This is a genomic window from Aureimonas sp. AU4 (genome assembly GCF_001463765.1).
Classification (GTDB): domain Bacteria; phylum Pseudomonadota; class Alphaproteobacteria; order Rhizobiales; family Rhizobiaceae; genus Aureimonas.
In genome coordinates this window covers 1-56,269 of sequence record NZ_BBWK01000029.1, presented here as the reverse complement: position 1 = coordinate 56,269, position 56,269 = coordinate 1, and the positions used below count along the sequence as shown (strand labels likewise).

The 56,269-nt window shown below is 69.6% G+C and carries 52 protein-coding genes and 1 pseudogene (1 of these 53 cut by a window edge); 28 read left to right on the top strand and 25 right to left on the bottom strand.

Features of this window, described 5'->3' with window-relative positions; translation table 11 throughout:
• The 10 genes from AUL35_RS10080 to AUL35_RS10035 all read left to right on the top strand — a co-directional run.
• Window positions 1-772 carry the 3' end of an ABC transporter ATP-binding protein gene (locus AUL35_RS10080; protein ID WP_062014510.1) on the top strand. Its footprint begins 944 nt before the window's first position, so 772 of the gene's 1,716 nt are visible here — the last part of the coding sequence; its start codon lies beyond the left edge, outside the window; the stop codon is at window positions 770-772.
• Between the two features lie 13 nt (window positions 773-785).
• Window positions 786-1,994: a D-mannonate dehydratase ManD gene (manD, locus tag AUL35_RS10075; RefSeq protein ID WP_062014509.1), complete on the top strand. Its 1,209-nt coding sequence runs from the start codon at window positions 786-788 to the stop codon at window positions 1,992-1,994.
• 36 nt (window positions 1,995-2,030) lie between these two features.
• Window positions 2,031-3,185, top strand: a complete 1,155-nt coding sequence (locus tag AUL35_RS10070) for a mandelate racemase/muconate lactonizing enzyme family protein (RefSeq protein WP_062014508.1) — start codon at window positions 2,031-2,033, stop codon at window positions 3,183-3,185.
• Window positions 3,186-3,776: 591 nt separating this feature from the next.
• Window positions 3,777-5,318 carry an ABC transporter substrate-binding protein gene (locus tag AUL35_RS10065; protein WP_082666241.1) on the top strand — a complete coding sequence of 514 codons (1,542 nt, stop codon included), beginning with the start codon at window positions 3,777-3,779 and terminating at the stop codon, window positions 5,316-5,318.
• A 63-nt stretch (window positions 5,319-5,381) separates the two neighbouring features.
• Window positions 5,382-6,323, top strand: coding sequence for an ABC transporter permease (locus AUL35_RS10060; RefSeq protein WP_062014507.1), 942 nt, complete (start codon window positions 5,382-5,384; stop codon window positions 6,321-6,323).
• Window positions 6,323-7,198: an ABC transporter permease gene (locus AUL35_RS10055; RefSeq protein ID WP_062014506.1), complete on the top strand. Its 876-nt coding sequence runs from the start codon at window positions 6,323-6,325 to the stop codon at window positions 7,196-7,198. The genes AUL35_RS10060 and AUL35_RS10055 overlap by 1 nt, the downstream gene beginning before the upstream one ends.
• Before the next feature lie 5 nt (window positions 7,199-7,203).
• Window positions 7,204-8,400 (top strand): amidohydrolase/deacetylase family metallohydrolase, encoded by a 1,197-nt coding sequence (locus AUL35_RS10050; RefSeq protein WP_374754486.1) that lies wholly within the window; start codon window positions 7,204-7,206, stop codon window positions 8,398-8,400.
• A complete protein-coding gene (locus tag AUL35_RS10045) occupies window positions 8,400-9,419 on the top strand; it encodes an ABC transporter ATP-binding protein (protein WP_062014505.1) in 1,020 nt (339 codons plus the stop codon). The genes AUL35_RS10050 and AUL35_RS10045 overlap by 1 nt, the downstream gene beginning before the upstream one ends.
• A complete protein-coding gene (locus AUL35_RS10040; RefSeq protein WP_062014504.1) occupies window positions 9,416-10,417 on the top strand; it encodes an oligopeptide/dipeptide ABC transporter ATP-binding protein in 1,002 nt (333 codons plus the stop codon). The genes AUL35_RS10045 and AUL35_RS10040 overlap by 4 nt, the downstream gene beginning before the upstream one ends.
• Window positions 10,418-10,448: 31 nt before the next feature.
• On the top strand, window positions 10,449-10,949 hold the full coding sequence (locus AUL35_RS10035; RefSeq protein ID WP_062014503.1) for a RidA family protein: 501 nt from the start codon (window positions 10,449-10,451) through the stop codon (window positions 10,947-10,949).
• Window positions 10,950-10,962: 13 nt separating this feature from the next.
• Here AUL35_RS10035 and AUL35_RS10030 read toward each other — a convergent pair whose 3' ends face one another.
• Window positions 10,963-11,772 (bottom strand): IclR family transcriptional regulator, encoded by an 810-nt coding sequence (locus AUL35_RS10030; protein ID WP_244493728.1) that lies wholly within the window; start codon window positions 11,770-11,772, stop codon window positions 10,963-10,965.
• 109 nt (window positions 11,773-11,881) lie between these two features.
• Between AUL35_RS10030 and AUL35_RS10025 the strand changes: the two genes are divergently transcribed.
• Window positions 11,882-13,075, top strand: a complete 1,194-nt coding sequence (locus tag AUL35_RS10025; RefSeq protein ID WP_062014501.1) for an aminotransferase class V-fold PLP-dependent enzyme — start codon at window positions 11,882-11,884, stop codon at window positions 13,073-13,075.
• A 900-nt stretch (window positions 13,076-13,975) separates the two neighbouring features.
• On the opposite strand, the gene AUL35_RS10020 is transcribed toward AUL35_RS10025, so the two are convergent.
• The 10 genes from AUL35_RS10020 to AUL35_RS09975 all read right to left on the bottom strand — a co-directional run bounded on the left by AUL35_RS10020 (window position 13,976) and on the right by AUL35_RS09975 (window position 23,691).
• Window positions 13,976-14,770 (bottom strand): SDR family NAD(P)-dependent oxidoreductase, encoded by a 795-nt coding sequence (locus AUL35_RS10020; RefSeq protein WP_062014500.1) that lies wholly within the window; start codon window positions 14,768-14,770, stop codon window positions 13,976-13,978.
• 34 nt (window positions 14,771-14,804) lie between these two features.
• Window positions 14,805-16,379, bottom strand: a complete 1,575-nt coding sequence (locus AUL35_RS10015; RefSeq protein WP_062014499.1) for a GMC family oxidoreductase — start codon at window positions 16,377-16,379, stop codon at window positions 14,805-14,807.
• Between the two features lie 185 nt (window positions 16,380-16,564).
• On the bottom strand, window positions 16,565-17,278 hold the full coding sequence (locus tag AUL35_RS10010; protein WP_062014498.1) for a GntR family transcriptional regulator: 714 nt from the start codon (window positions 17,276-17,278) through the stop codon (window positions 16,565-16,567).
• 526 nt (window positions 17,279-17,804) lie between these two features.
• Window positions 17,805-18,161: a cupin domain-containing protein gene (locus AUL35_RS10005; protein ID WP_062014497.1), complete on the bottom strand. Its 357-nt coding sequence runs from the start codon at window positions 18,159-18,161 to the stop codon at window positions 17,805-17,807.
• Between the two features lie 18 nt (window positions 18,162-18,179).
• On the bottom strand, window positions 18,180-18,407 hold the full coding sequence (locus AUL35_RS10000) for a hypothetical protein (protein WP_062014496.1): 228 nt from the start codon (window positions 18,405-18,407) through the stop codon (window positions 18,180-18,182).
• 3 nt (window positions 18,408-18,410) lie between these two features.
• Window positions 18,411-18,758: a LysE family transporter gene (locus AUL35_RS09995; RefSeq protein ID WP_062014495.1), complete on the bottom strand. Its 348-nt coding sequence runs from the start codon at window positions 18,756-18,758 to the stop codon at window positions 18,411-18,413.
• 577 nt (window positions 18,759-19,335) lie between these two features.
• On the bottom strand, window positions 19,336-20,178 hold the full coding sequence (locus AUL35_RS09990; protein ID WP_062014494.1) for an N-acyl homoserine lactonase family protein: 843 nt from the start codon (window positions 20,176-20,178) through the stop codon (window positions 19,336-19,338).
• Between the two features lie 5 nt (window positions 20,179-20,183).
• Complete coding sequence (locus tag AUL35_RS09985; protein WP_062014493.1) at window positions 20,184-21,179, bottom strand: ABC transporter permease; 996 nt, start codon at window positions 21,177-21,179, stop codon at window positions 20,184-20,186.
• The gene (locus tag AUL35_RS09980; protein WP_062014492.1) at window positions 21,176-22,747 is read right to left on the bottom strand and encodes a sugar ABC transporter ATP-binding protein; all 1,572 of its coding nucleotides are present in this window, start codon (window positions 22,745-22,747) and stop codon (window positions 21,176-21,178) included. The genes AUL35_RS09985 and AUL35_RS09980 overlap by 4 nt, the downstream gene beginning before the upstream one ends.
• Window positions 22,747-23,691: a substrate-binding domain-containing protein gene (locus AUL35_RS09975; RefSeq protein ID WP_062014491.1), complete on the bottom strand. Its 945-nt coding sequence runs from the start codon at window positions 23,689-23,691 to the stop codon at window positions 22,747-22,749. Before AUL35_RS09975 ends, AUL35_RS09980 begins: the two co-directional genes overlap by 1 nt.
• Window positions 23,692-23,877: 186 nt before the next feature.
• Here AUL35_RS09975 and AUL35_RS09970 point away from each other — a divergent pair, with 186 nt between their 5' ends.
• From AUL35_RS09970 to AUL35_RS09940, 7 genes are all read left to right on the top strand, one after another.
• Complete coding sequence (locus AUL35_RS09970; protein ID WP_082666239.1) at window positions 23,878-24,882, top strand: LacI family DNA-binding transcriptional regulator; 1,005 nt, start codon at window positions 23,878-23,880, stop codon at window positions 24,880-24,882.
• A 511-nt stretch (window positions 24,883-25,393) separates the two neighbouring features.
• On the top strand, window positions 25,394-26,569 hold the full coding sequence (locus AUL35_RS09965) for a glycosyltransferase (protein WP_082666238.1): 1,176 nt from the start codon (window positions 25,394-25,396) through the stop codon (window positions 26,567-26,569).
• 219 nt (window positions 26,570-26,788) lie between these two features.
• Window positions 26,789-29,053 carry a UDP-galactopyranose mutase gene (gene glf / locus AUL35_RS09960; RefSeq protein WP_082666244.1) on the top strand — a complete coding sequence of 755 codons (2,265 nt, stop codon included), beginning with the start codon at window positions 26,789-26,791 and terminating at the stop codon, window positions 29,051-29,053.
• The gene (locus tag AUL35_RS09955; protein WP_062014490.1) at window positions 29,050-32,313 is read left to right on the top strand and encodes a glycosyltransferase; all 3,264 of its coding nucleotides are present in this window, start codon (window positions 29,050-29,052) and stop codon (window positions 32,311-32,313) included. Before glf ends, AUL35_RS09955 begins: the two co-directional genes overlap by 4 nt.
• The gene (locus AUL35_RS09950; RefSeq protein ID WP_062014489.1) at window positions 32,313-34,562 is read left to right on the top strand and encodes a glycosyltransferase; all 2,250 of its coding nucleotides are present in this window, start codon (window positions 32,313-32,315) and stop codon (window positions 34,560-34,562) included. Before AUL35_RS09955 ends, AUL35_RS09950 begins: the two co-directional genes overlap by 1 nt.
• A 17-nt stretch (window positions 34,563-34,579) precedes the next feature.
• The gene (locus AUL35_RS09945; protein WP_062014488.1) at window positions 34,580-35,458 is read left to right on the top strand and encodes a hypothetical protein; all 879 of its coding nucleotides are present in this window, start codon (window positions 34,580-34,582) and stop codon (window positions 35,456-35,458) included.
• An 83-nt stretch (window positions 35,459-35,541) separates the two neighbouring features.
• Window positions 35,542-36,156 carry a hypothetical protein gene (locus tag AUL35_RS09940; protein ID WP_062014487.1) on the top strand — a complete coding sequence of 205 codons (615 nt, stop codon included), beginning with the start codon at window positions 35,542-35,544 and terminating at the stop codon, window positions 36,154-36,156.
• Window positions 36,157-36,596: 440 nt separating this feature from the next.
• Here the strand turns inward: AUL35_RS09940 and AUL35_RS09935 are convergent, their stop codons facing one another.
• A complete protein-coding gene (locus AUL35_RS09935) occupies window positions 36,597-36,914 on the bottom strand; it encodes a hypothetical protein (RefSeq protein ID WP_062014486.1) in 318 nt (105 codons plus the stop codon).
• Between the two features lie 232 nt (window positions 36,915-37,146).
• Window positions 37,147-37,755 (bottom strand): hypothetical protein, encoded by a 609-nt coding sequence (locus tag AUL35_RS09930; RefSeq protein ID WP_062014485.1) that lies wholly within the window; start codon window positions 37,753-37,755, stop codon window positions 37,147-37,149.
• A 420-nt stretch (window positions 37,756-38,175) separates the two neighbouring features.
• Here AUL35_RS09930 and AUL35_RS09925 point away from each other — a divergent pair.
• Window positions 38,176-38,951 (top strand): annotated as a pseudogene (locus AUL35_RS09925) (DUF6508 domain-containing protein).
• Window positions 38,952-39,134: 183 nt separating this feature from the next.
• On the top strand, window positions 39,135-39,278 hold the full coding sequence (locus AUL35_RS21585) for a DUF1127 domain-containing protein (RefSeq protein ID WP_082666237.1): 144 nt from the start codon (window positions 39,135-39,137) through the stop codon (window positions 39,276-39,278).
• Between the two features lie 13 nt (window positions 39,279-39,291).
• Here the strand turns inward: AUL35_RS21585 and AUL35_RS09920 are convergent, their stop codons facing one another.
• From AUL35_RS09920 to AUL35_RS09905, 4 genes are all read right to left on the bottom strand, one after another.
• Window positions 39,292-39,816, bottom strand: a complete 525-nt coding sequence (locus AUL35_RS09920) for a pyridoxamine 5'-phosphate oxidase family protein (RefSeq protein ID WP_082666236.1) — start codon at window positions 39,814-39,816, stop codon at window positions 39,292-39,294.
• Between the two features lie 131 nt (window positions 39,817-39,947).
• The gene (locus AUL35_RS09915; protein WP_062014483.1) at window positions 39,948-40,622 is read right to left on the bottom strand and encodes an amino acid ABC transporter permease; all 675 of its coding nucleotides are present in this window, start codon (window positions 40,620-40,622) and stop codon (window positions 39,948-39,950) included.
• A gap of 88 nt (window positions 40,623-40,710) precedes the next feature.
• Window positions 40,711-41,508, bottom strand: a complete 798-nt coding sequence (locus AUL35_RS09910) for an ABC transporter substrate-binding protein (RefSeq protein ID WP_062014482.1) — start codon at window positions 41,506-41,508, stop codon at window positions 40,711-40,713.
• A 55-nt stretch (window positions 41,509-41,563) separates the two neighbouring features.
• Window positions 41,564-42,691, bottom strand: coding sequence for an aminotransferase class V-fold PLP-dependent enzyme (locus AUL35_RS09905; protein ID WP_062014481.1), 1,128 nt, complete (start codon window positions 42,689-42,691; stop codon window positions 41,564-41,566).
• A gap of 281 nt (window positions 42,692-42,972) precedes the next feature.
• Here AUL35_RS09905 and AUL35_RS09900 point away from each other — a divergent pair, with 281 nt between their 5' ends.
• Window positions 42,973-43,359, top strand: coding sequence for a RidA family protein (locus AUL35_RS09900; protein WP_062014480.1), 387 nt, complete (start codon window positions 42,973-42,975; stop codon window positions 43,357-43,359).
• A gap of 29 nt (window positions 43,360-43,388) precedes the next feature.
• Complete coding sequence (locus AUL35_RS09895) at window positions 43,389-44,558, top strand: pyridoxal phosphate-dependent aminotransferase (protein WP_062014479.1); 1,170 nt, start codon at window positions 43,389-43,391, stop codon at window positions 44,556-44,558.
• Here AUL35_RS09895 and AUL35_RS09890 read toward each other — a convergent pair.
• A complete protein-coding gene (locus AUL35_RS09890; RefSeq protein ID WP_062014478.1) occupies window positions 44,545-45,276 on the bottom strand; it encodes a GntR family transcriptional regulator in 732 nt (243 codons plus the stop codon). The genes AUL35_RS09895 and AUL35_RS09890 overlap by 14 nt on opposite strands.
• A 145-nt stretch (window positions 45,277-45,421) precedes the next feature.
• Here AUL35_RS09890 and AUL35_RS09885 point away from each other — a divergent pair, with 145 nt between their 5' ends.
• The gene (locus tag AUL35_RS09885; protein WP_062014477.1) at window positions 45,422-46,735 is read left to right on the top strand and encodes an FAD-binding oxidoreductase; all 1,314 of its coding nucleotides are present in this window, start codon (window positions 45,422-45,424) and stop codon (window positions 46,733-46,735) included.
• A 49-nt stretch (window positions 46,736-46,784) separates the two neighbouring features.
• Here AUL35_RS09885 and AUL35_RS09880 read toward each other — a convergent pair whose 3' ends face one another.
• Genes AUL35_RS09880 through AUL35_RS09860 form a run of 5 tightly spaced genes read right to left on the bottom strand, consistent with a single transcriptional unit; the run spans window position 46,785 to window position 50,595 of the window.
• Window positions 46,785-48,053 (bottom strand): ABC transporter substrate-binding protein, encoded by a 1,269-nt coding sequence (locus AUL35_RS09880; RefSeq protein WP_062014476.1) that lies wholly within the window; start codon window positions 48,051-48,053, stop codon window positions 46,785-46,787.
• A gap of 34 nt (window positions 48,054-48,087) precedes the next feature.
• Window positions 48,088-48,513, bottom strand: coding sequence for a hypothetical protein (locus AUL35_RS09875; RefSeq protein WP_062014475.1), 426 nt, complete (start codon window positions 48,511-48,513; stop codon window positions 48,088-48,090).
• Between the two features lie 5 nt (window positions 48,514-48,518).
• A complete protein-coding gene (locus AUL35_RS09870) occupies window positions 48,519-49,568 on the bottom strand; it encodes an aldo/keto reductase (protein ID WP_062014474.1) in 1,050 nt (349 codons plus the stop codon).
• 11 nt (window positions 49,569-49,579) lie between these two features.
• Window positions 49,580-49,945, bottom strand: coding sequence for a TIGR04076 family protein (locus AUL35_RS09865; protein ID WP_062014473.1), 366 nt, complete (start codon window positions 49,943-49,945; stop codon window positions 49,580-49,582).
• The gene (locus AUL35_RS09860; protein ID WP_244493725.1) at window positions 49,942-50,595 is read right to left on the bottom strand and encodes a GntR family transcriptional regulator; all 654 of its coding nucleotides are present in this window, start codon (window positions 50,593-50,595) and stop codon (window positions 49,942-49,944) included. The genes AUL35_RS09865 and AUL35_RS09860 overlap by 4 nt, the downstream gene beginning before the upstream one ends.
• Before the next feature lie 218 nt (window positions 50,596-50,813).
• On the opposite strand from AUL35_RS09860, the gene AUL35_RS09855 reads away from it, so the two are divergent.
• The 4 genes from AUL35_RS09855 to AUL35_RS09840 are packed head-to-tail and all read left to right on the top strand — an operon-like array spanning window position 50,814 to window position 54,242.
• A complete protein-coding gene (locus AUL35_RS09855) occupies window positions 50,814-51,620 on the top strand; it encodes an ABC transporter ATP-binding protein (RefSeq protein WP_062014471.1) in 807 nt (268 codons plus the stop codon).
• Entirely contained in the window at window positions 51,617-52,360 is a 744-nt protein-coding gene (locus AUL35_RS09850; protein WP_062014470.1) for an ABC transporter ATP-binding protein, read from the top strand. Before AUL35_RS09855 ends, AUL35_RS09850 begins: the two co-directional genes overlap by 4 nt.
• Window positions 52,357-53,265: a branched-chain amino acid ABC transporter permease gene (locus AUL35_RS09845; RefSeq protein WP_062014469.1), complete on the top strand. Its 909-nt coding sequence runs from the start codon at window positions 52,357-52,359 to the stop codon at window positions 53,263-53,265. Before AUL35_RS09850 ends, AUL35_RS09845 begins: the two co-directional genes overlap by 4 nt.
• Window positions 53,262-54,242, top strand: a complete 981-nt coding sequence (locus AUL35_RS09840; protein ID WP_062014468.1) for a branched-chain amino acid ABC transporter permease — start codon at window positions 53,262-53,264, stop codon at window positions 54,240-54,242. The genes AUL35_RS09845 and AUL35_RS09840 overlap by 4 nt, the downstream gene beginning before the upstream one ends.
• Here the strand turns inward: AUL35_RS09840 and AUL35_RS09835 are convergent.
• On the bottom strand, window positions 54,239-54,715 hold the full coding sequence (locus tag AUL35_RS09835) for an Lrp/AsnC family transcriptional regulator (RefSeq protein WP_062014467.1): 477 nt from the start codon (window positions 54,713-54,715) through the stop codon (window positions 54,239-54,241). The two genes, AUL35_RS09840 and AUL35_RS09835, sit on opposite strands and share 4 nt — an antisense overlap.
• Window positions 54,716-54,848: 133 nt before the next feature.
• Here AUL35_RS09835 and AUL35_RS09830 point away from each other — a divergent pair, with 133 nt between their 5' ends.
• Window positions 54,849-55,607, top strand: a complete 759-nt coding sequence (locus tag AUL35_RS09830) for a tryptophan 2,3-dioxygenase family protein (protein WP_062014466.1) — start codon at window positions 54,849-54,851, stop codon at window positions 55,605-55,607.
• A gap of 15 nt (window positions 55,608-55,622) precedes the next feature.
• On the opposite strand, the gene AUL35_RS09825 is transcribed toward AUL35_RS09830, so the two are convergent.
• On the bottom strand, window positions 55,623-56,269 hold a 647-nt coding region (locus AUL35_RS09825; protein WP_156417925.1), incomplete at its 5' end, for an MFS transporter.

Sequence of the window (56,269 nt, the reverse complement as noted above, 5' to 3'; positions counted from 1 at the left end):
TTCGCCGGTGAAGGCGGTGGACGACGTGTCGCTCACCGTCGCGCCCGGCGAAACGCTCGGCATCGTCGGCGAGTCGGGATCGGGCAAGACCACGATGGGCCGCTGCCTCCTGCGCGTCTACGAGCCCTCCGGCGGTTCCATCGGCTATCGCCGCGCGGACGGCTCGGTGGTGGACCTGGCCAAGGCCGACCGGCGCACGCTCAAGAGCTGCCGGCGCGAGATCCGCATGATCTTCCAGGACCCCGTGTCCTCGCTGAATCCGCGCATGACGGTGGCCCAGATCGTCGGCGAGCCGCTCTACGTGAACGGCGTCGCCAAGGGGCGCGAGCTCGACGAGCGCGTCTGCGAACTGCTCGCCCAGGTCGGTCTCGACCCCAGCTGGCGCGAGCGCTACCCCCACGCCTTTTCCGGGGGGCAGCGCCAGCGCATCGTGATCGCGCGCGCCATCGCGCTGAGGCCCCGGCTCATCGTCGCCGACGAGGCGACCGCCGCGCTCGACGTGTCGCTGCGCGCCCGGATGCTCGATCTCCTGATCCGCCTGCAGGACGAGCTCGACCTCTCCTACGTCTTCATCAGCCACGACATCGGCGTGATCCGCTACATGTGCGACCGCGTCGCCGTGATGTACCGGGGCCGCATCGTCGAGACGGGCCCGACCGACGAGGTCTGCGACAACCCGCGCCACGGCTACACGCAGGCGCTGCTCTCGGCCATTCCGCGCCCCGACCCGCGCGAGCGCCGCCTCCACACCCGCTTCCGATATACCGCCTGAGAAGGATGCTCCCGTGAAGATCCAGGACATCCGGGTCATCGTGACCTGCCCGGGCCGCAACTTCGTGACCGTGAAGATCCTCACCGACGAGGGGCTGACGGGCATCGGCGACGCCACGCTGAACGGGCGCGAGCTCGCCGTCGTCGCCTATCTCGAGGAGCACGTCGTCCCTTGCCTTCTCGGGCGCGACCCCGCACGCATCGAGGACATCTGGCAGTATCTCTATCGCGGCGCCTACTGGCGGCGCGGGCCCGTCACCATGGCGGCGATCGCGGCGATCGACACGGCGCTCTGGGACATCAAGGCGAAGGCGGCCGGCATGCCGCTCTACCAGCTCCTGGGCGGCGCCTCGCGCGAGCATGTGCTGTGCTACGGCCATGCCCAGGGCACGACGATCGAGGAGACCGTGGAGGCGGTGGGCCGCCGCCGGGAGGAGGGCTATCGCGCGATCCGCGCCCAGTCCGGCATACCGGGCCTTCCCAACGTCTACGGTACCGGCGCCTTTTCGGTTTCCACCTCGGCGGCGACCGACGCGCTGCCGCGCGAGGAGGCGTGGGACACCGCGAAGTATCTCGTCCATACGCCCCAGCTCTTCGCGGCGCTGCGCGATGCCTTCGGCTTCGACCTCCACCTTCTGCACGACTCGCACCACCGCCTGACGCCGATCGAGGCCGCGCGCCTCGGCAAGGATCTCGAGCCTCACCGCCTGTTCTGGCTGGAGGACACGGTCGCCGCCGAGCACCAGGAGGGCTTCCGCCTGATCCGGCAGCACACGGTGACGCCGCTGGCGGTCGGCGAGGTGTTCAACACGATCTGGGACGCGCGCCTCCTGATCGAGGAGCAGCTGATCGACTACATCCGCACCACCGCCGTTCATGCCGGCGGGCCGACGGCGCTGCGCCGGATCATGGATTTCGCCTCGGTCTACGGCGTGCGCACGGGCTGCCACGGGGCGATGGACATGTCGCCGGTGTGCCTGGGTGCCAACCTCCATCTCGATCTCTGGGCGCCGAACTTCGGCATCCAGGAATATTCCGGCTACACCGACGCCACGCACGAGGTCTTCCCGCATAGCTGGACCTACGGCGCCGGCCAGCTCCATCCCGGCGACGCGCCCGGCCACGGCGTCGAGATCGACGAGAAGCTGGCCGCCAAATACCCCTACGAGCGCGCCTACCTGCCCGTGAACCGTCTGGCCGATGGCACGCTCTGGCACTGGTAGCGCGATCCTTTTCCCTGCACCCTTGAGGACCTGCCCATGAAGATCGCCGCCGTGCGTCCGTTCCCCGTCTGGGTCGGCACGCGTAACCAGCTCCTCGTCAAGATCGAGACCGACGAGGGCCTCTTCGGCTGGGGCGAGTCCGGCCTGTCGAGCCGCGAAAAGGCGGTGGCGGGCGCGATCGAGCACTACGCGCAGTTCCTGGTCGGGCGCGACCCGATGCGCATCGGCGCGCTCTGGCAGGAGATGTACCGCTCGCAGTATTTCGAGGGCGGGCGCGTGCTCAGCGCCGCGATCTCGGCGATCGACATCGCGCTGCACGACATCAAGGGCAAGGCGCTCGGCGTGCCTGTCTACGATCTTCTCGGCGGCAAGCAGCGGGACCGCGTGCCGACCTTCGCCACCACGGCCGCAGAGCCCAGCGAGGCGATGATCGACCAGGCGCACCAGCTCGTGGAAGCCGGGTGGGACTGCATCCGGTTCATGTCGGTGGGCCAGGAAAGCACCGCCCCGCTCGACCCCCGGCGCTCGCTCGCCGAGACGGCGCGCTGGATGTTGCGGGCGCGCGAGGCGCTGGGCACCGATGTCTCGCTCGGCATCGACTACCACCACCGCCTCAGCGTCGCCGAGGCGGCCTCCTTCTGCCAGCGCATGCCCAAGGGCACGCTCGATTTCCTGGAGGAGCCGATCCGCGACGAGACGCCGGTCGCCTACGAGGCGCTGCGACGCCTCACCGACGTGCCCTTTGCGATCGGCGAGGAGTTCTCCTCCAAGTGGCAGTTCCTGCCCTTCATCGAGCGCGATATCCACCAGTTCAACCGGATCGACGTATGTAACGTCGGCGGCCTGACGGAGGCCGTGAAGGTCGCCGGCTGGAGCGAGGCGCACTACGTCGACCTCATGCCGCACAACCCGCTCGGCCCCGTCTGCACGGCGGCGACCATTCATCTGGCGGCTGCGGTGCCGAACTTCGCCTGGCTGGAAACGCGCTCCTCCCCGGTGGAGCGGCATCTGGGCTTCGACTCCAGCGAGATCTTTCCGGTCCAGCCTCGGCTGGAAGGTGCGGTCTATCCCGTCTCCGACGCGCCGGGCCTCGGAATCGAGGTGGACGAGAAGGCGCTCACGCGCGAGCCCTTCCGTTTCTGGGAGGCGCCGCACCTGAAGCGCCCTGACGGCTCCGTCACCAACTGGTGACGCGGGACTTGTGAAAGGCGCGACGCATGGCATGCCGGCAGGTCTGGCCGCATCCTGAACCGCGCTGACTGCACCGATCGGGGCAACCAGCGCCATCGCCCATCCGCTTCACGTCGAGGCTCCCGGGCCGTCGCCCGGCTCGGGCGCCGGTGCCCTCGTCAGTGGCCGAGCTTCGAGCCACCTTCGGCTCGGTCGTCCCGGCGGCCGAGCCGACTTCCGTTCGGTCCGCAAGCCCTGACCGGGACTGGCTGACGCGACGCCGTGGAGAGACATGGCGTCGCCTGCAGGCGACACCCCCCGGCCGAGAGCCCGGATCTGGCCCGGCAGACACCGTGCCGACAAGGGTCCGCGGAGGCCGGTTCCGCCTTCCCGATCGGCCCTTCCAAACACGCCGTCCGTTTCCCCGCCGGCGACCGGCGGCGGACCTCCCGAGCCAAAGAAAATCCTGCATTCCGCACGGCACCGTCCCTGCCGGGCGCGCAGCCGTGCGGGATGCGGTGCATCAATTCGAACGGACGACGCATTTGGCGGATTGACGCACTGGGAAAGTCCTGTCCTACTTATGGGGAATATATTGCACAACTAGGGAATATGAACACGATGCGGATGGCTTGTCTTCTCGCCGCTCTGTCGGCAGCCCTCATGAGTTCCGCCGCTCAGGCGCAGACAAGCGAACCCCATCGGGGCGGCGTGATCGACGTCGCGACGATCGGCGAGCCGCCGACGCTCGACCCGATGGCTTCCACCGCCGACCTCGTCGGCATCGTCTCGCAGCACATGTTCGAAACGCTGTTCACGTTCGGCAGCGACTGGACGGTCGTGCCGCTCCTGGCCGAAAAGCTGCCCGACATTTCACAGGACGGGCGCGTCTATACGATCCGCCTTCGCGACGGCATCACCTTCCACGACGGCTCGAAGATGGACTCGGCCGACGTTCTCGCCTCGCTCAAGCGCTGGCAGACGGTCGCCTCGCGCGGCCAGCAGGCAGCCTCGCATATCGCCTCGGTCGAGGCGGTCGATCCGCTGACGGTCCGCCTCACGCTGAAGGAGCCCTTTGCGCCGCTCCTGTCGCTTCTGGCCTTCAACAACTCGGCGGCCGTGATTCTGCCGGAGGAGGACGTTGCGGTGCCCTTGGAGAAGCCGATCGGCACCGGTCCCTACGCGCTGAAAGAGCGCAAGCCCGACCAATATATCCAGCTCGTGCGCTTCGACGGCTACAAGCCGCGCGAGGATGCGGCCAATGGCTATGGCGGTGCGCGCCACCAGTATCTCGACGAGATCCGCTTCGTGCCGGTGCCCGATCCCAACACGCGCGTCGAGGGCGCGGTCGCCGGACAGTTCGCCTATGCCGACTCCATCCCCGTCGAGTCGGTCGGCCGTCTCCAGGGCGGCAAGACGGAAGCCGTGACGCTGAAGCCCTTCGGCTGGCCGGTCTTCGTGATGAACACAAAGCAGGGTCTCCTGTCGGACGTCGCCAAGCGGCGCGCGGTGCTGACCGCCCTCAACCCCGAGGATATGCTGATCGCGGGCTTCGGCTCGTCGGACTTCTACGCGGTCGACGGCGCGCTCTACCCGGAAGGCTACAACTGGCACAACCAGGAGGGCGTCTCGGCCTACGGCAAGGGTGACCCCGAAGCCGCCGCGGCCGCCTTGAAGGAAGCAGGCTACGACGGCACGACACCGCTGCGCATCCTCACCAGCCGCCAGTACGAGTTCCACTACAAGATGGCCGAGGTCGCGGCCGAGTACCTGCGTCAGGCCGGGCTGGAGGTGAAGCTCGACGTCGTGGACTGGGCGACGCTCACCCAGCGGCGGCAGGACCCCGCCGCCTGGGACATCTTCATCTCGCACTCGCCGTTCCTGCCCGAGCCCTCGCTGATCGGCGTGATGCAGGACACCTCGCCCGGCTGGTGGGTGTCGGAGGCCAAGACCAAGGCTCTGAACGCCTTCAACACCGAGGCCGACCCGGCCAAGCGCGCCGCGCTCTTCGGCGAGGTGCAGAAGGTCTTCTACGACGAGGTGCCCGCCTTCAAGGTCGGCGACTTCAACGCGGTGGCCGCCAAGTCGCCCGCGCTTCAGGGCGTGACGCCCGCGCCGTGGCCGTACTTCTGGAACGCGTACCTGGCGAAGTAAGCCGCAGTCGTTCCTCCCGGAGCGCCGCGCGCCGGCGTTCCGGGCCCTCTTGTCGGAACATCCATGATCCGCACCATCACCCATCGCCTCTTCGGCATGCTGGTCGTCATGCTCATCGTGGTCACGATCGTCTTCGTGATCGTGCGCGTGACACCCGGCGACCCCGCCGCCGTGATGCTGGGGCCCGACGCCACGCAGGCCGACATCGCGGCGCTCCGTTCGCAACTCGGACTCGACCGGCCGCTTCTCGTGCAATACGGCCAGTATCTCGCCGACGTCGTGCGCGGCGACTTCGGCCGCTCGATCTTCCTCGACCAGCCGGTCCTGACGGCGCTCGCCGACCGCGCCGAGCCGACCTTCTTCCTGACGCTCTTCTCGCTTCTCATCGCGGTCGCGATCGCTCTGCCGATCGGCATCTACGCCGCCTACCGGCGCGGCTCCCTGTTCGACCAGGCCGCGACCACGCTCGCCATGCTCGCCGCCAGCATCCCGAGTTTCTGGCTCGGCCTGATCCTGATCCAGTTCTTCGCCGTGCGCCTCGGCTGGTTTCCGGCCTCCGGCTACGGCGGGCCGGGCGCGAGCTTCGCCGAGCGGCTCGGCCATCTCGTCCTGCCGGCGGTGGCGCTCGGCATCGTGTCGTCGGCCCTCATCATCCGCTTCACCCGCGCCTCGATGCTCGACGTTCTCGGCGACGACTACGTGCGCACCGCCCGCTCCAAGGGCATGAGCGAGACGCGCGTCGTGGTCCGCCATGCCCTGAAGAACGCGCTGATCCCGATCCTGACCGTGGTGGGGCTGACCGCAGCGCTCCTGATCTCCGGGGCCGTCGTCACCGAGACGGTGTTCAGCCTGCCGGGCGTCGGCAACCTCGTGGTCAACGCCGTGCTGCGGCGCGACTATCCCGTGATCCAGGGAGCGCTCCTCGTGGTGGCGGGTCTTTACGTCCTCATCAACTTCGCGATCGACATGCTCTACATCCTCGTCGACCCGCGCGTGCGCACCTGATGGCGGCCGTGGCAACGCTCAGCCCCGGCGGCGCGTCCGGCCGGCTCGGCGTCCTGCGCGCGCTCCTGCGGCGCCGCGCGGTTCTGGCCGGGCTCGTCGTGCTCGCGCTGATCCTCGCGCTGGCGATCGCGGGCCCTTGGCTCTCGCCCTTCTCGCCCTCGCGCCTGTCGCTCGCCAACCGGCTGAAGCCACCCTCCGGCGTCAACCTCTTCGGCACCGACGACTTCGGGCGCGACGTGTTCACGCGCCTGGCCGTCGCGGGTCGGCTGTCGCTGCTCGTCGGCCTCTCGGTGGTCGCGGTGTCCAGCCTGATCGGCGTGACGCTGGGGTTGCTCGCCGGCTTCTTCCGTCGGCTCGACGCGCCGCTCGCCCGCCTCATCGACGCGATGATGGCCTTTCCCGACATCCTGCTCGCCATCGCGCTCGTCTCGGCGCTCGGCCCCTCGGTGGTCAATGTGGTGGCCGCGCTCGGCATCGTCTACGCGCCGCGCCTCGCGCGCATCGTGCGCGCCTCGACGCTGGTGATCCGGGAGCTTCCCTATGTCGAGGCGGCGCGCGCGCTCGGTGTCTCGACGCCGCGCATCATGGTGCGCCACGTGCTGCGCAACCTCCTGTCGCCGATCCTCGTCCAGGGCACCTTCATCTTCGCGAGCGCCATGCTGGCGGAGGCGGGCCTGTCCTTCCTCGGCGTCGGCGTGTCGCCCAGCGTGCCGACCTGGGGAACCATGATCGCGCAGGGGCGGCAATATCTCGACCAGGCCCCCTGGATCCTCTTCTTCCCCGGTCTCGCCATCGTTCTCGCCGTCTTGTCGCTGCAGCTCGTGGGCGACGGACTGCGCGACCTTCTCGACCCCCGACTGGCCAAGGACATCTGACGCCCGTGGACACCCAACCCATTCTCATCCGCAACGTACGGCCCGTCGGCTTCCGGCCCGGCGCCGCGCCGGGCGCCGCGACTGACATCCTCGTCGGCGCGGACGGCCGCATCGCGCAGGTCGGCGCCTCGCTGATCCCCCCGCCCGCCGCCCGTCAGGTCGACGGGGCGGGGGGCTTCGTGTCGCCCGGCTGGACCGACCTCCACGCCCATGTCTGGCACGGCGGCACCGACATCTCGATCCGCCCGCAGCTCGCGGGCCTGCAGCGCGGCGTCACCACGATCGTCGACGCCGGCTCGGCCGGCGAGGCGACGTTTCACGGCTTTCGCGAGTACATCATCGAGCCCGCGCAGGAGCGCATCCTCGCCTTCCTGAACATCGGCTCGATCGGCCTCGTCGCCTGCAACCGCGTGTCGGAGCTGATCGACATCCGCTCGATCGACATCGATCGGACGCTGGCCGTGGTGGAGGCGAACCGCGACCTCATCGTCGGCATCAAGTGCCGCGCGAGCCACGTCATCCTCGGCTCCTGGGGCATCACGCCGGTCAAGGTCGCCGTGAAGGTCGCCAAGATCCTGAAGCTGCCGATGATGATCCATGTCGGCGAGCCGCCTCCGACCTACGACGAGATCCTGGAGCTCCTGCGTCCGGGCGACGTCATCACCCACTGCTTCAACGGCAAGGCCGGCGGCTCGATCATCGAGGACGAGGATCTCTGGGACCTCGTGGTGAAGTGCGCCGACCGCGGCATCCGCCTCGACGTCGGACACGGCGGCGCGTCCTTCTCGTTCAAGGTGGCCGAGGTCGCCATCGAGCGTGGGCTCCTGCCATTCTCGATCTCGACCGACCTTCACGACCACTCGCTGAACGGCCCGGTCTGGGACATGGCGACCACCATGTCGAAGCTCCTGTCGGTGGGCATGCCCTTCGAGGCCGTGGTCACGGCGTCCACCACCGCGCCGATGTCGGCCGTGGGCCTTGCGACCGACGACCTCCTCGCCGTCGGCCGCAAGGCCGAGCTGACCGTCTTCGACCTCGTCGACAGCGACCTCAAGGTGCGGGATTCGCAAGGGGCGCTCGGCACGCTGACCCGCATGTTCGAGCCGCGCCACGCCGTGATGGGCTCGACGCTGGTGCGCGCCTCCCGTCACATGCCCAAGGAAGGCGAGGCCAGGGTCTGCACCTGCGGGGCGCACGGCTGATGCAGGCCGCGCTGCCCGACGACGTCCTCCTCTCGGTGCGGGACCTCCAGACGCACTTCGTCGCGCGCACGAGCGTGGCGAAGTCGGTGGACGGCGTGACCTTCGATCTCCGGCGCGGCGAGACGGTCGCGGTGGTGGGGGAGTCGGGCTCGGGCAAGTCGGTGACGAGCCTGTCGATCATGCGCCTTCTCGCCGATCCCGGCCGCATCGTCGCGGGCGAGATCCTCTTTCGCGACAGGGCGGGCGCGGTGCGCGACCTGGCGAGGGCCTCGCCGCGCGAGATGCGCGGCCTTCGCGGCACCGAGATCGCCATGATCTTTCAGGAACCCATGACGAGCCTCAACCCGCTCTTCACGGTGGGCGATCAGATCGCGGAGATGATCCTTCTCCACGAGCGGGTCGGCCGGGCGGAAGCGCGCGAGCGCGCCGGGCGCATGCTGGAGCTCGTGGAGATTCCGGCCGCGCGCCGGCGCCTCGACGACTACCCCCATCACATGTCGGGCGGCATGCGGCAGCGCGTGATGATCGCGCTGGCGCTCGCCAACAAGCCCCGCCTCCTGATCGCCGACGAGCCGACCACGGCGCTCGACGTCACCATCCAGGCGCAGATCCTCGATCTCCTGGCGCGCCTCCAGGGCGAGATGGGCATGGGCATCCTGTTCATCACCCACAATCTCGGCGTCGTTGCCGAGATCGCGCGTCGCGTCGTGGTGATGTATGCGGGACGCGTCGTCGAGCAGGCGCCGGTCGGCGATCTGTTCGCCCAGCCCAAGCACCCCTATACCGAGGGGCTTCTCGCCTCGACGCCGAACGCAGCGCGCGACATCGCTGCCGACGGGACGCGCCGGGCGCTGACGCCCATTCCCGGCAGCGTGCCGCCGATCACCGCCCTGCCGCCCGGCTGCACCTTTGCGCCGCGCTGCCGCTACGCCGCCCCGAAATGCACGGCCGAGGTGCCGCCGCTCCTTGCGGTCGCGCCCTCGCGCCTCAGCCGCTGCTGGAGGCACGAACTCCTGTGAGCATTGCCACTGACACCCGCCGCGGCGCCGACCGTCCCATCCTCGAGGTCGAGGACCTCAAGACCCATTTTCCGCTTTCCCACGGGACCGTGCGTGCGGTGGACGGCGTGTCCTTTTCGGTGCGTCGAGGCTCGATCGTCGGCCTCGTCGGCGAGTCCGGCTCCGGCAAGACCACGGTCGGGCGCTCGATCCTGCGCCTCGTGAAGCCGACCGGTGGCGCGGCGCGCTTCGAGGGCACGGACCTCCTGACGCTTTCCGACCGCGAGATGCGTGCCTATCGCCGCCGTCTCCAGATCATCTTCCAGGACCCCTATTCCTCGCTCAATCCGCGCATGCGCGTCGGCGCCATCCTCGCCGAGGCGCTGGACACGCATGGCCTTGCCAAGGGGGCCGCGCGCGAAAGGCGGATCGCGGAGCTTCTCACCCGCGTCGGCCTGTCGCCCGACCATGCGCGGCGCTATCCGCACGAGTTCTCCGGTGGCCAGCGCCAGCGCATCGGCATCGCGCGCGCGCTCGCGGTCGAGCCCGACCTGATCGTCGCCGACGAGCCCGTCTCCGCGCTCGACGTCTCGGTGCAGGCGCAGATCCTCAACCTCCTGCAGGACCTGCAGCGCGAGTTCGGCCTCACCATGCTGTTCGTCGCCCACGACCTGTCGGTGGTGGAATATCTCTGCGACGAGGTGGTCGTGATGTATCTCGGTCGCATCATGGAGCGCGGCCCGAGCCGCGAGGTCTATCGCCGGCCGCGCCACCCCTACACCCGCGCGCTGATCGCGACCGCCCCCGTACCGGACCCGAACCACAGCCGGGAGCGCGTCATCCTGAAGGGCGACATCCCGAGCCCGATCGATCCGCCGTCGGGCTGCGTCTTCCGCACGCGCTGCCCCCATGCGGCACCTGTCTGTGCCGAGCGGCGACCGCCCGACGAGGAGGTCGCGCCCGGCCATTTCGCCGCCTGCCTGCGTCAGGAAGAGCTCGCCGCCGCCGGCCTCCTGTGACGAACCCCTTCCATCCGGAGTGAATGCCCCCGTGTCCCTATCCCCAAGCGCCGTCTCCCCGGCGACCGCCAATCCATCGCCCCGGGCGCGCCTGGCCGCGCTCGGCATCGATCTGCCGCCCGCGCCGCCACCCGTCGCCAACTTCGTCACGCACGTGGTCGAGGGAAAGCTCCTCTACCTCTCGGGCCAGGGGCCACGCGAGGCCGACGGGCGCATGCATACCGGCAAGGTCGGGTCAGACGTCTCGATCGAGGCGGCCTATGCGCATGCGCGGCTGACCGGCATCAACCTGATCGCCGTGATGCAGGAAGCGCTCGGCGATCTCGCGCGCGTGCGCCGCGTCGTGAAGCTCCTCGGCATGGTGAACGCCGAACCGGACTTCGCCGAGCATCCCGCCATCATCAACGGTTGCTCCGACCTCCTCGTCGAGGTCTTCGGCGAGGCGGGGCAGCACGCGCGCTCGGCGGTCGGCTTCGGTTCGCTGCCCGGCCGCATCACGGTCGAGATCGAGGCGATCGTTGCGATCGATTGAGGAACGCCCGGCCCTAGCGGGGGCGGGCCCAGCCGAGCCGTGTCTCGATACGGCGCGCCGCCTCGCGCACGGCGTCGGCATAGCGCTCGCGCGCTTCCGAAACCTTGAAGTCGGGCAGCACCACCGAGATCGTCGCGTTGCAGGCCCCATCGCGATCGACGATGGGCGCGGCGACGCAGGCGACCGAATAGGCGGACTCGCCGGCCTGGATCGACAGGCGGTCGTGCAGGGCCGCAGCGGACTGGCTCGCCAGCGTTTCCGCGTCGGTCTCGGCCCGACCGGTCGGCGATACGCGCGCGCAGTGCCGGAAGAGCGCGACGCGCTCGGCCTCCGGCAGGTGCCCTGCGAGCAGGCGGCCGGACGCCACCCAGTTCAGCGGCACGCGCGAGCCGACGCGCGAGGTGACCTGGAAATGATCCCGCCCCTCCGCCATCGCCAGCACCACCATCATGTCGTCGTCGCGGCCGCAGATCTGGATCGTCTCGCCGAGCCGGCGGTTCAGGTCCGCCATCTCTTCCTTGGCGATGGCCATGAGGTCGATCGATCGCTCGTAGGCCAAACCATAGTGGTAGAGGCGGGGGCCAAGCCAGATCGAGCCGTCGTCGCCCCTGACCAGAAGCCCCTTGCCGACCAGATCGTCGACGATCGTGTAGATCGTGGAGAGCGGCGCACCCACGGAATGGGCGAGGTCGTAGGCCGTGGCCGGCGTGCCCGTGTCGCGCAGCTGGTCGAGGATCTGCAGCATGCGGTCGATGCCGCTGACCCGCGAGCGCCGCGCGGGAAGCGTGTCCCGTGCGTCGTCCCCATCCGTTCTTGCCGCCATGCTCGCGTCCATCTTCCGAAACGTCACCCCGATGCCCGAGCTTCCGGCTCGCGATCATATCGAGCCGCCGCGCCCGCTCCAACCAACATTGCAGCCTGAGGACATTTCCATGACCAACGACATCCGTCTCCAGATGGGCCTGCGCCCGATCATCAACGTCTCGGGCACGATGACGTCGCTGGGCGCCTCGATCGTCGTGCCCGAAGCGGTGGTGGCGATTGCCGCAACGTTGCCGCAGTTCGTCGAGATCGGCGATCTCCAGAAACGCGCGAGCCGCACCATAGCCCGGCTGACGGGCGGGGAGGCAGGCTTCGTCACCGCCTCCTGCGCGGGGGCGATCACGCTCGCCATCGCAGGCGCGATGACCGGTGACGACCGCGCCGCGATCGAGCGCCTGCCGGACACGAGCCGCCTGCCGCGCGATGAGGTCGTGGTCCAGTCCGGTCACATGGTGGGTTACGGGGCGCCTGTCGAACAAGGCATTCGCCTCGCCGGCGCGAAGGTCGTTCCGGTGGGACAGGCCACCAGCGCCGAAGCCTACCAGCTCGCGGGCGCGATCACCGAACGCACCGCGGCCGCTCTCTACGTCGTGTCGCACCATGTCGTGCAGTACGGTCAGATGCCGCTGGGCGAGTTCATCGACATCGCCCATTCGAAGGGTGTTCCGGTGATCGTGGATGCCGCCTCGGAATACGACCTCAAGGGCTTCCTGGCGCAGGGAGCGGACCTTGCTCTCTATTCATCCCACAAGTTCCTGGGCGGGCCGACGGGCGGCATCGTGGCGGGACGCAAGGATCTCGTGCGCGCCGCCTACATGCAGAACAACGGCATCGGGCGCGGCATGAAGGTCGGCAAGGAAGGCATCGTGGGAACGATCGCAGCGCTGGAAGCATGGGAAACGCGCGACCATGACGGCATTCGCGCGCGCGAGCGCGCGGCGCTTGACCTGTGGCGCGATGCCCTGGAGCCCTTCGAGGGGGTCGATCCCGTGGTCGATCCCGATCCGACGCACAATCCGCTGGATCGGCTGCGCGTCCATATCGACCCGCCGCGTGCCCACATCACGGCCTGGGATCTGGCGGACCAGCTCGGACGCGGCGAGCGCCCCGTGATCGTGCGCGACCACGAAGTGGAGCACGGCTACTTCTACCTCGACCCCTGCAACCTCCATCCCGGTCAGGCCGAGATCGTGGCGGAGCGCCTCGGCGAGGAGCTCGAGGCGGCGCGTCGATCCAACACCGTGATCGCGAGCGACATCGTCGAGCGCCGTCGCCGCCGCGCCGTCAGCACCTGGCCCGACTGAGCGATCAATGGCCCGGCGACGGCCGGGCCTTGTCCGTCAGGTGAGGCCGCCCGCTCGCGCGCCATTCACCGCAACAGCCTGCGGGCGCACTCGGCGCCACATCGGACCGTGGACCACCGGGCCGCAAACGCGCGGCCGCCAGAGCGTTTCCGCCGATCCGTGGTCTGCCGGACATGCTCCGGTCTTCCCGTATCCGGACACGACCGCGAATGCGATCGGCGCGTCAGCCGCCGTGCGGTGTTCGCCGACATCGAGGCTTCGGGCGAAGCAGCACGGGTTGCCTGGCTCTCGTACCGCCCCTTGTCGGCTCGTCCGACAGGGAGCGGTCCGCTTTGGAACGAGACGGTCGAAACGGGCAGGGCCCCCCCCATGCCCGTCGGCCGCTGCTCTTGCCGTCAGGGCCCAGGACGTCGTCCGTCGCTCCGGCGGGCGCGACGCCCAGCATTTCGTCCGGCCGATGATGACGCTGATCATGGAATGCTTCGAGCCCCGCTCTCCGCCTGCCCGGGGCGCCCATACGGTAAGGGCGGCGGACGCGGGCGTGGTGGCCGCAGGCCGAGACGATCGCCGACATCGAGCGGGGGTTCGAGAGCCGAGCGGCGTGGGACCCGACCCGTTCGCCGTCAGGCGACACGCCCCGACCCGATCGTCCCCTCCCGTACCGCTGGCCCGTCCTGCGGGTCCGGAGCGCCGGAACGGGTCCGCTTCCAGCGCGCGCAAAATGCGGGTCGCTATTTGTGCGGGGGAGGTGGCGATGCGCCGCTCCCGCACGTCCGCTGCGTCATCGCGGATCGGCTCGCCCAGGCGGAAGGCGAATGACCCAATCCCACGTGTGGTCGGACTGGATGGAACGCGTCCGAAAGGAAGCGTCCCGGTTCCGTTTGGAATGGGCTGCGTTCGTCAGCGCAGCGTCAGGCCACCGTCGACGGTGTGGATCTCCCCGGTGGTGAAGGAGGCGGCGTCGCTGGCCAGGTACACGACCGCGCCGGCGAGCTCGTCCACCGTGCCGATGCGGTTCTGCACCGCGCTCTTGGCCCAGTGGTCGTTGACGACGTCGGGGTGTTCTCTCAGCACCTCTTCCGTCAGCTCGGTCAGGATGTAGCCCGGCGCCAGCGCGTTGACGCGGATGTTGTGCTCGGCCCATTCGGTGGCGAGGCACTTGGTCATCATGTGAACGGCGGCCTTGGACACGTTGTAGGCCGAGTGCTTGAACGGCCAGTTCACGATGCGGCCGGACATGGAGCCGATGTTGACGATAGAGCCCGACCGCTGGCGGATCATCAGGCGGCCGATCGCCTGGCTCATGAGGAACACGCCCTCTACGTTGACGGCCATGGTCGCGCGCCAGTCCGAGAGCGCGTAGGTCTCGGCCTCGCCGGGATGGATGACGCCGGCATTGTTGACGAGAATGTCGGCGCGGCCCCAGCGCGCGTCCACCTCGGCCGCCAATCGCTCGACGTCTTCGGGGTTCGAGACGTCGGCTCGGATCGCGAAGCTGTCGCCGCCTTTGTCGTTGAGTTCGCGCGCCAGATCCTCGGCCTGATCCACCGTCGAGCGCACGACGATGGCGACATCGGCGCCATGAGCGGCGAGCGCCTGCGCGAGCGCGCGGCCGATGCCGCGCGACCCTCCCGTCACGATGGCCTTGCGGCCCGTCAGGTCGAAGAGGCGCGCGTAGTCACGCTTGGCCACCATGGTGTTTTTTCCTCCCTGGGATGTTTCGAACGGTTCAGGCGGGCGTGGTCTCGGCCACGCGCACCGACGGAACGGGAACCGCGATCGGTTCGCCCAGCTCGCGCAGGATGTGCTCGGCGGTGCGCAGCGCCTGCGCGACGATGGTGAGCGACGGGTTGAAGCCCGTGGACGAGGGCAGGAAGGACGCGTCGACGACGTAAAGGTTGTCGACGTCCCAGACCCTGCAGTTCGTGTCGAGGACGGACGTCGCGGGGTCGTTGCCGAAGCGCGCGGTGCCGCACTGATGCATCGAGACCCTGATGTCCATCTTCTGGGTGACGATCAGCGGGTAGCCGAGCACGCGCATGATGCGCGACCACACGCTCACCAGCTCGCCATGCGACTTGAGGTTGTTGGCGGTGTAGGACACGCGGATCTTCCCGTCCGGGTCGAGGGTGACACGGTTGTTCGGGTCGGGCAGGTCCTCCGACATCAGCCACCAGTCCACCGAGCGCTCGGCAAACAGGCCCATCGCCCATTCCGGTGCCCACTTGACGCTCGCCGTCAGCATGCCGGCCTGCAGCTTGCCCAGGCCCTGCACGTTGCCGAGCGGGTAGGGCCTCTCCGAGTTGGCGAGATAGAAGTCGTTGATCGCCATCGACTTCTGGAACGTCACGCGGTTCTTGCGGAACGGCGAGACCGCCATCATGGCCGTGTTGTTGTGGGCCATGTAGTTGCGGCCGAGCTGGTCGGAGGTGTTGTTGCCAAGGCCCTTCGGATGCTTGTCGCTCGCCGAGCGAAGGAGCAGCGCGGTGGAGTTGATGGCACCTGCCGCCGACACGACGACGCGTGCCGAGACGGTGCGCCGCTCGCCTCGATAGTCGAGTTCGACCGCCGTCACCCGACCGCCTGACGGATCGGTGACGAGCCTGTGCACGAAGGCCTCGGTGATCAGCGTCACGCCGCCCTTGGCGAGCGCCGGGTTGACGAGCCGCACCTCGGCGTCGCCCTTCGCCCCGATCTTGCAGGCGAAGCCGTCGCAAGTCCGGCAGCGCGCGCAGGCGCCTCCGTCGTGGTAATCGATCGCGATCGGCAGCGGGAAGGGGCGCAGGCCCCGCTCCCGCAGCTTCCGCTCGAACCACGCGATTTCCGGCTCGTGGCCGATCGGGGGATAGGGCATGGGACCGGAGCGCGGTGGCTCGATCGGGTCGAGGCCTGCCTCGCCATGCGTGCCCATCAGACGTTCGGCGCGCGCGTAGTAGGGTTCGAACGTGTCGTAGGAGACAGGCCAGGCCGGAGCGACGCCGCCCTCGTGCTGCAGGTCCCCGAAGTCCTCCTTGCGGAAGCGCACGGTCGCCGCGCCGAAGAACTTCGAGTTGCCGCCGACATAATAGTAGGTCGAGGGATGGAAGAGTTTTCCGTCGCAGTCTCGCCACTCCTCCCTGGTCGCGTATTTTCGCTTGTGGAAGACGGCGTCGACGCTCCAGTTGTCCTTCTCGCGCGGCAGGCGAGGCCCACGTTCGATCATCAGGATGTCGCGACCGGGCGCAGCCAGCGCGTTGGCGAGCGCGCCGCCGCCCACGCCCGCGCCGATGATGATGATGTCGTAGCCGGCCTTCAGTTCGCCCATGCCGCTTCCTCCCGATGAGCCGGCGGCTCGCCCTCCAGCGCGCCGGTCCGGCCTTGCCTCACATCACCGCGCCGATCTGCCGGGGCGCGAACTCGCTGTTGCCGGGGTCGAGGCGTTCGCTCTCGGCCGCCTTGCCCGATGCCGCGGTCAGGATCGCGGTGACGAAACACCGGTTGCGTCCATGATCAGCCCTCCCGCCGCTTGAAGTAGCGGCCTTCCTCGTACATCGCGCTCATCACCGCGAAGGACGCCTCGAGGTGGATCTTCATGGCGAGTTCGGCCTGGTCGGGGTTGCGGCGGTCCAGTGCGCGCACGATCGCGGCATGCTGCTCGGTCACTTCGGCCAGGTGCCCCGGCACGGGGGCGGACAGCTGGCGCATCCGATCGAGATGCGCCTTCACGAGATTGATGAACTTCCAGATGCGCGGATAGCGGCTGATCGTGGCGATCTCGGCATGGAAGACGTCGTCGACCTCGATGTATTCGTCGAGCGCGCCGCGCCGGAGGATGTCGCGCATGTCGCCGACCAGGGCGTCGAGGCGGCGGATATCCTCGCTGCCGGCATGGGCGGCGGCGCGTCGGATGCTTTCGATTTCCAGCGCCCGGCGAATGACGTAGCCCTCTTCGGCCACCTCGAACGAGATGCGCGAGACGTATGTCCCCGAATGGGGGAAGACATCGACGAGGTCCTCGTCGGCCAGCCGCTTCAGGGCCTCGCGGACCGGCGTGCGTGACACGCCGTACTGGAGGCAAAGTTGCTTTTCCGAGATGACGGAACCGGGAACCATGCGGAGGCGAACGATCGCATGTCGCAGCGTCTCATATATCTGCTCTGCCTTCAGGGTCGCCTTATCAACGGGCGGTCGCTTGCTTCCGGCGGCTCTTGTCCCGACGTCCATTTGAAAAACCCAACACGTCCGGTGACCAAACGAAAACACGGAACCGAGCTATTTCTGGAAACTCATATATCGGTTGCTGGTTCGCGATGCAATCCAAGGTGAAACCGAACGGCGGCGGATGCGGTTGTTGCGCCAACAGGCTTGGCCCACTCGCCTACTCGCGCGCGCTGCAGCGTTCCCACCGCCTGTCTGACCTGGACCGGGTAGACGGAGTCCGGTCTTCCGTCGTCGCCAGACGCCCACCGATCGTCAGCGGGCGTGTGGCGGTCGCGGCGTCGTCATCGCACCGTCGACAAGGTGCGGGGCAGCGAGGGGTTTTCGGCTGGAACACCTGCGGATCACAAGCCCGACGCTCGCGACGGACGGCGGTCGTTGGACCAAGCCAATTCCCCGGCTATCCGAGCGGCGCTGAGCGTCCGGGCTGGGCGGCTCGTCGAAATGCCAGATGGTTTCTTAGCGGAAGGCAGGAGAGATCGGCGCGTGGGAGCCGTGGGGCTAACGAACCCGCCTGTCGGTTCGCGCTTCGTCACGCCAACTGCTGTTCCATCGACCGTGTCTGCGGCGTTGCGACATCGCCGGCATGTTTCGTCGTCGTCGTTTCGACCAGCACGATCCAGCATTCCTCTTCGGCAACCGGGTTGTGCATGGTGCCCTTTGGAACGATGCGGAACTCGCCCGCCTCCAGCAGCGTCTCTTGGCGCGCCTCGAACTGGATGCGCAGACGCCCGCGCAGGACGTGAAAGACTTCGTCTTCCTCGTCGTGCCGGTGCCAGGCCAGTTCGCCCAGAAGTTTGACGTATGGGTCCTTCACGCGTCCGACAACCTGGGGCGACCAGTATGCGGTGACGGAATCGAGAGCCGAGACGAGATCGACCGGGTCCATACGCGGTCTCCTTGGTATTCAGTGCCGGACCGGTATGACGGAAAGGGCCAGCAGCAGACCGAGCGACCCGTTGAGGAGGCGCCGCTGCCGGTGGTTGCGGATCGTATGCGCGAGAACCAGGCCTGCGGCGCACCAAAGCGATAGGGATATCGGAGCGAGAATGCCGAACATGGCGGCCAGGAGCGCGCCGTTACGGCCAGGACCCGAGGCCAGCGCGACGAAGGTCGCCGCCGCTCCCGTCGTCATCGCTCAGCCCTCGGGATTGTGCCAGACCGTCCAGGCGCCGGCGACAAACCCGTTCGGCGCGGTGCCGCCATCCATGCGCGGCGCGCCACGACCGGCGGTCTGCCAAGCGAGCCACAGGAGATAGGCAGAACCCAGCACTTCCATGCCGAGGGCAAGCGAAGGCAGTGTCGAAAGGAGGCCGCCGAGGCCGAGCCGCACCAGCGCGGCCATCGAGCCGAGCCCCGCCGTGATGCCCGCGATGAAGTGGAGCGACCTGCGATCGCCGCCGACGACGAAATCTGGTCCGAGATCGAGGGTGGGGGGGGGCGTCTCGGGACCTGTCCGGCTCGGACTGCCGTTCGATCTCGACATCCTCTCGCGGGAGGCAGGCCTTCCGCTGCTGCCCTCCTTTGCGGTCACGCTTCACCGGGCGGAAGGTACTCAAGGCGCGACGATCGATGAACTCGAGCCGCAGCTTCGCGACGCCATGGCGCGGCCGCGGCCCGCTGTATGAGAAAAGCGGAGACGGTCCGGTTGGGCCGGCTTGGATGGGGCCGCCGGAGAGAGCTTTCCAAAGGCAGGTGGCATGGGACGCATTCCGTCGTCAGGACGCGTCGGCATGCATGCCGAGTGATGCGACGCGCGGCAGTCTTCCATCCCGACAGATCGGGCAGCGGCTTGGCCGATAACCGCACCATCCGCGGTCGGTGCAGAGCCTTGCGCACGATGACGTGGCACGGCACGCCGAGCGCGTGAAGCTGGGAGGCGCTCTTGGTCGAACCGAAGCCGACAACGGTAAACTGCCTGGCGGTCGACTTCTTGGGGGCGGGTTCACCACGCCGTAACATCATCGGGGAGTTCAGATGTCGGTTGAGGGGGGGGCATCCACCCCATCTGCCTCAGACCCTCACCGATCGTCGTTTGCCGACAACAGGGCGATCCGCTGTGTTCAGGACGCCTTCACGATGCGAAAGCCCTCGATCTCTTCGACCACCGGCAGGGTGGGCCAGCGCTGCATGTCGTGCAGGATCACGAGGCGGCCGAGGTCGCCGCCGATTTCGCGGTTGATGCGATCGAAGGTCTTGAGCTGGTCCCAGACGCTGCCCGTGGCATTGGCCAGCGGAACGTAGACGCCGTCGTGGTTGTGGCCGCAGATGTTGCGCTGGGAGTAGACGCAGTCGCCCGAGATCACGAGGCGGCCGCGCGCCGTCTCGACGATTGCGAACTGCTGGCCGACCGTGTGGCCGGCACCGAGCCGGAGGTGCAGGCCGGGCAGGAGATCGTCGACGTCGCCTTCCACGAGATTCAGGCGATGCTCGAGCGAGGCGTCGAAGGCGTGGCGCAGGTCGTCGGGGTTGATGATCTCGGTGAGGTAGCCGAACTGGCGCGGCAGGGCGAGCGCCTCGATCCACGACAGGAGCTCGGACTTCTGGATGTGGAGCCGCGCCGCTGGATACTCCTGGATCGAGCCCATGTGGTCGAAATGGGCGTGGCTGAGGACGATGTCGGTGACGTCCCCGGGCGCGACGCCGAGCGCCGCCAGCATGCGCAGCGGCGAGATCCAGAAGGGCACGCCGAACTTCGTGCTCATGGCCTCGCCCGAACCCTCCTTCATGAAGCCGGTATCCACCAGCACCACGTGGGTGTTGCTGCGGGCGAGCACGAAGGAGAAGGGGACGTCCACCGTGCCCTCGTCGTAGGCCCCGTGAACGAGCCCGGCCACGAGTTGGTCCTTGGAACGGGCGAACTCGATGACATGGACGTCCCAGTTCGGCTGATCGGTGTCGGGCATGGGGGTCAGCTTTCCGCGATCGAGCGGCCGAGGCTGGAGAGCCCGACGGCCAGGATGAGAATGGCGCCCTGCAGGACGTATTGCGAGAAGGTGGGCGCGCCGAAGATGTTGAGGCCGTTGAAGCCGAAGGCGATGATCAGCGCCCCGATCAGGGTGCCGAGGATGTGGAACTCGCCGTCCCGCAGCGTGGCTGAGCCGAGGAACACGGCTGCGAACGCGGTCAGGAGATAGCTGTCGGCCGCGCTCGCCGTGCCGCTGCCGAGGCGCGAGGCGAGGAGGATGCCGGTCAGCGCGGCGCAGACGCCCGAGATCACGAAGCCGAGGATCTTGATGCGGTCGACGTCGATGCCGGCCAGCCGCGCCGCCGCCGGGTTGCCGCCGACCGCCTGGATCTCCTGGCCGAGCGCCGATCGCTCCACCAGCACCCAAAGGCCGCCGACCACCAGCGCCATGATGACGATGTTGTTCGGGATGCCGAAGAGCCAGCGCCCGAGCGACAGCTGGAGAAACGCCTCCGGCACGCCGGAGACGATGGGCACGCCGGCGGAATAGGCGAAGGCCAAGCCGGTCAGGATCGTGCCGACGCCGAGCGTCGCGATCACCGAGTTGACCTTGATCTTGGTGACGATCAGCCCGTTGACGAGACCGATCAGGGCGCCCGCGCAAAGGACGATCAGGATCGCGAGCGGAATCGGCAACCCGTTCGAGACGATGAGGCCGGTGACGAGAATGCCATGCAGGCTCGCCGCGAAGCCGACCGACAGGTCGAGCTCGCCGACCACCACGGCGAGCGTCAGCCCGGCCGCGATGATCATGGTCAGCGAGGCCTGGTTCAGGACGTTGGTGAAGTTGCTGAGCGTGGGAAAGGCGCGTGGCGACAGCACCGCGAACGCGGCGATCATGGCAAGGAGGCCGATGATGGTCGCGTAGCGCGCGAACAGCCCGAGCGCGGACTTGGCCCGGGGAGAAAGGCGCCGGTTCGAGGCGGTCGCGTCGGTCATGACAGGGGATCTCCGGCCTTGCGCCCTTCGGCGTAGCTGGCCTCGATGATGCTGTTGCGGGAAAGGGCCGATCCCGTCAGCTCGCGCACGATCCGGCCCTCGGCCATCACCAGAACCCGGTCGCACAGGTCCGGCAACTCGTCGGGCTCGGAGGAGACCACGAGCACCGCCATGCCCTGCCGGGCGAGATCGCGGATCAGGCGGTGGATCTCGCCTCGGGCGCCGATGTCGACGCCGCGCGTCGGCTCGTCGAGGATCAGGATTCTTGGCGCGCGCAGCAGCCAGCGGCCGATGACGACCTTCTGCTGGTTGCCGCCGCTGAGGCGCCCGACGGGCGCGTTTCTGTCCGGCGTCTTGATGGAGAGGTCGCGGATCATGCCGTTCGACAGCTCCCGCTGCCGCCTGGAACTGACGAGCGGCAGAAGCGGACCCGAGACGATCCGCGACAGGCTGGACAGATGGAGGTTGAAGGCGACGCTCTTGGTGAGCACCAGACCCTCGCTGCGCCGCTCCTCGGGCACGAGGCCGAACCCGGCCCGAACCGCATCGGCGGGGCGGCGCGGCGCGTAGGGGCGTCCGTCGAGGCGCATCGTGCCGCCGTCGGGCCGATCGGCGCCATAGACGAGACGAACGAGTTCGGTCCGCCCGGCGCCGACGAGGCCGCCGATGCCCAAGACCTCGCCGCGACGCAGGTCGAAGCCGACGTCGCGCACGCGCGGCAGGCGCGTCAGTTTCGACACCGTCAGCACGACCTCGTTGCCGCCGACGTCGCCCACAGGCTTGTCGAGATGATCGACGGCGCCGCCGACGATCGCTTCCACGAGGCTCGACCGCGTCAGGCCGGCGTCCTCCAGGGTGGCCACCGATCGCCCGTCGCGGAAGGCGGTGACGCGGTGGCAGAGGCGCAGGATCTCGTCCAGCCGATGCGAGACGTAGAGCACCGCCACGCCCGAGCGCGACAGGTCCTCCACGATGCGCAGCAGCGTCTCGGCCTCGGTTGCCGACAGCGAGGCGGTCGGCTCGTCCATGACGATCAGGCGGGCGCGGCGCACGAGGGCCCGGCAGATGTTGATCAGCCACTTCTCGGCGACCGACAGGCCCTTGACGTTCGAGAAGAGCGGGGCGGTCAGCCCGACGCGGCGCGCCACCGGCTCGACCTCGCTGGCGATCGCATGCCAATCCACCAGGCCGAAGCGCTGCCGCTTCGGCAGTCCCAGCATGATGTTCTGCAGCACCGTCATGCCGGGCACGAAGGCGAGTTCCTGGTGGATGAACGTCATGCCGAGGTCTGCGGCCCGCTGCGGGGTCGCGATCGATACGGCTTGTCCGTCGACCTCGATGCGCCCCCGGTCGGGTTGCGTCAGGCCGGCCAGGATCCGGATCAAAGTCGATTTGCCCGCGCCGTTCGCGCCGACCAGCCCATGTACCTCGCCGGGGCGGATCGTGAGCGAGACGCCCTTGAGCGCCTGCACGCCGCCGTAGGACTTGGCGACGTCTGAGGCCGCGACCAGCGAAGGGGCGTCGGATCCGGACAGCCGCTTCGCCGGAAGCGGCGCGGCTTCCGGCATCACTGGCCGAGCGCTTCGGGATGCTGCTTCACGAAGTCCGCGACGGTGTCCTTGGTCACGAGGACCGCCGGCACCTCGGCGGCCTTCGGCGTCCAGTCGGCACCGGCCTTCCGGATTTCGTCCAGCATCTCCACCATGCGCTGGCCCTCGGTGTAGCTGTCCTCCCAGGCGGTCGCCGTCATGTGGCCGTTCTGGACGTTCTCGATCGCCTGCGCGTTGCCGTTGACGCCGTAGACCTTCACGTCGTCGCGGCTCTGCTGGCGCAGCGCGCCGATCGCGCCGATCGCCGGATCGTCCCAGCATCCCCAGATCGCGAGGTTGCCGTCGCCCGCCGGATGGGAGGCGAGCCAGGCGTTGGCGTATTGCGCGCCGTCCTCGAAGTAGCCGGGGATGCGCACCTCGTTCTTGGTGACGGTGATGCCGGGATGGGACTTCAGCATCTCGTCCAGAAGGACCTCGCGGTTCCGGCAGACCTCGCCGGTCCGGTAGGTGAGGGCGAGGAGGCTGCCCTGTCCGCCGAGATCGGCGATCATCTTCTCGATCACCGGCTTCGCGATCGGCGCACCCGATCCGTTGGTCGCCGCGACAGACGAGCCGAGACCGCCGCCCCAGGTCACGACGGGAATGTTCGCGTCCTTGGCCGCGGCGAGACCCGCGCCGATCGAGGAATAGGGGAAGACCATGTCGATGATGGCGCCCGCGCCGCGACCCGCGAAGTTCTGGATCGCGGAATTGGCCTGGTCGGCGCTGCCGGCCGCGTCGATCACCGAGACCGTCCAGCCGGCCTTTTCGGCGGCTGCCGTCGCGCCGGCGATGTAGCGCACGTTGTTGGCTTCCGTGGCGGAGATCGAGACGATCCCGAGAAGCGGCTTGTCCTGCGCGTTGGCCGGCGCGAGCGTCGCGGCGAGGCCCGATACGATAATGGCGATCGTTGAAGCGTTCATCAGACCCTCCCGTGGCCGCCTCGACGCAACCCGCCCTCCCGGCGAACGTCAGCGAACCGTTTTGCCATGTTTTCCGAACGGCGTTTAGAATGCAAGAGCTATTGACGTCCAAGGCACGCCAGATAACGGTGTGGCGTTACTCGGCCTGTCCAGCCTTATTGTGAAACGTTTAGCTACGGTGTTTGATTGGCAACGATCCGCGACGTCGCAAAAGCTGCCGGCGTCTCCACGGCGACCGTTTCGGCGGTGGTCAACGACACGGCCTATGTCAGCCCCGTCCTGCGCGCGCGCGTGCTCGCGGCGATCGGCGATCTCGACTACGCGCCGATGTCCGCCGCGCGCAATCTGAAGCGCGGTCGCAGCCAGTTGATCGCGCTGGCCGTATCCGATCTCACCAACCCCTTCTTCGCCCGCATCGTCTGCGCGGCGGAGGCGGCAGTGGCGGACTGGGGCTACTCGCTCGTGCTGTTCAACAGCGACGAGAAGCCGGACAACGAACGCCGGATCCTGGCACGGGTAAGGGCGTTGTCGTGCGACGGCCTGATGCTGGTTCCGATCGACGCGGGCCTGCGCCTCGACGGCCGGGACGGCGAAGGCAGTCGCATTCCGACCGTCCTGTTCGGGCGTCTCGTCGCGGACGATCGCTGCGATACGGTGACGATCGACAATGTCTCCGCAGCCCGGCAGGTCACGAACTATCTTCTCGATCTCGGTCATCGCCGCATCGCGACGATCACCGGCCCGCTTCACCTGACAACGGGCAAAGGTCGCCTCGAGGGCCTTCTGGAGGGCATGGCGGCACGCGGTTTGAAGCCCGAGCCCGACCACATTCGCAACGGAGCTTTCCGGGAGGATGTCGCCTATTCCGTCGCCCGGGAGCTTCTGGCCAGTCGCAGCCGTCCGACCGCGATCTACGTCGCCAACGGTGTCATGGCTCTTGGTGTCATGCGGGCGCTGGCGGACCTCGATCTTTCCTGCCCCCACGACGTATCGATCGCCTCCACAGACACGATCCCCGGCATCGGGGGGCTGCGTCCGCGCCTGACGAGAACGGAGCACCCGATCTCGGAGATGACGAACGAGGCGTTGCGGCTGCTGGTCGACCGAATAGAGCGCGGCCCCGCGTCGGCCCCTCGGAACGTCGTCTTCCAGCCCGCCTTGATACTGGGAGACAGCTGCGGGCCGGTCTGATCCGCGGCGGGACTACATACCTCCTGCGTCGACGGTCGCGGCATTCCGGCGTGGCTTCGCCCCATCCGGCCCCGCCGTGCCGAGCCGGTGCTCGACCGTTCGCCGACGGATACGCGTGGCGTCGGGAATACGGTCGAGCCGATACGGCATGTCAAAGGCATCGCCCCGGTTCCCGCACCTGCCTACCGCGGCGGCCGCCGGCCGGCGATTGGGCCTGCCTCCTCGCACAGCGCAACGAACTGCCGACACGTGGCCCGCATCGCCTCGCCTTTGCGGCACCCGAAGCGGGCGATCGGCCGGAAACCCGAGATGCCTCTGCACGTCAGCCCCGTGACCTCCGCGTTGCGTTCCGCCTCGCTCACCAGGCGCCGGATCGACCGCACCTTGTTCGAAGGTGCCGGTTCGCAGCGCCGCTTGGCTCGACTCCTGCCTGTTTGACCCAAGTTGTCCCAACGCAGGCGACCGCCCGTCGCCGAGGAAACGAATTCGCAATATCGGGGGAGACATTCGGATGCATCAAGGCGACGCGGCGGTGCTCACAGCGGATCCCTCCATCGTCGTGATCGGCGATCTCGTGGAGGGCTGGCCGCCGCACGGCTTCGATGCGCAGGCGCTGGACCGGCGCGCGGCGGAATGGCCGGAGCGGCTCCCGCGCGAGCCGTTCTCGCCACCTCGTGCGCACGAGGTGGCCGATGAGTCCGTTCGCGTGGTCGGGGGCTACCTGGAGCGTCTGCCGCTGGCCTGCATCAGGGCAGGCATCGTGCGGCACGGGGAAATATGGCACCACGGTCGCGCCGAGGCGGTGCCGCCCGTGCGGCGCGACGGTCCGCACCTGGCGCGGCGCGTGTTCGGCCTCGATGGCGAGGAGGCACCCTTCGCGTCGCGGCACATGCTGCGTTTCATCGAGGCCGTCGGCGCGCCGCACATCCTCGTGGTCCTGGGCCTCGGGGTGGACGAACAAATTCTCCACGCCTGCCGGCACAGCTTCAAAGTCTACAATTCCATCGACGCGCCTGCGCTGCGCGTGCCGCCCGAGGTCAGCCGTCACTTCGACCTCGTTCTCACCGGAGCCCGGTGGCAGTCCGACGAGGTCGAGGCGCGTCATCCCGGCATGGCGACGGCGATCATGCCGATCGGGCCGGAGTTCGCCGACGACGAGACGTTCCGCCCGCTGGGCGGCGAGAAGCCGTACGACGTCGTCTACGTCGCGGCTGCGCAGCCCTACAAGCGCCACGACATCCTGTTCGACGCCTTGGCCACGGCACCGCGCCGCCTCAGGGCGCTCTGCGTCTTCGGCTACGGCGAGATGGGCGAGGCGCTGCGCGCCGAGGCGGCGGCGCGCGGTCTCGACGTGGACTTCGTCGGCCCGCCGGGCGTGCCTTTCGACGAGGTCAACCGGCTCATGAACCAGGCGCGCATCGGCGTCGTCTGCGGGGTCGACGACGGGGCGCCTGCCATCCTCACCGAGTACATGCTGGCCGGCCTGCCGGTTCTGGCCAACGAGCGTCTGGCCTGCGGGCTCCAGTTCGTCACGCCCGGGACCGGCCGCACCGCACCGGCCGAGCGCTTCGGCGAGGTGCTCGTGGAGATGCTGGACACGCTGGGGGAATTTCGGCCGCGCGGGATCGCCCGATCGCGCTGGACATGGCCTCATACGGTGGAGCGTTTCCGGTCGCTGCTACGGTAATTCGCCGGCTTCACTCAGTCGCATCACGCCGGGACTTGTGATCGGCTAGTGCGTGGGTGACGAACGAGAGGGGCGGGCATGACGCTGGATTCGACGACAGCTGCCGGCCCTGCGGGAGCGCGGCTCGGCGACGCCCTGAAATCCGCGCACGACGACGCTCCGATCATCTGCTTCTCGCATCTGCGCTGGGACTTCGTGACCCAACGCCCGCAGCACCTGATGCGGCGCTTCGCGCGCGGCCGAAAGGTCTTCGTCTTCGAGGAATTCATTCCCTGCGACCATCATCTGCCGTTCCTGGAGTTTCACCCCTTTCCCGATGACGGCATCGTCGCGCTGCGCCCGCGCCTGCCGCATTGGTGGAGCGTGAAGGAGCGGGAGGCGGGGCTGGCGCAGCTCCTCGCCATGCTGGTCGAGACCGCAACCACCGCCGCGCCGATCCTGTGGTTCTACACCCCGATGATGTTCGGCTTCGCCGGCGCGGTCGAGGCGGCGGCGGTGGTCTACGACTGCATGGACGAACTGGCCGGCTTCCGCTTCGCGGACCCGCGCCTCGTGGAGATGGAGGAGCGGCTGATCGCGCGGGCGGACGCCGTGTTCACCGGCGGCTGGAGCCTCTACGAGGCGAAGCGCCATCGCCACGCCAACATCCACGCCTTTCCCTCTGCCGTGGACGCCGCGCATTTCGGACAAGCGCGCCGCGCCAACCTTGTCCAGCCCGCCGACCAGGCCGGCCTCGCCGGACCGGTGCTCGGCTTCTACGGGGTGATCGACGAGCGGCTCGACCTCGATCTCCTGCGCCAGATTGCGGCGATGCGGCCGGACTGGAGCTTCGCGATGCTGGGGCCCGTCGCCAAGATCGACCCGGCGGAGCTGCCGCGCGGCGCCAACATCCACTGGCTCGGCGGCAAGAGCTACGACGAGCTGCCGTCCTACCTCGCGGGCTGGGACGCCGCCCTGATGCCGTTCGCCCTGAACGAGGCGACGCGCTTCATCAGCCCCACCAAGACGCCGGAGTACCTAGCGGGCGGCTGTCCCGTCGTGTCGACGCCGATCGCCGACGTCGTGCGCCATTACGGCGCGATGGAGGGCGTGCGCATCGCCGCGGATGCCGCAGGTTTCGTCGCGGCCTGCGAGAGCGTCCTCGCCTTGCCGCGCGACGGGGCGTGGCGGAACGAGGCCGACGCCGCCCTGGCCGATATCTCCTGGGACAGGACGCAGGCGCGCATGGCGGCAATCCTTGCGGACGCCGTTCTGGCCGCCCGGATCGCCGCCGCGCACGCCGCCAACGACGAAACGCCGGTCGCCCCCGCCGTCCAAGGGGGAACGAGGCGGGAGCGCTTCGACGCGCTCGTGGTCGGGGCGGGCTTTGCGGGCTCCGTGTTGGCCGAGCGGCTCGCGGCGGACGCGGGCAAGCGCGTTCTCGTGGTCGACCGGCGCCCGCATATCGCCGGCAACGCCTTCGATCACCTCGACGCGGCCGGTATCCTCGTCCACCGCTACGGACCCCACATCTTCCATACCAACAGCCAGCGGGTCGTCGACTACCTCTCGCGCTTCACCACGTGGCGGCCCTACGAGCACCGCGTCCTGGCCAATGTCGGCGATCGGCTCCTGCCGATCCCGATCAACCGCACGACGCTGAACGGGCTCTACGGCCTCGACCTTCGCACCGACGCCGAGGCTGCCGCCTTTCTGGCAGCGCGGGCCGAGCCGGTCGCCGACATCCGCACCGCCGAGGACGTCGTGGTCTCGGCGGTCGGGCGCGAGCTCTACGAGACCTTCTTTCGCGGCTACACGCGCAAGCAATGGGGGCTCGACCCCTCGCAGCTCGACCGCTCCGTCACCGCCCGCGTGCCGACCCGCACGAACACCGACGACCGCTACTTCCTCGACAGCTTCCAGGCGATGCCCGCCGACGGCTACACGGCGATGTTCGAGCGCATGCTCGATCACCCCAACATCACCGTGCGCACCGGCACGGACTACCGCTCGGTTCGCGCCACCGTGGATGTCGGCCATACGGTGTTCACCGGCCCGGTGGACGAGTTCTTCGACCACCGCTTCGGTGAGCTGCCCTATCGCAGCCTCGCCTTCCGGCACGAGACGCACGACCGACCCGAGTTCCAACCCGTGGCCGTGGTGAACTATCCCGGCACCGAGGTGCCCCAGACCCGCATCACCGAGTACAAGCACCTGACGGGGCAGCGGCACGCGCGCACCAGTATCTCCTACGAGTTTCCCTCGGACCGGGGCGATCCGTACTATCCCGTGCCGCGCGAGGAAACGCGGGCGATCTACCGCCGCTACGAGGCGCTTGCCGATGCTACCCCCGACGTCAGCTTCGTCGGCCGCCTCGCCACCTATCGCTACTACAACATGGATCAGGTGGTGGCGCAGGCGCTGGCGACCTATGGCCGGATGAGCCCGCGCGCGGCGCTGGCGGGCGCGGCCGTGTCGGGTGCCACCGCGGGACCCTTGGCTTGAGCCGAGCCGGCCGGGGCCCGCGCCGCCTTCGCCTGATCCTGGCCACCGACAGCCTCGTTCCCTCCGGCGTCGGCGAGCACATGCTCGCGCTCGGCCGGGAGCTCGCGGCGGAGTGGGACGTCGCGATCGCCGCCGACCCGCGCTCGGGACTGCGCGCGCGGGCGTCCGACGCCGGCCTCGCCGTGTTGGATCTGCCGCTTGGCGACCCCGCCTCGCTTCGCGAGACGCTCGAGCGTTGGCGCGCCGACATCCTGCATGTTCATGCCGGTATTGCCTGGGAAGGGCACGATCTGGCCGAGCCCGGCCGCCGAGCCGGTATTCCGACGATCCTGCGCACCGAGCACCTCCCGTTCGTCCTGACCGATCCCGAGCAGATCGCGTGGCACCGGCGGGAAGCGTCCGCTCTGGACGCCGTGGTCTGCGTGTCGCAGGCGGCTGCCGACAGCTTTCTGGCAGCCGGCCTCGATCCGACCCGGCTCCACGCGATCCCCAACGGCGTCCACCCCCGACACGCCGCCCTAGGCCGCGACGCGGTCCGTCGGGCTCTCGCGATCGCGCCCGATGCGACGGTTCTTCTCGTGGTCGCCCGCCTGACCGAGCAGAAGGGCCATGCCGTTCTCCTTGACGCGCTCGCACTGATCCATGGAGAGCTCCCCGGTCTCGTCTGTCTCGTCGTCGGCGAGGGTCCCTTGCGTGCCCCGCTTGAGCAACGGGCCGGAGCGCTCGGCCTTTGCCACGCCGTGCGGTTCCTCGGCAGCCGTGACGACGTCGCCGACCTGATGGCTGCGGCCGACGCGCTTGTCCTGCCCTCGCTTTTCGAAGGTCTGCCGCTGGTGGTGCTGGAGGCCATGGCCGCCGGGCTGCCGGTGATCGCCACGCGCATCGGCGGCACGAGCGAGGCGGTGGAGGACGGCGTGTCCGGCTGGCTCGCCGAGCCCGGCAACGCCGGCGCGCTCGCCCGCACGCTTCTCCAGCGCCTGCCCGACCGCGCCGCGCTCGCCCGGGCGGGCGAGGCCGCACAGGAACGCTTCCGCCGACGCTTCCACGCCTCTGCCATGGCGCGAGCGACGGCCACGCTCTACCGCCGGCTGGCGGCTTCTCCCCACCGTGAAACGCAGGACGCACGCATGAAGACCACCCGGATCGGTTTCGTCGGGGCCGGCGGCATCGCGCACCGCCATCTCGGCATCCTCGAGCACTTCGAGGACGTCGCGATCGTCGGCTTCGCCGACACCGATCTCGCCCGAGCGGAAGGGGCGGCCGCCCGCTTCGGGGCCCGCGCCTTCTCGGAGGCCGGCGCGATGATGGATGCCTGCGCGCCCGATGCCGTCTATATCTGCGTGCCGCCCTTCGCCCACGGCGAGGCGGAGCGCGCCGCGATCGAACGGGATCTACCGTTCTTTGTGGAGAAGCCGGTCTCGCTCGATATCGCGACCGCGGAGGCGATCGCCGCCGAGGTGGCGCGCAAGAACTTGGTCACGGCCGTCGGCTACCACTGGCGCTATCTCGACACGGTGGACGAGGCGCGAGCGCTGCTCGCCGACAACCCGGCGCAGCTCCTGTCGGGCTACTGGCTGGATTCGACGCCCCCGCCGCAATGGTGGTGGCGCGAGGACCAGTCGGGCGGCCAGATGGTGGAGCAGGCGACGCACCTTCTCGACCTCGCCCGCTTCCTGGTGGGCGAGGTGACCGAGGTCTACGGCCGCGCGGCGCACCGCGATCGCGAGGCCTTTCCCGGTCTCGACGTTCCGACCACCTCGACGGCCAGTCTGACGTTCGCGAGCGGCGTCGTCGCCAACATCGCCTCGACCTGCCTTCTCGGCTGGAACCACCGCGTCGGCCTCCACATCTTCGCCGACCGGCTGGCGATCGAGCTGACGGACCGCGACATCATGGTGGACGTCGGGCGCGGTCGCCCGGTGCGCGGCGCCGACGGCGACCCGGTCTGGCGCGAGGACCGCGACTTCATCGACGCGGTGCGCGGCGGCGAGAACCGCATCCGCTGCCCCTACGCCGATGCGCTCGCGACGCACCGCCTGGCGCTGGCCGTCGTGCAGTCGGCGCGCACCGGCGAGGTGGTCCATCTCCAGCCCGACACGGCTCCCCGCACGGCGCCCGCGCCGCTGCGCTTCCCGCCGCGGCCGGAGCCGGGACAACTGCCGCCGGGGCATCGGCACGTGCGCTCGCTCGGCATCGAGCGGCCGGGCGAGGCCTACCATTTCCAGTACGAGGAAGGCCCTCCGGGCGACGGGCAGGTCCGCCTCGACACGCTCTATACCGGCTTCTCCGCCGGCACCGAGCTCACCTTTTTCAAGAATACCAACCCGTATCTTCATTCGCGCTGGGACGGCGGGCGCGGCGTCTTCGTGCCGGGCGAGGCGGGACAGCACTTTCCGGTGCCGTTCCTCGGCTACATGGAGGTGGCGCGCGTCGCAGAATCCCGCGCGCCCGGCTTTTGCGCCGGCGAGGTCGTCGCCTCGACCTTCGCCCACAAGAGCGGCCACACGGCCGACCCGTTCCACGATCTCCTGGTGAAGCTGCCGGAGGGCGTCGATCCGATGCTCGGCATCTACGTCGCGCAGATGGGCCCGATCGCCGCCAATGGCATTCTCCATGCCGACGCGGAACTGGCGGGCGGCCGCGTCGAGCGGCTGGGGCAGGGGGTCGCCGGCCGTCCGGTGCTGGTCATCGGCGGCGGCGTGGTGGGTCTCCTGACGGCGCTGTTCGCCGCGCGCGCGGGGGCCGGCGAGGTCGTCGTCGCAGACCCGTCGCCCTTCCGGCGCGCGCGCATCGAGGCGCTGGGCTTCACGGCGATGGACGAGGACCAAGCCTGGAACCATGCCAAGGCGAACTGGCACCACGGGGGCGGCGACCGGGGCGCGGACTTCGTGTTCCAGACGCGCGCGGACGCGCGCAGCCTCCATGCCGCGCTCCGGGCCCTGCGACCGCAGGGTACCGTCATCGATCTCGCTTTCTACCAGGGCGGGGCGGAGCCGCTGCGCCTGGGCGAGGAGTTCCACCACAACGGCTTGGCGATCCGCTGCGCGCAGATCAACCGCGTGCCGCGCGGTCTCGGCTTCGAGTGGAACCGCCGGCGGCTGGCAGCCGAGACGATCGGCCTCCTCCAGGCGCGCGGACGCGACATCACCGAGCACATGATCACCCACGTCGTCGACTTCGAGGACGCGCCGCGCTTCCTGCGCCATCTCGTGGACGAGCGGCCGGACTTCCTGCAGGTCGTGTTCAAGGTCCGCGACTGATGGCGAGCGACGCCAGCCCGGAGCCGGTCCGCATCCTGTTCGTCTTCGCCTGGCTGGTGGTGGGCGGCGAGGAGACCGAGGTGCGCCATCTGGCGCGCCATCTCGATCCCCGGCGCTATCGCATCGACGTCGTCGCGTGCTTCCGCAAGGAGGGCATGCCCGAGCAGACGCACCAGCAGCTGGAGGCGCTGGGCGTGTCCGTCGACCGCACGCCCTACACGCTCTCCTTCGAGGACACGATCAACTATCTCGCGGGCAAGCTCGCGGGCTACGATCTCGTGGTCTCCTGCCAGAACGTCGCCGACATCTATCCCGCGTTGGAACGGCTCCATCTGCGGCCGCCCCTGATCGAGCACGGCGGGCTCGTCTCCGAGGCGCTCGGCGGCCCCAAGCACTTCACCAGCCGCTATGTCGGCGTCTGCCGCTCGATCCGGGAAGCCGCCGCCTCGCGCATGCCGGGCCGCGAGACCTGCGCGCTGGAGATCCCGTCCACGGTCGACCTCGCGCCCTTCGATGCCGCGGCCCGCGAGCCGATGCGCCGGGCGCTCGGCTTTGCGCCCAAGACGCCTGTGATCGGCTGGGTCGGCCGGCTCGACCCGAAGAAGCGCGTCGAGGACTTTCTGGACGCCGCCGCCCTCGTTCGGCGCACGCGCCCCGACGCGCGCTTCCTCGTGATCGGCGGTCCCGACGCCTTTCTGCCCGATTACGCGCAGGCCCTCTACGAGCGCGCCCGCACGCTCGGGCTGGGCGACGCCGTACGCTTTCTCGGCGACCGCGCCGACGTGCCGGAGCTTCTGGCCGCGCTCGACGTCTTCGTCTGGCTGTCGCGCGGCGAGGGAATGCCGCATGTGATCGCGGAAGCGGGCGCGGCTCGTTTGGCCGTGATCGCGACCGCCGACAACGGCACGACCGAGCAGATCCAGGACGGCGTCAGCGGCCTCTTCGTGCCGCACGAGGACCCGGCCGCCGTCGCACAGGCCATGCTGGCGCTGATCGACGATCCCGCCCGTCGCGCGCGCCTTGGCGCCGCGCTCCGGGCCAAGGTCGAGCGCGACTACGCGGTGCCGGTGGTCGTGGCGCAGTGGGAGGCGCTAATCGAGGCGGTCCTGCGCGAGACACGGCCCGAGCCGCACCGGCCGCAGCTCTTCCGCTCGTTCCACCAGGGCGGCTTCGAGTCCTCCTCGCACCGCCGCGCCCACGACCGGCGCCGCGTCGACATGATCGCGGCGAGCTACCACGACCGCTTCGCGCGCGAGGACTACGCCGCGCTCCAGCGCCACGGCATCCGCACCGTGCGCGACGGCCTGCGCTGGCATCTCGTGGAGCCCGAGCCCGGCCGCTACGATTGGGGGAGCCTCCGGGCGCAGCTTCAGGCGGCAAAGGAAACCGGCACGCAGGTCGTCTGGGACATCCTCCATTACGGCTGGCCGGACGACATCGACATCTGGCGCCCCGAATTCGTCGAGCGCTTCACGCGCTTTGCCACAGAGGCCGCGCGCGTGATCGGGGCCGCGACCGAGGGCGTACCCTTCTATGCGCCGGTCAACGAGATCTCCTTCCTGGCCTGGGGCGGGGGAGACGCCGGCTACCTCAACCCCTTCGCGCACGGTCGCGCACACGAGCTGAAGGTGCAGCTCTCGCGCGCCGCGATTCTCGCGATGGAGGCGATCTGGCGCGTCGATCCGCGCGCGCGCTTCGTGCATGCCGACCCCGTCATCAACGTCATCACCGATCCCTCGCGGCCGCACGAGGCGGCCCATGCCGAGGGACACCGGCAAGCGCAGTTCCAGGCTTGGGACATGCTGGCGGGCCGCGCCTGGCCGCAGATCGGCGGGCGCGAGGCTCTGCTCGATATCGTCGGGGTCAACTACTACTTCAACAACCAGTGGATCCACGGCGGGCCGCCGATCGACATCGGCCATCCCCTCTACAGGCCCTTCCGCGACATCCTGACGGAAACCCATGCCCGCTACGGTCGTCCGATCTTCGTGGCCGAGACGGGCACCGAGGGCGACCGGCGGGCGGAGTGGCTCGCCTATGTCGGGGGCGAGGTGCGCGCCGCCATGCGCCGGGGCGTGCCGGTCGAGGGCCTTTGCCTCTACCCCGTTCTCGACCATCCCGGCTGGGACGACGAGCGCTACTGTCCGAACGGGCTGCTGCGCTTCTCCGCCGACGCCCGCGGGCGCATCGCCGATCCCGCACTCGCCGCCGAGCTTGAGCGCCAGCGCGCGATGGAGTTCGGCGCCTGACGGGCGCCGCGCCGCCGGTGTTCCGATCCTTTCTCCAGGCCGGTTTCGAGTGCGGCCGCCTGGAATGGCAGGGCAACTTCTGCCTCCTGACCGGCACCGACCATCTGCCCGAGACACGGATGGCCGCGCATTACGCGATCCTCCGGGTGCACGGCATCCGAACCGTGCGCGACGGCCTGCCCCCGTGGCTACCGGTCGAGCCGCGCCTCCGCGTCGCGCGCGAGGCGGACATGGAGGTGATCTGGGACCTCAACCACTACTGGCGCCACGCCGACCCCGAGGGCTACGCACGGCGGGTGGCCGATGCGGTTCTTGCGGTCGCGCCCGACCAGACCTTCTGGTGCTGCTTCAACGAGACGAGCTTCCACCCGCGCATGGTACCCGGCGAGAGTACCGCCTTCGTCGTCGAGCAGGCGCGCGGCATCCTGGCGATCCTGCGCGAGCGGCTTCCCCGCCTGCGTCTCGTCACCTCCGAGCCCGCGCACCGGCCGCACGAGATCGGCGCGCATGCGCTGGCCGACACGGCCGATGTCGTCGGCATCAACGTCTACCCGCACGACCTGCGGCGCAGCATCGCCCGTTCGCTGCGCGACGTGGCCGCGCGCTACGGCAAGCCGGTGATGATCACCGAGACCGGCCTTCACAGGGGCCATCCTCGCCGCTGGCGCGGGATCGACGACAAGGGCTACTGGCTGCGCCACGTCCTGGCCGAGGTGGAGCGCTCGCGCATTCCCGTCGCGGGCGTCTGCCTTTACCCGATCGTCGACTCGCCGGCCTGGAATGCGCCGCAGCGTCACCGCTGGGACCATGGCCTCGTCCGCGAGGACATGACGCTGGACCCGAGCCTGTCGGCCGCGCTGCTCGAGGCTGCCGCGCGACACGGACCGACACCTTGAAACCGCCGCGATCCCGGCAACCTGTTCCCTGTTCCGGTCGGTGCCCAGGACGGGCGCCCCGCAGCGGAAGGGCAGCAGACCCCATGCATCGCTTCATTTCCGGCGCTCTCGTCGTCTCGGGCCTTCTGACCTTGTCGCCATCGCTGGCCGTCGCGCAGGACGGTCAGCCGACGCGCGTGCGCGGGACGATCGCCTCGGTCGAGGGGAACACGCTGTCGGTCACATCGCGCGAGGGGCCGGTGGTCCGGATCGCGATGGTTCCAGCTGTCGGCGTGCGCGGCGTCAGGTCCGCCTCGGCCGGCGACATCAAGCCGGGCGACTACGTGGGCGCGGCGACCCTGCCGGGCGAGGGGGGCAAGGCCGGCGCGCTGGAGGTGCTGATCTTCCCGTCCGCGATGAAGGGGGCCAACGAGGGCAGCTTCCCCTGGGATCTCCAGCCGAACTCGACCATGACCAACGCCACGGTCTCGAACGCGGTCGAGAGCGTTTCGGGTCGCGAACTCACGCTGACCTATCCGACCGGATCCAAGCAGATCACCCTGCCGCCGAACGTTCCGGTGGTCACCTTCGCCGAGGCGACCGCCGCCGACCTCAAGCCGGGCGCCCCGGTCTTCGTGCCGGCGACCAAGGCGGCCGACGGCTCGCTGTCGACGGCCTTCGTCGTGGTCGGCAACCAGGGCGTCGTGCCGCCGATGTGATCGGACGCATCGGCGCAGCTTGCGGATGAACGGGTGGCGAGGGGGACCGTCCGGAGCCGCCGGCCTTCCTTCGGCAACGCCATGAAGGAGTTCGCGATGTCGAAGATCGGCGGGACGACGCGAATGGGACCGCTTCCGAGAGCGGCGTCTGGGAGTTCTCGGCGGGCGTCGCGATGACGGGGTCGAGCGCCTTTGCCTTATTCGTCAACATCACGCGGAACGGCACCACCGGCAACGAGGCGGCCGCGGCGAGCCACGGCTATGCGGGCTCGGGCGGCACCGTCGCCCACGTTGCGAGCGGACTGGTGCGCGGCGCTCGCGGCGACGTCATCCGCGTGGTCGTCAACCCTGGCGTCGCCCGGTTCGTTCGAGACGTGCCGCCGACCAACTTCAGTATCCACAGGGTGTCGTACCGGTTGCGGTCGGCTTCCGAAACAGCCTCACTTGGGCTGGGGCGGCGCCGACCACATTTCCGCATCATCCACGAACGCCTTACCGGTCTTCTTGTTGTAGAGACACAGCTTGCCCATCGCCGAACCTCTCGTGCGGTCGGACACCAGCATGGCCACCATGCCGACACGATCGTCGAAGCCAACGATGACCGAGGGGCGGGCGTTGCGGATGCCGCTCGCCGCGAGACAGGCCTTCGTCACCTTCGCGTCGAACGCTCGCCATGCCTCGTCGCTGGAGGCGCGAGCCGGCTGCATCGACGTGATCGCCGAGAGAGCGAGGACGGCGGCGGTAATTGCAGGGCGCATTTCCAAACTCCCCTTGGGAACATGACGCCCTGTATGGCTCGCTGAATGAACGCGAGGTGAACCATGGCATGGGTATGGCCCGCCGTTGCGAGCGCCGTTGGACACCTGCGAGAGGCCGCCGATTATGCACCGTTTCGCTGAGTGGTCGCACCGGTCCCACAACGGCAAGGCCATCATTTCGGGCGTAATTCGCCCCCGATCGTGGCGCAAAGATCCGACTGCGGCGAAGCCGTCATGTCATCCCGCTTGTCAGTCGCAGGACAAGTTCAGTCTGCCTACGGGTGCCGGTCTTGGCGAACAGGGCTTTCAGGTGCGAACGCGCTGTCTCGTGACCGATGCCGAGCGCCGCAGCAGCGTCGGCGAGCGACAGCGGCTTCAGGAGATGAACGGCAAGACGCGCCTCGGCGGGCGTAAGCCCCCAGAGCGCAACCAACGCGTCCAGGCGCGGCGCGGCGGGCGCGACCGAGCGCACGATCAGGACGGCCGCCGCCCCGTCGTCAACGCCGAAGTTCGGCAGGCGCTTGTGGATGGCGCCCGCCGAGATGCGCAGCGCAGCGCGTCCCCCGTCCCGCCGCAGGCGTACCTCGCGCGCTTCCGCCTCAATGCAGCGCGCGGGGTCGAGGATGTCGCTGAGGAGGCGGTCGAGCGCCGGCTGATCCTGCCGATAGAGTGCCGCCAACCGGCCACCCTTCGAGCTGATCCCATCGCGGGAGGCCATCAATGCGTCGGCCGAGGGGGTCGCGCTGCGCACTCGTCCGTCGCGGTTGAGCGTGATGATGGCGGCGCCCAGATGGTCGAGTGCGGCGGTCGCCGCCGATGCCTCGGCATGCGCGCGACGCATGCCGGTCGCCGACCCGCACGGCCCGGTTGGCTGCGCGGGCCAGCATGTCGAACTCCGCGACCGTTATCGGCGTATGACCTCGGGGAAGTCTCTGCGGATACCCGTTTTGCCATGATGCTATGCTGACGTGTTGTTTCGGTTTCGCGAGATGTCGAGACTCCGCGTGCCCATGGCCGCTCTTTGCGGTGATCTATACGATGCCGCGCTTGATGGGCCGCGTCGGGACGACGCGTTGCCTGCCCGCAACGGCGGTTGGGGGTGACGTGATTCCCCCGAAACTCCTTCACGGATGAGTAGAGTCCGCCGAGCTACAAGGGACGCACGGCACCGGACCACGCAACCTTTTGTCCGTTTGCCGGGGACTTTGGGCAGGCTGCCCGGCATGGGCCAACGTCCGCGCCGACATGCGAGCGAAGCGACATACCCGCCGAACCGGCCCCCGATCTCTACGCGCTCGCCCCGTTCGCCCCGCTCTTCGCCCGTCCCGGCTTCCGCTTCGGGCAATGGGCCGGCGGTGACACGAAGAATGGTGTGACGCAGTTCCGTTACTTCGCCTTATCGGCCGAGGCCGACCGCTTCGTCCTTGCCGCCAGTGCCGCCGGGTGGGTGCGTGCAGACTTCAGTTGGCCGGAATGGTCCCGGACGCCCGAGGCTGTCCGCCTGCAAACCAATCCCAATGCCATCGCGGCGTCGACGCGGGCGATCTGGCGAAGCTCCTAACGGTACTGATCCGCGGCGAGCGCTTCTGCGACGGGACGCTGGCGCAGGCCTTCGAGTCGGGCCTGCTTGGACGCATCCTCGACCGGATCGCCTTGCTCGCCGGGATCGATCCGACGCGCCCCGTCACGCTGCCGAAGGAGTGGCACCGGGTCGTCGTCCATCCGGGTGTCGATCCACGCGCGTCCGGCCTTTGCGAGTGGCAGGTCGTGAACTTCGGCATCCACGTCGGCGAGATCACGCGCTGGCGCCGGCCGTTCCGCGAGTACGCCCCGAACGTCGAACGTCGAACGTCGAGCGGCTTCTGGCCGGTCGGCCCTACCGCCGCGCCGACCCGTTCGGCTTCCGGCGCATCCATCGCGTTCTCGCGGAAGGCGTCCGCACCGGCCGCACGATCGAGCTGCATAGGGTCGGGAGCGCTCCCCGCGCCGAGCTGGCCGTACGGGAGCTTGCGCGGATCCGGGAATGGGGAACGCTGAACGGGATGGCGCTATCGGTCCGACGCATAGCAGCCCCGCGCCACGCCGATAGCAGCGCAGCGCACGGCTCCCCTGCGATCTCAGCGCTCCTGCCGCCCACCCCGTTCGACTATCTTCCGGGTGTCGAAAGAAACCACACCAGCGGCCACCACCGACGAGAGGCCGCACACGAGGATCACCCCCATGCGCATCGCCAACGCCATCCGCGCCTACCGCTCCTTCCGCCAGACCTCGAACGAGCTGAACCGCCTGTCGAACCGCGAGCTGGCCGATCTCGGCATCGACCGCGCCGACATCGCGACGGTCGCCCGCCAGGCCGCGCGCTAAGCGCCCACCAGTTTCATAGTTTCGTTGCGGCTGTTCCTCCCAGAGGTCGCAGCGGATAAGGCCGAGGGTTCCTCCCAACCTTGAGGCCAACATTACGCCCCGCCGGTCCTCCCCCGGCGGGGCGTTTTCGTTTGGGCATCCCGCACTCGACGCCAGACCACCGAACCGGGACCTCGCCCTCGTCCTGGCCGTCCCAGTAGTGGATCCGTTCGGCCTTCACCTCGATCAGCACGACGCCCGGCGTGTCGATCCCGTCCTTGAACCAATAGTCGAGATCCCTGGTCCAGTGCGCCTCGAACGCCGCCCTGTCGCGGATGAGCCTGGCGTGCCCTTCGACCGAGATGAACAGCGGCGGCTTGCCGAGAAGGCCCTTCCTGCCCTGGAAGCCGAGGCCGACCTTCGGATCGCGCTCGATGTCGCCGATCGTCCTGGCCTGCTCGTAGGAGAAGAGCCAGCTCGTGCCCTCGAAGGCGACCTCGCCGTTGTTCGACATCGGGCGCGCCGCGATCTCGCGATCCTTGGCCCATGCGAAGTCCATGATATTGAGGGCGCGATCCTAGGCCTGCGCTTTCGAGACGATTGTCGGCGTGAACCCAAAGCCTTCGACACGCATCATAAGGGTTCGCTGCGCTGCATGCCCGCGTCGAGGCACTTCACAGCGTCCGGCCGTCAGCGCGCCGTCTTGCCGCGGCTGCGCATCTCCAGGAACGAAACCAGGCGGACCATCGGCCACAGGATCACGAGGTAGATCAGCGCGGCGCCGATGAGCGGCGTCGGGTTGGCCATCATCGCCTGTGCGTCGTTGGCCTGCTTGAGAAGGTCGGGCATGGCGACGACCGAGGCGAGCGCCGTGTCCTTCAGGACCGAGACGCAGTTGCTGGTCTGCGGCGGGATCATCACCTTCACCGCCTGGGGCAGGATCACCTTGCGCATGGTGAGGTGGAACGGCAGGCCGAGCGCGGCCGCCGCCTCGAACTGCCCGCGCGGCACGGTCTCGATGCCGGCCCGGCAGACTTCCGCCGTGAAGGCCGACAGGACGAGCGTCAGCGCGATCGCGGCCGAGGCGAAGGAGGACAGGCGGATGCCGACGAAGGGCAGAGCGTAGTAGAGAAGGATCAGGACGACAAGGACCGGCAGGGCCCGGAAGATGTCGATATAGCCGACCGCCAGCCAGCGCACGACCTTGGGCGCGTAGAGCCGCAGGAGGCAGACCAGAAGGCCGACGAGGCAGCCGAACAGGATCGCCGTCGCGCCGAGCAGCAGCGTGTTCCAGAGTCCCCGCAGGAGGATCGGAAAAGCGCGCGCCAGGACTTCGGCGTTGAAGAAGGTATCGATCAGCCCCATGGCATCGGCTCGCGGGAAGGCGTCCAGCACGGAGCGGACAGGGCGCTTGCCGCGTCCCGTCCGCTCCGTGCTGGACCAGGTGTCTGTTTTACTGCGCGGTGGGCACGCCCGAGGCGACGACGGTGCTGGTGCCCGCGGTCGGGGCGACGCCGAACCACTTCTCGTGGATCTTGGCGAGGGTTCCGTCGGCCTTCATCGCCGAAATGGCCTCGTTGACCTCGGGCAGGATCTTCGAGTCCTTCGGCGCCATCATGGCGAAGCGCTCGCCGGTGGGGATGCGGATCAGGAGCTTCAGGCCCGGGATCTTCGTCATGGCGTACTGGAAGCCCGCGATCTCGCCCGCGCCGCCGTCGATGCGGCCGTTCTGGATGTCGAGCATCAGGTCCTGCTGGGCGTTGTAGCCCTTCACCTCGGAGATCGCGTATTTGTCGGCGTTCTCCTTGGCCCACTTCTCGCCGGTCGTGCCCGAGACGACGCCGATCGTCTTGCCCTTCAGGTCCTCGAACCGGGCGATGTCGGATCCCTCGCGGCCGAGGATCGTGCCGTCGCTGTCGTAGTAGGGCTGCGTGAAGGACTGGTTCTTCAGGCGGTCGTTGGTGATCGAGATCGACGACACCGCGAAGTCGATGCGATGCGAGGCCGTGGCGGCGAACAGCGCCTGGAAGCCGAGGTCCTGGAACTCCACCGGACGGCCGACGCGCTTGGCGGCCTCGGTCGCGACGTCGATCTCGTAGCCCTCGAAGGTGCCGGCGTCGTTCTTGAACTCCCAAGGGGGGTTCGAGGGATAGGCGCCCACGACGATCGGATCGGCGGCCAGGGCCGGCAGAGCCGGCGCGAGCGCCGTGGCGGCGAGAACGAGGCCGAAGAAGCGGCGCCGGTCGAGCATGAAGAACTCCTCTGGGCTGTCGCCGCGTCTCACGCGGCGGGGACGGGGGGCATGATCAGGCGGCGGCGCGCCGGGCGCCGAGTTCGGCCATCGCCGAGAAGAGACGGGAAACCTCGGCCTCCTCGGTGACGAGGCCGGGAGACAGGCGCAGGACCGGGCCGCGCGCGTCGCAGAAGAGGCCGCGCTCGCGCAAGGGGGCGACGAGCCCGGCCGCCGCCTCGCCGAGGTTCAGCATCACGCTGCCGCCGCGCCGCTCCGCCTCGCGGGGCGAGGCGAGGGGAAGGCGCGCCTCTTGCGCCATCGCGACCACGAGGTCCGTCAGGCGCCGGTTCTGCGCGGCGACGGCCGGCAGGCCGAGGCCCTGGATATGGTCCAGGCCCGGCAGCGAGCCGGCGGCCGGCAGGATCGAGGGCGTGCCCTGGTCGAAGCGGCGTGCGTCGGGCGCGAAGCGGAAGGCGTCGAGATCCCAGGAGAAGGGGTTCTCCTGGCTGAACCAGCCCCGGAACTCCGGCTCGCAGGTCTTCAGGAGGTCCGGCGCCACCTGGAGGATCCCGGCACCCGAGACGCCGCAGAGCCACTTGAGCGAGGTGGAGACCACCGCGTCGACGAAACCGTCCGCCACGCAGAAGGGCCGGATGCCGACCCCTTGCGTGACGTCCGCCACGGTGATCGTGCCCATCGCCCGGCCGTGGGCGGCAAGGCGCGCCATGTCGCAGCGAAAGGAGGCGGTGGACGTGACGAAGGTCAGGAGCGTGAGGCCGACATCCTCGCCCCAGTGCGCGATCATGTCCTCTTCGCGGACCCAGCGCTCGCCCGGCCGCAAGGGCACCGTCGAGAGCGTGAAGCCGAAGCGCGGCGCCAGACCCGACAGGAGGAAGTGGAGGCTCGGGAAGCAGTCGGCCGCCACGAGCACGCGCTTGCCGGCGAGGCGCTCGCGCGGAAGGGCGCCGATCAGCGCATAGAGCCCGGCGGTGACGCTCTCGGTGGTCGTCAGCGAGCCGGCCGGGGCCTCGATCAGGCGTGTCCAGGCGTCGATGAAGCGGGCGCGCAGGGACAGCATGGTCGGCCACTGCGCGTCGTTCTCCGCCGACCACTCGTCGGCGAAGCGGCCGAGCGCCGAGCGCAGCGCATCCGCCTTGCCCGGGAAGGTGCCGATGGAATGGTAGAGGAAGTAGCCGCTCATCCGCCGGTCCGCAGGGTCGGAAGGAATAGTTCAGGTCTGAAATTCATGCGGATATTTCCGGGGGTCTGCAAGAGGGCACGATCCGCTCGAGGAATGTTTTCGCCGAAGGCCGCATCCCGTCGGGCACGGTCTCCCGAGCGGCGCGGACCACGGTTTGGACGAACGCTATCAGCCTTCGATCGTTTGATCAAACCGCTTTACAAGCAGCCCGTCGCGGCGTTATCCCCGACGTCGGGGCCCATCTACACGCACCGGTTCTCTCGCTTCCCGGAGTTTCCACCATGACGCGACGCTCGATCTATTCCGGTTCCAAGTTCGAGGAGATCGCCGGCTACGCTCGCGCGGTGGTGGACGGCGAATGGGTGTTCGTGTCCGGCACGGCGGGCTACGACCCGGCCACCATGTCCTTTCCCGACGGCGCGGCCGCCCAGGCGCGCCAGGCGCTGAAGACGATCGGCGAGGCGCTGGCCGAGGCGCAAGCCTCGTTGGCCGACGTCGTCCAGGTCCGCGTCTATTTGGCCGCGCGCGAACACGTCATGCCGGTCTCCGAGATCCTCGGCGCGACGTTCCGCGACCCGCGGCCGACCAACACCACGATCCTCTGCGGCTTCCCGGCCGAGGAGATCCTCGTCGAGATCGAGGTCGCGGCCCTGCGCCGCCGGTCCTGATCCGCCACGACCCGAAAGGACAGCCAGCCGTGCGACGCGTCGCCCAGCGAATCTCCGCCACCGCCAAGAAGAGCTTCGGCATGTACGCCAAGGCCGCAGCCCTGGAGGGCGAGGGGCGCGATCTCGTGCACCTCGAACTCGGCAAGCCGCATGCCGACACGCCGCTCCACATCAAGGAGGCGACGATCCGCGCGCTTCGGGCGGGCGACGTCCACTACAGCGATCTCCAAGGCGTGCCGGCGCTGCGGCGCGCGCTGGCCGACAAGCTGCGCACGGCCAACGGGCTGGCGGTGGAGCCCTCCGATATCCTCGTCACCAACGGCCTGACCCACGCCTCCTTCGCCGCCTTCCTGGCGCTGCTCGATCCGGGCGACGAGGCGATTCTGCTCGAGCCCTACTATCCCCAGCACGTCGGCAAGATCGAGCTGGCCGGGGCGAGCGTCGTGACCGCCCCGCTCGACGCGCGCCGGGGTTTCGCGATCGACGCGGCCGCAATCGAGGCCAAGGTCGGTCCGCGCACGCGCATGATCGTCCTCGTCAACCCCGTGAACCCGACCGGGCGCGTCTACACGCGGGAGGAGCTCCAGGCGCTCGCCGACGTCGCGATCCGCCACGATCTCCTCGTCGTCTCGGACGAGGTCTACGAGGAGATCGTCTTCGACGGCAACCGGCACGTCTCGATCGCCTCGCTGGAGGGCATGGCGGAGCGGACGATCTCGATGTTCGCCTTCACCAAGTCCTTCGCCATGGACGGCTGGCGCCTGGGCTACCTCGCGGCACCGCGCTGGGCCATGCCGGGGCTCCTGAAGATCACCGCCAACGACGCGACGCACGTCAACACCTTCATCCAGGCCGGCGCGCTCGCCGCCGTGACCGGGCCGCCGGCGGTGCTGGAAGACCTGGTCGCCGAGGATCGGCGCAAGCGCGACCTCGTGGTGCAGCGCCTGAACCAGATGCCGGGCGTCACCTGCGCCCTGCCCGAGGGGACGATCTATGCCTTTCCGGACGTATCGGGAACGGGCCTGCCCGCGCAGGTCCTGGCCGATCGCCTGCTCGACGAGGCGGGCGTCGTGGTCGAGGCCGGCAGCTTCTACGGACCGGCCGGCGAGGGGCATCTCAGGGTGTGCTTCGGATCGGAGTCGACCGAGCGGCTCGAGGAGGGCATGGCCCGTATCGGCGCCTTCCTCAATCGGCTGTAGCGTCCCCGTTCTCGCTCGGGCACAGCGGCCGCAGGAGCGCCTGCGTGGAGGCGATGTCGGCGCGCAGGTGCCGGCCGGCCCCGTCCGCGTCTCCGTCCTGCAGGGCCTTGAGGATGTCGCCGTGGTGGCGCGTGTAGGTGTCGATCTCGCCGGCTCCCAGCTGCGGCTCCATCTGCTTGGTCAGCATGCGCAGATAGGGTCCGAAGCGCAGCCAGAGCGATCCGGCGAGCTGGGCGAGCACCGGCGAGCCGGACGCGGCGTAGATCGCGAAGTGGAATTCCTGGTTGCGGGCGAGCATGGCGGCCGCATCCTTCTCGCGGCCCGCCTCGGCATGTTCGCGGGCGAGATGGTCGAGCCGGCGCAGCACCGGCGTCGTCATGGCGAGCGCGGCCCGCTCGGCCGCCGCGCCCTCCACCACGAGGCGTGCGTCGCACAGGTCGTCGAGCCGCGCGCGGCTCACCGCCGGCACGACCACGGTGCCGCTCGTGGAAACCTCCAGCGCGTTCTCGGCCGCGAGCCGGCGCAGGGCTTCGCGCACCGGCATGTGGCTCGTGCCGAACTGGTCGGCGAGCGCGGCGATCGTGAGCGTCTGGCCGGGATCGAAGCGTCCGGCCATCAGCGCCTGGGCGAGGCCGTGATGCACCTCGTCCTGCAGGGTGCGGCGGGCGGACACGGGCTGGAGCGCGCCGTCGAAGGGCGCGGGCGCTGGTCGCGGCATCGGGCCAACTCCGGGAAGGGTCCGGCGGCGGGCGGCGGACGAGGCGGGAAGGATCGTTTGATCACGAAGCTTTACGAAGGCGACGGCGATCGTGCAAGGACGCGCGGCCGGCGCCGCATCGGCCGGCAGGCCAAGGGAGGGCAGGGTGACGCGAGCGCTTGAGGCGGAACACCGCCGCACCCTGTGGTGGCGCACGGCCGGACCGGAGGACGCCGCATCGCCGGCTCCCGCGCCGCCCGACGGCTCTCGGGTCGACGTCGCGGTCGTGGGCGGCGGATTCCTCGGCCTGACCGCGGCGCTCCACCTTGCGCGGCGCGGGCGGCGAGTGGCGGTTCTCGAGGCGGAGCGCGTCGGAAGCGGGGCGAGCGGCGTCAATGCCGGCTTCGTGGTGCCGAACTTCGCCAAGGCCGATCCCGCCGCCGTGGTGAAGCGCCTCGGCCGGACGCGCGGCGAGACGCTCCTGCGCATGGTGGGGATGGGCGGAACCCGCGTCTTCGAGACCGTCCGCGAGAACGCGATCGCCTGCGACGCGGAGGAGACCGGCTGGCTGCACGTCGCCCACTCGCCCGCCGCGCTGGAGGTCTTGCGCGTGCGGGCCGAGGCGTGGCGGTCGCTCGGCCGCCCGGTGCGCCTTCTGGAGCGCGAGGAGGCGCGGGCGCTGTCCGGCGCCCGCCTTTGCGCGGGCGCCCTTCTCGACGAGAGCGGTGGGATGCTGAACCCGCTCGCCTATGCCCGCGGCCTGGCGGGAGTTGCGCTGGGAGCGGGCGCGATGATCGCGGAAGGAACGCGCATCGACGCCGTCGAACGGGAGGGCGCGGACTGGCGCCTGCGCCATGCCGGCGGCTCGCTTCTCGCCGCGCGCGTCCTTCTGTGCACCAACGCCTTCCGGACCGGGGTCGCCCGGCGCCTTGCCGACGCGGTCGTGCCGCTGCAGGTCTATCAGGCCGCGACCGCGCCGCTTTCGGCCGAGGAGGCGCGCCGGCTCGCGCCCGGCCGCCATCCCGCCGCCGACACGCGCGCCAACCTCTTCACCTATCGCCTGGACGCCGAGAACCGGCTGATCAGCGGCGGCATGTCCATGCTGCCGGTCGGAGCCCATGCGCGCATGGGGCGGATGATCAGCCGCCGGCTCGCCGACGAGCTGCGCCTTCCCGCCGTTCCCCCGCTCGAACATGTCTGGACGGGGCGGGCCGCGATGGTGCCCGACTTCCTGCCGCACGTCTTCGAGTTCGGCCCGGGCTTTCTGGGCGGCATCGGCTGCAACGGGCGGGGCATCGCGCTCACCGCCATGCTCGGCGAAGCGCTGGCGGACGCGAGCTGCGGCGTGCCGCTGGCCGAGCTTCCCGTGCCGAGCGGGCCGGCGCGCCCTTTGCCCTTCGCGCCGCTCGCCCGCATCGCACCCTCCTTCGCCATCGCGCAGGCGCGCTGGCAGGACCGGCGGATCGGGCGGGAGGCCTGACGCGGAAGCGGCCGCCCCGCCCTTCGACGAGGGGCGGCCGCTTGCAAGGCTACTTGCCGGCCTTGACCTTGGCGACCTCGTCGGCCGACATCTCGCCGATCGTGGTCACCTCGCCCTTCTGGATGCGCCAAAGCCGGAAGGGGCCGGTGATGTCGCCGTTCTTGTCGAACTCCACCGGACCGATGACGCCTTCGTAGCGGATCGGCTTGCTATCCTTGATGAGGGACAGGGCCTTCTTGAACTCCTCCGGGCCCGCATAGATCGGCTCGCCGGCGGGATCGACCACCTCGCGCATCGCCTGCTTGATCGCGGCGGCCTCCGGCTTGCCGGCCTTGGCGATGGCCAGGCCCACGATCGCGCCCGCGTCGTAGGAGCGGTCGGCGGCCGGGGCTGCGGGATCGATGCCGCCGGAGAAGGTCTTGTAGTTCGCGTTGAAATATTCGGTCGACTTGGTCGGGCTGGTGCCCGACGAGGTGCCGTAGGCGTTGTCGAGATAGCGGGCGCCCACCGCCTTGATGAAGTCGGCCGAGTTCATGCCGTCGTTGAGCAGGAAGGTCGGCGTCCCGCCCTGGCTGACCCAGGCGCGGGCGATGGTCGCGCCGTCCACGGGATAGCTCACGAGGTAGAGACCCTCCGGGTCCCCCGTCATGGCCGCGGTGGCTTCGGAGGCGTAGCTCGCCTGCTTCTCGTTGTAGGGCGTGACGGACGTGATCGTGCCGCCGAGCGCCTTGTAGGCGGTCTCGAACTCGCGGACCATGTTGACGCCGAAGTCGTTGTTGACGTGGACGACGGCGAGCTTCTTCAGCCCCTGGTCGATGGCGTACTTCGCCGCCGCCGTGCCCTGGAGCGCGTCGGAGGTGATGGTCCGGAAGAAGACGCCGTTGGTCTTGCCCTCCTGCGCGAGGTTGGTCAGCGTCGGCGAGGAGGAGGCGGGCGAGACCTGGACGACGCCGGCCGGCGCCGTGACCGAGGTCAGGATCGGTACCGAGACCGAGGAGATGATGCCGCCGATCAGCACGGGAACCTTGCGGATGTTGACGAGCTGCGTCGCTTGGTCGACGGCGACGTTGCCCTGGCTCTGGCTGTCGCGCGTGTCGGTGGCGAGCGTGCAGCCGGCCGCGCCGCCCGCCTCGTTGATGTCGCGGAACGCCATCTCGACCGATTTGGCGCCGGCCTGTCCGTAGGCGCCGGCCGGACCCGTCAGCTCCATCACGACGCCGACCGTGATCGTGCAGGGGCCGGACTGCGCGGCCGCCGGCAGCGCGGCGGCCGGCAGAAGGAGCGCCGTCAGCGCCGCGCCGGTGAGAAGGTGCTTCATGGCATGCGTCTCCTTGGGTTCTGCGGCCGACGCGTCAGGCGCCGCCGTCGTGGATGAAGGTTTCCTGGACATGCCGCCAAAGGGGAGGGCCCCCGCCCGGCGGCACGACGAAGAGGGCGGTGGAGCGGCGGCGGCGCCGTTCGGGCGAGCCGGCCGGGCCCTGGACCTCGACATAGGTGGCGAGCACGGCGGCCGCGCTCGCCCAGGCGATCGCGCCGTCCTCGACGCTGATCGAGACCGGGTCGCCCGCGCGCGCGCCGCGCCGGGCGGCGAGCGACGCTTCAAGCGCGGCGAGGTTCACCTGTCCGCCGGCCGGGTCGATCCGCAGGAAGGCGGGATCGAAGCGGGCCAGCGAGCGGGCCAGCGCGTCCTCGTCGCCGCCGCCGTTGAACCAGCGCTCGAAGAAGGCGTGGCGCTCGGCGATCTCGGCCAGCGCGAGCGAGGCGAGGGCGCCGGCCATGTCCCTCAGGCCGCCGTCTTGTTGAGGCCGTACTTCATGATCGAGCCGTGGCGCCCGTTGCGGTCGCGCTCGATCTCGTAGACGTCGCCGGGAACGGGCTTGGCGGACGCCAGAACGGCCTCGATCGCGGTGCGGTCCTCCTCGGTGAAGAGCATGTCGGAGACGGCGAGGTTGGCGGGCAGATGCGCGCGGTTGCGCGCGCCCACGATGACCGCCGAAACACCGGGACGCTCCAGAACGGCGCGGCTCGCGACCGTCGCGACGTCGACGCTGCGGCGGTCGGCGACGGAGCGCAACGCGCGCAGGAGCGCCTGGAAGAGGTCCCAGCCGCCGAACTCGTCGATGATCAGCTTGTACTTGGTGAGCGAGCGGTTCTCCAGCGGCTCGCGCGGCTCGGGCTGCCCCAGCCAGCGGTCCGACAGGAAGCCGCCCGCGACCGTGCCGTAGCACAGGATCGCCATGCCGCTCGCGGCCGCTTCCGCCAGGAGTCCCGCTTCCGGGCGCCGGTCGAGAAGGGAGTACTGGAGCTGCATGGAGAAGAGCGGCAGCCCCGCCCGGCGCAGCTCGGCGGCGCGCGGCGTGTCGAAGTTCGTGCCGCCCACGTGCCGGATCTTGCCGGCGCGGGCGAGGTCGTTCAGCCAGCCCGCGACCTCGACGTAGCGCGGCACGTCGTAGTCCCACCAGTGGAACTGCACGAGGTCGAGCCGCTCGGTGCGCAGGCGCTTCAGCGAGGTGTCGATCGACGCCTCGACGTCGGCGCGCGAGATGGTGGCGAGCGCGTCGAGGTCGGGCACAAACTTGGTGTGGACGCGAAGGCGCCCCGCCGCCTCCGAGCCGCGCTCGTCGCGGTAGCGCTCGCGGAACTGCCCGATGATGTCCTCGACGCCGGTATAGATGTCGGCGCAGTCGAAGGTGGTGATGCCGGCGTCGGCGAAGGCGAAGAGGTCGTCCACCGCGTCCCGCGCATCCACCGCGCCGTGGCCGCCGGCCAGCTGCCAGTTGCCGCGGATGACGCGCGAGATGCGGTAGTCCGGGGCGAGATCGATGGTCTGCATGGCGGATGTCCTCACGGTTCGGGCGAGTCGCAGGCGGGCAGCGGCACCGCCGTCGTCTCGGCATGGCTGAAGGCGCGGCGGGCAAGGCGCGTGATGCGCAGGCGCGTCGCGCAGTTCGGGTCGGGGCAGGCGACCTCCGCATCGGAGGTCATCCAGTCGTTGCGGTGCGTCGGGCGCTGCTTGGCGGCGAGCAGCGGCAGGACGGCGGCGAGCGAGTAGATCGAGAAGCCCTGTCCGGGGGGCAGATGCAGCATCTCGCCGCGCAGCTCGAAGTGGTCGCCGGGCTTTGCCCCGCAATAGACCGGCCCCTCGTCGGGCACCACGACCTCGACCCTCAGGTCGAAGAGCTCGAAGCGGTCGTCGCCCGATGCGCTCATGGGGCGGTCTCCTGCGCGAAGGACAGGCGTTGGCGCAGGAGGTCGAAGGCCCGGTCGATATCCGCGCCGACGGCCCGGCGGGTCCGTTCCGCATCGCCCCGCTCCAGAGCCTCGATGATCCGCCAATGGTGATGGGTGGCGCTGAGCCCGTCGTCGTTGTCGTAGATTTCCGCCGCCGCCCGGATGAACGGCCCGGACTGGAGCCACAGGCTCTCGATGATCGGCAGAAGGACGCTCGATCCCGCTTCCCGGTAGATCGCGAAGTGGAAGGCGTGGTTGTAGGCGGCCCGCGCGCGATGGCTGCCGTCCCTGGCGGTCAGCCGGTCGTAGGCGTCGGTTTCCCGCTTCAGGGCCGAAAGCGTGCCGGGGCCGATGCGGCGGCTGGCGAGGGCCGCCGCCTCGCCCTCGACGAGCGCCCGGGCATGGGCCACCTCGTCGAGGCGGGGTCTCGTCAGGAGCGGCACGCGAATGGAGCGGTTGGGCAGGGCCTCCAGCGCACGCTCCGAGACGAGCCGCCCCAGCGCCTCGCGCACCGGCATGGTGCTGACCTCCAGCCGGGCGGCGACCTCCTGGATGCGCAGGACTTCGCCCGCGTCGAACGTGCCCTCGATCAGCGAACGCCGCAGCGACCGGTAGACCCGGTCGAGCACGGTCTCGCGAGCGATCCGGGGAAGAACGGCCAGCGGCGAGGCCGGCGGGCCGGGGGGCGCCGGACGCGTCGCCGAAGGGCTCGCCTTCGCATCTGCACACAAGCTGGGCAAAACGGGACCTGCTCAATTATTCGCTTGTCTTCAGCAGACTAGGCCCATAGCTTCGCCGCTGTAAAGTTTGATCACAAATCAAAACATCAAAATTTGGGACGCCCGGCATGACGGCTCCTTCCACGCCCCCCACACCTGACGCCGGTTCGCCGCCCGCCCTCGCGGTCGACGAACTGGCGCGTGACTTCGGTGGCATCGCCGCCGTGGACGGCGTCGGTTTCACGCTGCGCCGGGGCGAGATCCTGGGCGTGATCGGCCCGAACGGCGCAGGCAAGTCGACCATGTTCGCCCTCGTCGCGGGGAGCCTCAAGCCCGATCGCGGCACGATCCGCATCGAGGGCGTGCCGGTGGAGGGTGAGGGGGCGCACAGGCGCGTCGGGCGCGGCCTCGCCCGCACCTTCCAGATCCCGCGTCCGTTTCCCGAGATGAGCGTCCTCGACAACGTCGTCACCGCGGCCACGGGCCAGAGCGGCGAGCGGGTGCTGGCGAGCCTGCTGGCGCCCGGCCGCGTGCGGCGCGAGGAGGCGGCGGCACGCGAGAGGGCCTTCGCCCTGATCCGCTTTCTCGCCCTCGACCATCTCGCGGACCGTCCGGCCCGCGTCCTGTCCGGCGGGCAGCGCAAGCTTCTGGAGCTCGCCCGCGCGCTGATGGCCGAGCCGAGGGTCCTGCTTCTCGACGAGCCGGCGGCCGGCGTGAACCCGGCGCTTCTCGACTTTATCATCGAGCGGATCGCCGAGATCAACCGGCGCGGCATCGCGGTCCTGCTGATCGAGCACAACATGGACATGATCCGCCGCCTCTGCCCAAGCGTCCTCGTCATGGCCGCGGGACGGCCGCTCGCGTCGGGCACGCCGGAGGCCGTCATGTCCGACCCGCGCGTCGTCGAGGCCTATCTCGGCGGGAGCGTCCATTGAGCGCGGCGCCGATCCTGGAGGTGCGCGGCCTCGTCGCGGGCTACGAGGAAAGCCTGCCGATCGTGCGCGGGATCGATCTCGACGTCGCGCCGGGCGAGATCGTGGCCGTGCTGGGCCCGAACGGCGCCGGCAAGTCGACCTTCGTCAAGGCGGTGGCCGGCGTCGTGCCGACCTTCGGCGGGCGGGTCGCCCTTCGCGGCGCGGACGTCACGGCGCGGCCGGCGCACCTGCGCGTCGTCGACGGCCTCGCCTTCGTGCCGCAGACCGAGAACATCTTCGCCTCCCTCACCATCCTCGAGAACCTGCGCCTTTGCGCCGGCATCCTGCCCGCGCGGCTGCGCCAGCCGCGCATCGACGCCGCCTTCGCGATGTTTCCCGACCTCGGCTCCCGGCCCGGCCTCGTGGCGGGCGCGCTGTCGGGCGGGCAGCGGCAGATGCTGGCGACAGCGCGCGCGCTGATCGTCGAGCCCGCGGTCCTGATCCTCGACGAACCGTCTGCGGGCCTGTCCCCCAAGCTCGTGCACGACGTGTTCGAAGCCCTGGAGCGGGTGCGCGAGACCGGCGTCGCGATCCTGCTCGTCGAGCAGAACGTGCGCGCCGCCCTGTCGATCGCCGATCGGGGCGTGGTTCTGGCGGAAGGGCGGTTGCGCCATGTGGCGCCGGCCGCCGAGCTGCGCGCCGATCCGAACCTCGGCGCCCTGTTTCTCGGCAGCTACGAGCACGCGGAGGCCCATCCATGAACCCGCAATTCGTCGTCGACGGGCTCGTGGCGGGCGCCATGATCGGCTTGGGCGCGATCGGCGTGACGCTCACCTATTCCATCCTGCGCTTCGCCAACTTCGCGCATGGCGAGTTCATCACGGCCGGCGCCTATGCCGCGCTCGCGCTCTCGGGCCTTCTCGGCGCGGTGGTGGGCTCGGCGCCGGTGGGCGACTTCTCGTTTGGCTGGAACGTCCTTCTCGCCGTGCCGCTCGCGATCCTCGTCACCGGCGCGCTCGCGATCCTGCTCGATGCGATCCTCTTCGGCGTCCTCAGGCGCAAGGGGTCGGCGGTCATCATCCTCGTGATAGCCAGCTTCGGCGCCTCGATGGCGCTGCGCAGCCTCCTCGAATTCGTGTTCACCTCGCAGCCGGCCTATTTCACGAACGAGCTCCAGATCGCCATCCGCTTCAGCTGGGGCCTGCGTGCGACGCCCGACCAGATCCTGATGCTCGGCGCGACCCTGGTGCTGATCCTCGCCGTCCATCTTCTCATGACCCGCACGCAGGTCGGGCGGCGGATGCGGGCCGTGTCGGAGAACCCGGCGCTGGCCCGGCTCGCCGGCATCGACGTGCGCGCCGTGGTCCGCATGGCCTGGTTCCTCGGCGGCGGGCTGGCGGCGGCAGCCGGCATCATGGCCGGGCTTCTCGTCCAGATCCGGCCCTACATGGGCTTCGACCTTCTCCTGCCGCTGTTTGCCGCCGCGATTCTGGGGGGCATCGGCTCGGTGCCCGGCGCGGTGCTGGGCGGCCTCGTCGTCGGGCTGTGCGAGGCGCTAGCCGTTCAGACGATCGGCGCCGAGTGGCGCGCGGCGGTCGCCTTCCTGATCCTCACCCTCGTCCTTCTCCTGCGCCCGCAAGGGCTTCTCGGGCGGTCGCGCTCATGATCGAGATCCTTGGATACGCCGCCTTCTTCCTGACGCTGGCCTTGAGCTACGCGGTGATCGCGCTCGGGCTGAACGTCCAGTGGGGCCAGACCGGCCTCTTCAACGTGGGGGTCGCGGGCTTCGTCGGTATCGGCGCCTACGCCTCGGCGATCCTGACGACGCCCGACGCGGCGGACCGGATCGGCGGCTTCGCTCTTCCGGTTCCCGTCGGCTGGGCGGCGGCCTTCGCGGCCGCCGCGCTCGCCTCGCTGGTGCTCGGCTGGCTGACGATCCGCCTGCGCTCCGACTATCTCGCGATCGCGACCTTCGGCTTCGCGGTCACCGTGCAGCTCGCCGCGCTGAACCTCGAGCCCCTGACCGGCGGGCCGTTCGGCCTCGGCTTCATTCCCCGGCCCTTCGCGGGCTACGCCGCCGATCCGCTCGTCTTCGGCCTTTGCAACCTCGCGCTCGTCGCCCTCGTTCTCGCCTTCGTCTGGTGGGTGCTGGAGCGGCTCGTCCGCTCGCCCTGGGGGCGCGTCCTGAAGGCCATCCGCGAGGACGAGGAGGCGGCCCGCGCGCTCGGCAAGCCGGTGACGCGCTTCCGCCTGCAGGCCTTTGCTATCGGCGGCGGCATCATGGGGCTCGGCGGCGCGCTCCAGGCCCATTTCATCGGCTTCATCGCGCCCGAGAACTACCTGCCGACGCTGACCTTCCAGGTCTGGACAATGCTGGTCGTGGGCGGCGCCGGCAACAATCTCGGCGCCGTTGTGGGCTCGGTCGTGGTGTGGGGCCTCTGGTCGGGCTCCTCCTTCCTGATCGGCGCCGCGGTGGATCCCGGCAACCAGGCGCGCGCCGCCGCGCTGCAGATCGTGCTCATCGGCGTCGCGCTCTGCCTGATCCTCGTCCTGCGACCGAAGGGGCTTCTCGCCGAGGTGCTGTCGCACCACCGCCGCGATCCGTCCGGCGCGGCGGCGCCGGAGAGGCCGGCCACGCGCTAGCCCGCACCCGGCAGGCCGGCCGCGCGGGCGGCCTGCGCCAGCTTGTGGCTCGCCTTGATCTCGCGCGTGGCCACGAAGGTGCGCGTGCGCTGGACGCCCGGCATGCGCGCCAGCTCCTCGCGCAGCGTGCGGTCGAGGCCCGCGATGTCCCGCGCCACCAGATGAACGAGATAGTCGCCGTCGCCCGTGGTCGCGTGGCAGCGCCGCACGAAGGGATGGCGCACGACCGCGGCCTCGAAGGCGGGCGCCTCCTCGGGCGCAAGGACGATCTGCACGAAGGCCTCGACGCCGAGCCCGAGCGCGGCGGGCGAGAGGCTCGCATGGTAGCCCGTCACGACGCCGCTCTCCTCCAGAGCCTTCACGCGCTTCCAGCAAGGCGTCTTGCTCATGGCGAGACGGCCCGCGAGATCCGCGAAGGAAAGACGTGCATCCTCTTCCAGCGCCTCGGCGATCTCCAGGTCGATACGGTCCATTCGTTCTCCAGTTCACGGCAGATCACGGCGGAACGTTCACACGAAACGCCCATCGCGGAAATCGAGGAAACAATGTTCGGGCAAATCCGTGCGACGCTCGGCGCCCAGCAACCCTGCTTGAGGATCGCTTGTCATGGATCGCGCCGGTTACCACGCCCTGATCGAGACGCCGAAGATGCTGGACTACGGCGTCTATCTCGACGTCGGGACGCTTCTGTCCTGCCAGAAGCCGCTGGCCGAGATGACGAACGGCGACGAGCTCCAGTTTCAGGTCGTCCACCAGGTCGAGGAGCTGTGGATGAAGCTCATCGCCTATACGCTGGTCGACGTGATGGACTTCCTGCGGGCGGGCGACACGCACCGGGTCGTGACGCTGATGGGTCGCGTCCACCGCACCATGCGGCTCATGACGGCGCAGCTCGAGCTTCTCGAGACCATGTCGCCGCGCGAGTACCAGGAGGTGCGCAAGCAGCTCGGCAACGGTTCCGGGCAGGAGTCGCCGGGCTTCCAGGTCCTCCTGCGCATGCCGTTCGATCTCTGGGAGGCCTATCGCGAGACCTATCTCGAGGGGCGCGGCAAGACGGTGGAGCAGGTCTACGACAGCGCCTACGCCCATGACGACTCCTACGTCGTCGCCGAGGCGCTGGTGGAGTATGACGAGCTGTTCCAGAAGTTCCGGGCGCACCACGTCTATCTCATCCACCGCTCCATCGGCCTCGGGTCGAAGTCGCTGAAGGGGCGGCCGGTCGACATCCTGCAGGCCGGCGCGCGCCACCGCTTCTTTCCCGAGCTTTGGGACGTTCGCTGCACGATGACCGACGCCTGGGGCGCGAGCTACGGCGTGGTGCGCGCGTCGCTCTCCGCCCCGCCGCAGCCCAAGGCGGCGGAGTAGGAGGGCGCTGCGGACTCAGGGTCGCGTCGCCCCCGTCCGGCCGGGGATCGCCGCCGTGGCGAGCGCCGCAACGAGGCCGACCAGCGCGAAGGCGTAGAAGTTCCAGGCGGGATCGACGCCGAGCGAGGCGACGGTGCCGCCGAGCAGCGGCCCGCAGAAGGCGCCGATCCGGGCGAAGGACAGAGCCCAGCCCGTGCCGCCCGCCCGCACGCGTGGGTCGAGATACTGGGCGAGATAGCCCGTCAGGATCAGCGAGCTCGATACGCTGCCGAACCCCGCCACCGCGACAAAGGCGTAGTTCATCCAGATCGAGCCCTTGAGCGACAGCGCCGCGATGCCGGCGGCGCCGAGAAGATAGGAAAGGAAGACCGTCCGGCGCACGCCGAACCGGTCCGCCAGCCGGCCGAGCAGGATGCCGCCGATGGCAGAGGTGAACGAGAAAACGGCCAGGAACAGGAGGCTGTCGCCGAGCTCGTAGCCCGAGCGGCGCATGATCTGCGGCAGCCATTGGCCGAGACCGTAGACGAGAAGGAGCCCCATGAAGAGCGCGGTCCAGAAGGCGATCGTGGCGCGCGCGTTGCGCGCCGAGAAGATCTCGGAGAGAACCGCCCGCCAGCCGATCGGCTCGCCGCCCCTGGCGCGCGGCGCGGGCACGGCCATGC

What these genes read in the sequence shown, in the direction of transcription:
- AUL35_RS09845 (WP_062014469.1), top strand. Translation starts at nt 52,357, where the DNA reads ATGAACCCGCAATTCGTCGTCGACGGGCTCGTGGCGGGCGCCATGATC.
- AUL35_RS09940 (WP_062014487.1), top strand. Translation starts at nt 35,542, where the DNA reads ATGCATCGCTTCATTTCCGGCGCTCTCGTCGTCTCGGGCCTTCTGACC.
- AUL35_RS21585 (WP_082666237.1), top strand. Translation starts at nt 39,135, where the DNA reads ATGCGCATCGCCAACGCCATCCGCGCCTACCGCTCCTTCCGCCAGACC.
- AUL35_RS10065 (WP_082666241.1), top strand. Translation starts at nt 3,777, where the DNA reads ATGAACACGATGCGGATGGCTTGTCTTCTCGCCGCTCTGTCGGCAGCC.
- AUL35_RS09915 (WP_062014483.1), bottom strand. Translation starts at nt 40,622, where the DNA reads ATGGGGCTGATCGATACCTTCTTCAACGCCGAAGTCCTGGCGCGCGCT.
- AUL35_RS09985 (WP_062014493.1), bottom strand. Translation starts at nt 21,179, where the DNA reads ATGACCGACGCGACCGCCTCGAACCGGCGCCTTTCTCCCCGGGCCAAG.
- AUL35_RS09950 (WP_062014489.1), top strand. Translation starts at nt 32,313, where the DNA reads ATGGCGAGCGACGCCAGCCCGGAGCCGGTCCGCATCCTGTTCGTCTTC.
- AUL35_RS10045 (WP_062014505.1), top strand. Translation starts at nt 8,400, where the DNA reads ATGCAGGCCGCGCTGCCCGACGACGTCCTCCTCTCGGTGCGGGACCTC.
- AUL35_RS10020 (WP_062014500.1), bottom strand. Translation starts at nt 14,770, where the DNA reads ATGGTGGCCAAGCGTGACTACGCGCGCCTCTTCGACCTGACGGGCCGC.
- AUL35_RS09865 (WP_062014473.1), bottom strand. Translation starts at nt 49,945, where the DNA reads ATGAGCGCATCGGGCGACGACCGCTTCGAGCTCTTCGACCTGAGGGTC.
- AUL35_RS09990 (WP_062014494.1), bottom strand. Translation starts at nt 20,178, where the DNA reads ATGCCCGACACCGATCAGCCGAACTGGGACGTCCATGTCATCGAGTTC.
- glf (WP_082666244.1), top strand. Translation starts at nt 26,789, where the DNA reads ATGCGGCGCTTCGCGCGCGGCCGAAAGGTCTTCGTCTTCGAGGAATTC.
- AUL35_RS09840 (WP_062014468.1), top strand. Translation starts at nt 53,262, where the DNA reads ATGATCGAGATCCTTGGATACGCCGCCTTCTTCCTGACGCTGGCCTTG.
- AUL35_RS10055 (WP_062014506.1), top strand. Translation starts at nt 6,323, where the DNA reads ATGGCGGCCGTGGCAACGCTCAGCCCCGGCGGCGCGTCCGGCCGGCTC.
- AUL35_RS09965 (WP_082666238.1), top strand. Translation starts at nt 25,394, where the DNA reads ATGCATCAAGGCGACGCGGCGGTGCTCACAGCGGATCCCTCCATCGTC.
- AUL35_RS09995 (WP_062014495.1), bottom strand. Translation starts at nt 18,758, where the DNA reads ATGTCGAGATCGAACGGCAGTCCGAGCCGGACAGGTCCCGAGACGCCC.
- AUL35_RS10015 (WP_062014499.1), bottom strand. Translation starts at nt 16,379, where the DNA reads ATGGGCGAACTGAAGGCCGGCTACGACATCATCATCATCGGCGCGGGC.
- AUL35_RS09975 (WP_062014491.1), bottom strand. Translation starts at nt 23,691, where the DNA reads ATGAACGCTTCAACGATCGCCATTATCGTATCGGGCCTCGCCGCGACG.
- AUL35_RS10030 (WP_244493728.1), bottom strand. Translation starts at nt 11,772, where the DNA reads ATGGCGGCAAGAACGGATGGGGACGACGCACGGGACACGCTTCCCGCG.
- AUL35_RS09890 (WP_062014478.1), bottom strand. Translation starts at nt 45,276, where the DNA reads ATGCCGCGACCAGCGCCCGCGCCCTTCGACGGCGCGCTCCAGCCCGTG.
- AUL35_RS09900 (WP_062014480.1), top strand. Translation starts at nt 42,973, where the DNA reads ATGACGCGACGCTCGATCTATTCCGGTTCCAAGTTCGAGGAGATCGCC.
- AUL35_RS09905 (WP_062014481.1), bottom strand. Translation starts at nt 42,691, where the DNA reads ATGAGCGGCTACTTCCTCTACCATTCCATCGGCACCTTCCCGGGCAAG.
- AUL35_RS09910 (WP_062014482.1), bottom strand. Translation starts at nt 41,508, where the DNA reads ATGCTCGACCGGCGCCGCTTCTTCGGCCTCGTTCTCGCCGCCACGGCG.
- AUL35_RS09855 (WP_062014471.1), top strand. Translation starts at nt 50,814, where the DNA reads ATGACGGCTCCTTCCACGCCCCCCACACCTGACGCCGGTTCGCCGCCC.
- AUL35_RS10070 (WP_062014508.1), top strand. Translation starts at nt 2,031, where the DNA reads ATGAAGATCGCCGCCGTGCGTCCGTTCCCCGTCTGGGTCGGCACGCGT.
- AUL35_RS09980 (WP_062014492.1), bottom strand. Translation starts at nt 22,747, where the DNA reads ATGCCGGAAGCCGCGCCGCTTCCGGCGAAGCGGCTGTCCGGATCCGAC.
- AUL35_RS09835 (WP_062014467.1), bottom strand. Translation starts at nt 54,715, where the DNA reads ATGGACCGTATCGACCTGGAGATCGCCGAGGCGCTGGAAGAGGATGCA.
- AUL35_RS09880 (WP_062014476.1), bottom strand. Translation starts at nt 48,053, where the DNA reads ATGAAGCACCTTCTCACCGGCGCGGCGCTGACGGCGCTCCTTCTGCCG.
- AUL35_RS10000 (WP_062014496.1), bottom strand. Translation starts at nt 18,407, where the DNA reads ATGACGACGGGAGCGGCGGCGACCTTCGTCGCGCTGGCCTCGGGTCCT.
- AUL35_RS10005 (WP_062014497.1), bottom strand. Translation starts at nt 18,161, where the DNA reads ATGGACCCGGTCGATCTCGTCTCGGCTCTCGATTCCGTCACCGCATAC.
- AUL35_RS10010 (WP_062014498.1), bottom strand. Translation starts at nt 17,278, where the DNA reads ATGGACGTCGGGACAAGAGCCGCCGGAAGCAAGCGACCGCCCGTTGAT.
- AUL35_RS10025 (WP_062014501.1), top strand. Translation starts at nt 11,882, where the DNA reads ATGACCAACGACATCCGTCTCCAGATGGGCCTGCGCCCGATCATCAAC.
- AUL35_RS09875 (WP_062014475.1), bottom strand. Translation starts at nt 48,513, where the DNA reads ATGGCCGGCGCCCTCGCCTCGCTCGCGCTGGCCGAGATCGCCGAGCGC.
- AUL35_RS09930 (WP_062014485.1), bottom strand. Translation starts at nt 37,755, where the DNA reads ATGCGTCGCGCGCATGCCGAGGCATCGGCGGCGACCGCCGCACTCGAC.
- AUL35_RS10060 (WP_062014507.1), top strand. Translation starts at nt 5,382, where the DNA reads ATGATCCGCACCATCACCCATCGCCTCTTCGGCATGCTGGTCGTCATG.
- AUL35_RS09870 (WP_062014474.1), bottom strand. Translation starts at nt 49,568, where the DNA reads ATGCAGACCATCGATCTCGCCCCGGACTACCGCATCTCGCGCGTCATC.
- AUL35_RS09830 (WP_062014466.1), top strand. Translation starts at nt 54,849, where the DNA reads ATGGATCGCGCCGGTTACCACGCCCTGATCGAGACGCCGAAGATGCTG.
- AUL35_RS09935 (WP_062014486.1), bottom strand. Translation starts at nt 36,914, where the DNA reads ATGCGCCCTGCAATTACCGCCGCCGTCCTCGCTCTCTCGGCGATCACG.
- AUL35_RS09920 (WP_082666236.1), bottom strand. Translation starts at nt 39,816, where the DNA reads ATGGACTTCGCATGGGCCAAGGATCGCGAGATCGCGGCGCGCCCGATG.